Annotated in this window: 58 protein-coding genes (2 of these 58 cut by a window edge); 29 read left to right on the forward strand and 29 right to left on the reverse strand. The window is 56.4% G+C overall.

Annotated elements, in window-relative coordinates; translation table 11 throughout:
• A protein-coding gene (locus tag ACRZ91_RS13095; protein ID WP_480906031.1) for an aminodeoxychorismate synthase component I crosses the window boundary here: on the reverse strand, positions 1 to 777 show its 5' portion. The gene continues 351 nt to the left of window position 1, outside the view; 777 of the gene's 1,128 nt are visible here — the first part of the coding sequence; the start codon lies at positions 775 to 777; its stop codon lies beyond the left edge, outside the window.
• A 177-nt stretch (positions 778 to 954) separates the two neighbouring features.
• Between ACRZ91_RS13095 and carB the strand changes: the two genes are divergently transcribed.
• Both carB and ACRZ91_RS13105 read left to right on the forward strand, forming a co-directional pair.
• Entirely contained in the window at positions 955 to 4,299 is a 3,345-nt protein-coding gene (gene carB / locus ACRZ91_RS13100) for a carbamoyl-phosphate synthase large subunit (protein ID WP_480906034.1), read from the forward strand.
• Positions 4,300 to 4,408: 109 nt separating this feature from the next.
• Positions 4,409 to 4,819 (forward strand): VOC family protein, encoded by a 411-nt coding sequence (locus ACRZ91_RS13105; RefSeq protein ID WP_260022965.1) that lies wholly within the window; start codon positions 4,409 to 4,411, stop codon positions 4,817 to 4,819.
• A gap of 20 nt (positions 4,820 to 4,839) precedes the next feature.
• Here ACRZ91_RS13105 and ACRZ91_RS13110 read toward each other — a convergent pair whose 3' ends face one another.
• From ACRZ91_RS13110 to ACRZ91_RS13120, 3 genes are read right to left on the reverse strand one after another with little or no spacing between them, the layout of a single operon-like run.
• Entirely contained in the window at positions 4,840 to 7,881 is a 3,042-nt protein-coding gene (locus ACRZ91_RS13110; RefSeq protein ID WP_480906038.1) for an efflux RND transporter permease subunit, read from the reverse strand.
• Positions 7,882 to 7,891: 10 nt separating this feature from the next.
• Complete coding sequence (locus ACRZ91_RS13115; protein WP_480906041.1) at positions 7,892 to 8,929, reverse strand: efflux RND transporter periplasmic adaptor subunit; 1,038 nt, start codon at positions 8,927 to 8,929, stop codon at positions 7,892 to 7,894.
• A complete protein-coding gene (locus tag ACRZ91_RS13120) occupies positions 8,926 to 9,393 on the reverse strand; it encodes a MarR family winged helix-turn-helix transcriptional regulator (RefSeq protein WP_480906044.1) in 468 nt (155 codons plus the stop codon). The genes ACRZ91_RS13115 and ACRZ91_RS13120 overlap by 4 nt, the downstream gene beginning before the upstream one ends.
• Before the next feature lie 154 nt (positions 9,394 to 9,547).
• Between ACRZ91_RS13120 and ACRZ91_RS13125 the strand changes: the two genes are divergently transcribed.
• Both ACRZ91_RS13125 and ACRZ91_RS13130 read left to right on the forward strand, forming a co-directional pair.
• Entirely contained in the window at positions 9,548 to 10,672 is a 1,125-nt protein-coding gene (locus ACRZ91_RS13125; protein ID WP_480906047.1) for a beta-ketoacyl-ACP synthase III, read from the forward strand.
• A 187-nt stretch (positions 10,673 to 10,859) separates the two neighbouring features.
• Entirely contained in the window at positions 10,860 to 11,504 is a 645-nt protein-coding gene (locus ACRZ91_RS13130) for a hypothetical protein (protein WP_480906050.1), read from the forward strand.
• 113 nt (positions 11,505 to 11,617) lie between these two features.
• Here ACRZ91_RS13130 and ACRZ91_RS13135 read toward each other — a convergent pair whose 3' ends face one another.
• Complete coding sequence (locus ACRZ91_RS13135; protein ID WP_170472887.1) at positions 11,618 to 12,079, reverse strand: hypothetical protein; 462 nt, start codon at positions 12,077 to 12,079, stop codon at positions 11,618 to 11,620.
• A gap of 358 nt (positions 12,080 to 12,437) precedes the next feature.
• On the opposite strand from ACRZ91_RS13135, the gene ACRZ91_RS13140 reads away from it, so the two are divergent.
• Positions 12,438 to 13,016 (forward strand): thymidine kinase, encoded by a 579-nt coding sequence (locus ACRZ91_RS13140; protein WP_170772564.1) that lies wholly within the window; start codon positions 12,438 to 12,440, stop codon positions 13,014 to 13,016.
• Here ACRZ91_RS13140 and ACRZ91_RS13145 read toward each other — a convergent pair.
• The 5 genes from ACRZ91_RS13145 to ACRZ91_RS13165 all read right to left on the reverse strand — a co-directional run bounded on the left by ACRZ91_RS13145 (position 13,013) and on the right by ACRZ91_RS13165 (position 16,206).
• Positions 13,013 to 13,963: a 2-hydroxyacid dehydrogenase gene (locus ACRZ91_RS13145; protein WP_480906054.1), complete on the reverse strand. Its 951-nt coding sequence runs from the start codon at positions 13,961 to 13,963 to the stop codon at positions 13,013 to 13,015. The two genes, ACRZ91_RS13140 and ACRZ91_RS13145, sit on opposite strands and share 4 nt — an antisense overlap.
• Positions 13,963 to 14,301 (reverse strand): tRNA-binding protein, encoded by a 339-nt coding sequence (locus ACRZ91_RS13150; protein WP_170472910.1) that lies wholly within the window; start codon positions 14,299 to 14,301, stop codon positions 13,963 to 13,965. The genes ACRZ91_RS13145 and ACRZ91_RS13150 overlap by 1 nt, the downstream gene beginning before the upstream one ends.
• Positions 14,294 to 15,109 (reverse strand): pyrroline-5-carboxylate reductase, encoded by an 816-nt coding sequence (gene proC / locus ACRZ91_RS13155; RefSeq protein ID WP_480906057.1) that lies wholly within the window; start codon positions 15,107 to 15,109, stop codon positions 14,294 to 14,296. The genes ACRZ91_RS13150 and proC overlap by 8 nt, the downstream gene beginning before the upstream one ends.
• Before the next feature lie 33 nt (positions 15,110 to 15,142).
• Entirely contained in the window at positions 15,143 to 15,643 is a 501-nt protein-coding gene (locus tag ACRZ91_RS13160; protein ID WP_010441802.1) for a type III secretion system chaperone family protein, read from the reverse strand.
• Between the two features lie 314 nt (positions 15,644 to 15,957).
• A complete protein-coding gene (locus ACRZ91_RS13165) occupies positions 15,958 to 16,206 on the reverse strand; it encodes an accessory factor UbiK family protein (protein ID WP_010441801.1) in 249 nt (82 codons plus the stop codon).
• Positions 16,207 to 16,303: 97 nt separating this feature from the next.
• Here ACRZ91_RS13165 and lgt point away from each other — a divergent pair, with 97 nt between their 5' ends.
• The 4 genes from lgt (at position 16,304) to ACRZ91_RS13185 (ending at position 20,518) form a co-directional block, all read left to right on the forward strand.
• Complete coding sequence (gene lgt, locus ACRZ91_RS13170; RefSeq protein ID WP_170541301.1) at positions 16,304 to 17,191, forward strand: prolipoprotein diacylglyceryl transferase; 888 nt, start codon at positions 16,304 to 16,306, stop codon at positions 17,189 to 17,191.
• Positions 17,188 to 18,255: a class I SAM-dependent methyltransferase gene (locus tag ACRZ91_RS13175; protein WP_480906061.1), complete on the forward strand. Its 1,068-nt coding sequence runs from the start codon at positions 17,188 to 17,190 to the stop codon at positions 18,253 to 18,255. Before lgt ends, ACRZ91_RS13175 begins: the two co-directional genes overlap by 4 nt.
• On the forward strand, positions 18,252 to 19,010 hold the full coding sequence (gene pgeF / locus ACRZ91_RS13180; RefSeq protein ID WP_170541307.1) for a peptidoglycan editing factor PgeF: 759 nt from the start codon (positions 18,252 to 18,254) through the stop codon (positions 19,008 to 19,010). The genes ACRZ91_RS13175 and pgeF overlap by 4 nt, the downstream gene beginning before the upstream one ends.
• Before the next feature lie 725 nt (positions 19,011 to 19,735).
• Complete coding sequence (locus tag ACRZ91_RS13185; protein WP_480906064.1) at positions 19,736 to 20,518, forward strand: Hint domain-containing protein; 783 nt, start codon at positions 19,736 to 19,738, stop codon at positions 20,516 to 20,518.
• Between the two features lie 119 nt (positions 20,519 to 20,637).
• Here ACRZ91_RS13185 and ACRZ91_RS13190 read toward each other — a convergent pair whose 3' ends face one another.
• A complete protein-coding gene (locus ACRZ91_RS13190; RefSeq protein WP_010441796.1) occupies positions 20,638 to 21,138 on the reverse strand; it encodes an Lrp/AsnC family transcriptional regulator in 501 nt (166 codons plus the stop codon).
• Between the two features lie 227 nt (positions 21,139 to 21,365).
• Between ACRZ91_RS13190 and trxB the strand changes: the two genes are divergently transcribed.
• From trxB to ACRZ91_RS13215, 5 genes are all read left to right on the forward strand, one after another.
• A complete protein-coding gene (gene trxB / locus ACRZ91_RS13195; protein ID WP_170472933.1) occupies positions 21,366 to 22,307 on the forward strand; it encodes a thioredoxin-disulfide reductase in 942 nt (313 codons plus the stop codon).
• 1 nt (position 22,308) lies between these two features.
• Positions 22,309 to 22,767 carry an RES family NAD+ phosphorylase gene (locus ACRZ91_RS13200; protein ID WP_170772578.1) on the forward strand — a complete coding sequence of 153 codons (459 nt, stop codon included), beginning with the start codon at positions 22,309 to 22,311 and terminating at the stop codon, positions 22,765 to 22,767.
• Between the two features lie 93 nt (positions 22,768 to 22,860).
• Complete coding sequence (locus ACRZ91_RS13205; protein WP_480906068.1) at positions 22,861 to 24,516, forward strand: adenylate/guanylate cyclase domain-containing protein; 1,656 nt, start codon at positions 22,861 to 22,863, stop codon at positions 24,514 to 24,516.
• Positions 24,517 to 24,716: 200 nt separating this feature from the next.
• Positions 24,717 to 26,435 (forward strand): bifunctional sulfate adenylyltransferase/adenylylsulfate kinase, encoded by a 1,719-nt coding sequence (locus tag ACRZ91_RS13210; RefSeq protein ID WP_480906071.1) that lies wholly within the window; start codon positions 24,717 to 24,719, stop codon positions 26,433 to 26,435.
• A 131-nt stretch (positions 26,436 to 26,566) separates the two neighbouring features.
• On the forward strand, positions 26,567 to 27,409 hold the full coding sequence (locus ACRZ91_RS13215; RefSeq protein WP_480906074.1) for a glycosyltransferase family 32 protein: 843 nt from the start codon (positions 26,567 to 26,569) through the stop codon (positions 27,407 to 27,409).
• A 20-nt stretch (positions 27,410 to 27,429) separates the two neighbouring features.
• Here ACRZ91_RS13215 and ACRZ91_RS13220 read toward each other — a convergent pair whose 3' ends face one another.
• From ACRZ91_RS13220 to ACRZ91_RS13230, 3 genes are all read right to left on the reverse strand, one after another.
• Positions 27,430 to 28,317, reverse strand: a complete 888-nt coding sequence (locus ACRZ91_RS13220; RefSeq protein WP_480906077.1) for a PhzF family phenazine biosynthesis protein — start codon at positions 28,315 to 28,317, stop codon at positions 27,430 to 27,432.
• Positions 28,318 to 28,403: 86 nt separating this feature from the next.
• The gene (locus ACRZ91_RS13225; protein WP_010441789.1) at positions 28,404 to 28,628 is read right to left on the reverse strand and encodes a DUF1150 family protein; all 225 of its coding nucleotides are present in this window, start codon (positions 28,626 to 28,628) and stop codon (positions 28,404 to 28,406) included.
• Between the two features lie 5 nt (positions 28,629 to 28,633).
• Complete coding sequence (locus ACRZ91_RS13230) at positions 28,634 to 29,047, reverse strand: Hsp20 family protein (protein WP_010441788.1); 414 nt, start codon at positions 29,045 to 29,047, stop codon at positions 28,634 to 28,636.
• Positions 29,048 to 29,211: 164 nt separating this feature from the next.
• Here ACRZ91_RS13230 and ACRZ91_RS13235 point away from each other — a divergent pair, with 164 nt between their 5' ends.
• From ACRZ91_RS13235 to ACRZ91_RS13250, 4 genes are all read left to right on the forward strand, one after another.
• Entirely contained in the window at positions 29,212 to 29,436 is a 225-nt protein-coding gene (locus tag ACRZ91_RS13235) for a YdcH family protein (protein WP_010441787.1), read from the forward strand.
• Positions 29,437 to 29,513: 77 nt separating this feature from the next.
• Complete coding sequence (purE, locus tag ACRZ91_RS13240; protein WP_480906081.1) at positions 29,514 to 29,999, forward strand: 5-(carboxyamino)imidazole ribonucleotide mutase; 486 nt, start codon at positions 29,514 to 29,516, stop codon at positions 29,997 to 29,999.
• Complete coding sequence (locus tag ACRZ91_RS13245; RefSeq protein ID WP_480906084.1) at positions 29,996 to 30,751, forward strand: NAD(P)-binding domain-containing protein; 756 nt, start codon at positions 29,996 to 29,998, stop codon at positions 30,749 to 30,751. The genes purE and ACRZ91_RS13245 overlap by 4 nt, the downstream gene beginning before the upstream one ends.
• Positions 30,752 to 30,753: 2 nt before the next feature.
• Positions 30,754 to 31,821, forward strand: a complete 1,068-nt coding sequence (locus ACRZ91_RS13250; protein WP_480906086.1) for a 5-(carboxyamino)imidazole ribonucleotide synthase — start codon at positions 30,754 to 30,756, stop codon at positions 31,819 to 31,821.
• A gap of 62 nt (positions 31,822 to 31,883) precedes the next feature.
• Here ACRZ91_RS13250 and ACRZ91_RS13255 read toward each other — a convergent pair whose 3' ends face one another.
• From ACRZ91_RS13255 to groES, 5 genes are all read right to left on the reverse strand, one after another.
• Positions 31,884 to 33,035: an alpha-D-ribose 1-methylphosphonate 5-triphosphate diphosphatase gene (locus ACRZ91_RS13255; protein ID WP_480906089.1), complete on the reverse strand. Its 1,152-nt coding sequence runs from the start codon at positions 33,033 to 33,035 to the stop codon at positions 31,884 to 31,886.
• Positions 33,032 to 33,805, reverse strand: coding sequence for an alpha/beta hydrolase (locus tag ACRZ91_RS13260; protein WP_170779507.1), 774 nt, complete (start codon positions 33,803 to 33,805; stop codon positions 33,032 to 33,034). The genes ACRZ91_RS13255 and ACRZ91_RS13260 overlap by 4 nt, the downstream gene beginning before the upstream one ends.
• A 38-nt stretch (positions 33,806 to 33,843) precedes the next feature.
• Positions 33,844 to 34,686, reverse strand: coding sequence for a DMT family transporter (locus ACRZ91_RS13265; RefSeq protein WP_480906093.1), 843 nt, complete (start codon positions 34,684 to 34,686; stop codon positions 33,844 to 33,846).
• 144 nt (positions 34,687 to 34,830) lie between these two features.
• Positions 34,831 to 36,474 carry a chaperonin GroEL gene (gene groL, locus ACRZ91_RS13270; protein ID WP_170541347.1) on the reverse strand — a complete coding sequence of 548 codons (1,644 nt, stop codon included), beginning with the start codon at positions 36,472 to 36,474 and terminating at the stop codon, positions 34,831 to 34,833.
• Between the two features lie 55 nt (positions 36,475 to 36,529).
• The gene (gene groES / locus ACRZ91_RS13275) at positions 36,530 to 36,817 is read right to left on the reverse strand and encodes a co-chaperone GroES (RefSeq protein ID WP_039523824.1); all 288 of its coding nucleotides are present in this window, start codon (positions 36,815 to 36,817) and stop codon (positions 36,530 to 36,532) included.
• Positions 36,818 to 37,045: 228 nt separating this feature from the next.
• On the opposite strand from groES, the gene bla reads away from it, so the two are divergent.
• Positions 37,046 to 37,927 carry a class A beta-lactamase gene (gene bla / locus ACRZ91_RS13280; protein WP_480906096.1) on the forward strand — a complete coding sequence of 294 codons (882 nt, stop codon included), beginning with the start codon at positions 37,046 to 37,048 and terminating at the stop codon, positions 37,925 to 37,927.
• Between the two features lie 25 nt (positions 37,928 to 37,952).
• Here bla and ACRZ91_RS13285 read toward each other — a convergent pair whose 3' ends face one another.
• Positions 37,953 to 38,627, reverse strand: a complete 675-nt coding sequence (locus tag ACRZ91_RS13285) for a DUF2161 domain-containing phosphodiesterase (RefSeq protein ID WP_170541353.1) — start codon at positions 38,625 to 38,627, stop codon at positions 37,953 to 37,955.
• A gap of 121 nt (positions 38,628 to 38,748) precedes the next feature.
• Between ACRZ91_RS13285 and ACRZ91_RS13290 the strand changes: the two genes are divergently transcribed.
• The 7 genes from ACRZ91_RS13290 to ACRZ91_RS13320 all read left to right on the forward strand — a co-directional run bounded on the left by ACRZ91_RS13290 (position 38,749) and on the right by ACRZ91_RS13320 (position 44,862).
• Positions 38,749 to 39,729, forward strand: a complete 981-nt coding sequence (locus ACRZ91_RS13290; protein ID WP_480906099.1) for a TraB/GumN family protein — start codon at positions 38,749 to 38,751, stop codon at positions 39,727 to 39,729.
• 99 nt (positions 39,730 to 39,828) lie between these two features.
• Entirely contained in the window at positions 39,829 to 40,749 is a 921-nt protein-coding gene (locus ACRZ91_RS13295; RefSeq protein WP_480906102.1) for a manganese-dependent inorganic pyrophosphatase, read from the forward strand.
• Positions 40,750 to 40,945: 196 nt separating this feature from the next.
• On the forward strand, positions 40,946 to 41,821 hold the full coding sequence (locus ACRZ91_RS13300; protein WP_480906104.1) for a TIGR01459 family HAD-type hydrolase: 876 nt from the start codon (positions 40,946 to 40,948) through the stop codon (positions 41,819 to 41,821).
• 100 nt (positions 41,822 to 41,921) lie between these two features.
• On the forward strand, positions 41,922 to 42,365 hold the full coding sequence (locus tag ACRZ91_RS13305; protein ID WP_010441772.1) for a MaoC family dehydratase: 444 nt from the start codon (positions 41,922 to 41,924) through the stop codon (positions 42,363 to 42,365).
• 60 nt (positions 42,366 to 42,425) lie between these two features.
• Positions 42,426 to 43,358 carry a bifunctional riboflavin kinase/FAD synthetase gene (locus ACRZ91_RS13310; RefSeq protein ID WP_480906106.1) on the forward strand — a complete coding sequence of 311 codons (933 nt, stop codon included), beginning with the start codon at positions 42,426 to 42,428 and terminating at the stop codon, positions 43,356 to 43,358.
• Positions 43,355 to 43,828 carry a YcgN family cysteine cluster protein gene (locus ACRZ91_RS13315; protein WP_480906109.1) on the forward strand — a complete coding sequence of 158 codons (474 nt, stop codon included), beginning with the start codon at positions 43,355 to 43,357 and terminating at the stop codon, positions 43,826 to 43,828. Before ACRZ91_RS13310 ends, ACRZ91_RS13315 begins: the two co-directional genes overlap by 4 nt.
• Positions 43,828 to 44,862, forward strand: coding sequence for a threonine aldolase family protein (locus ACRZ91_RS13320; RefSeq protein WP_480906112.1), 1,035 nt, complete (start codon positions 43,828 to 43,830; stop codon positions 44,860 to 44,862). Before ACRZ91_RS13315 ends, ACRZ91_RS13320 begins: the two co-directional genes overlap by 1 nt.
• Before the next feature lie 18 nt (positions 44,863 to 44,880).
• Here the strand turns inward: ACRZ91_RS13320 and ACRZ91_RS13325 are convergent, their stop codons facing one another.
• Positions 44,881 to 45,480, reverse strand: a complete 600-nt coding sequence (locus tag ACRZ91_RS13325) for a 2-hydroxychromene-2-carboxylate isomerase (RefSeq protein ID WP_170473013.1) — start codon at positions 45,478 to 45,480, stop codon at positions 44,881 to 44,883.
• 108 nt (positions 45,481 to 45,588) lie between these two features.
• On the opposite strand from ACRZ91_RS13325, the gene ACRZ91_RS13330 reads away from it, so the two are divergent.
• Entirely contained in the window at positions 45,589 to 46,608 is a 1,020-nt protein-coding gene (locus ACRZ91_RS13330; protein WP_010441767.1) for a ribose-phosphate pyrophosphokinase, read from the forward strand.
• A 51-nt stretch (positions 46,609 to 46,659) separates the two neighbouring features.
• On the opposite strand, the gene ACRZ91_RS13335 is transcribed toward ACRZ91_RS13330, so the two are convergent.
• The 8 genes from ACRZ91_RS13335 to ACRZ91_RS13370 all read right to left on the reverse strand — a co-directional run bounded on the left by ACRZ91_RS13335 (position 46,660) and on the right by ACRZ91_RS13370 (position 53,805).
• The gene (locus ACRZ91_RS13335; protein WP_170473016.1) at positions 46,660 to 47,352 is read right to left on the reverse strand and encodes a nitroreductase family protein; all 693 of its coding nucleotides are present in this window, start codon (positions 47,350 to 47,352) and stop codon (positions 46,660 to 46,662) included.
• Positions 47,353 to 47,450: 98 nt separating this feature from the next.
• Positions 47,451 to 47,801, reverse strand: coding sequence for an H-type lectin domain-containing protein (locus tag ACRZ91_RS13340; RefSeq protein ID WP_010441765.1), 351 nt, complete (start codon positions 47,799 to 47,801; stop codon positions 47,451 to 47,453).
• Positions 47,802 to 47,912: 111 nt separating this feature from the next.
• Positions 47,913 to 48,323, reverse strand: a complete 411-nt coding sequence (locus ACRZ91_RS13345; protein ID WP_010441764.1) for a F0F1 ATP synthase subunit epsilon — start codon at positions 48,321 to 48,323, stop codon at positions 47,913 to 47,915.
• 12 nt (positions 48,324 to 48,335) lie between these two features.
• Positions 48,336 to 49,760 carry a F0F1 ATP synthase subunit beta gene (atpD, locus tag ACRZ91_RS13350; protein ID WP_039537698.1) on the reverse strand — a complete coding sequence of 475 codons (1,425 nt, stop codon included), beginning with the start codon at positions 49,758 to 49,760 and terminating at the stop codon, positions 48,336 to 48,338.
• A gap of 20 nt (positions 49,761 to 49,780) precedes the next feature.
• Positions 49,781 to 50,656 (reverse strand): F0F1 ATP synthase subunit gamma, encoded by an 876-nt coding sequence (locus ACRZ91_RS13355; RefSeq protein ID WP_170541380.1) that lies wholly within the window; start codon positions 50,654 to 50,656, stop codon positions 49,781 to 49,783.
• Positions 50,657 to 50,668: 12 nt separating this feature from the next.
• Positions 50,669 to 52,207 carry a F0F1 ATP synthase subunit alpha gene (gene atpA, locus ACRZ91_RS13360; protein WP_010441761.1) on the reverse strand — a complete coding sequence of 513 codons (1,539 nt, stop codon included), beginning with the start codon at positions 52,205 to 52,207 and terminating at the stop codon, positions 50,669 to 50,671.
• Complete coding sequence (locus ACRZ91_RS13365) at positions 52,208 to 52,768, reverse strand: F0F1 ATP synthase subunit delta (RefSeq protein ID WP_170392445.1); 561 nt, start codon at positions 52,766 to 52,768, stop codon at positions 52,208 to 52,210.
• A gap of 302 nt (positions 52,769 to 53,070) precedes the next feature.
• Entirely contained in the window at positions 53,071 to 53,805 is a 735-nt protein-coding gene (locus tag ACRZ91_RS13370; protein ID WP_010441759.1) for a class I SAM-dependent methyltransferase, read from the reverse strand.
• A 61-nt stretch (positions 53,806 to 53,866) separates the two neighbouring features.
• On the opposite strand from ACRZ91_RS13370, the gene gloB reads away from it, so the two are divergent.
• Complete coding sequence (gene gloB / locus ACRZ91_RS13375) at positions 53,867 to 54,634, forward strand: hydroxyacylglutathione hydrolase (protein WP_480906119.1); 768 nt, start codon at positions 53,867 to 53,869, stop codon at positions 54,632 to 54,634.
• A 170-nt stretch (positions 54,635 to 54,804) separates the two neighbouring features.
• Positions 54,805 to 55,691: the 5' portion of an ATP-dependent Clp protease ATP-binding subunit ClpA gene (clpA, locus tag ACRZ91_RS13380; protein ID WP_480906122.1), read on the forward strand. Its footprint extends 1,438 nt past the window's final position; 887 of the gene's 2,325 nt are visible here — the first part of the coding sequence; its start codon is at positions 54,805 to 54,807; its stop codon lies beyond the right edge, outside the window.

The following is a 55,691-nucleotide window of genomic DNA, read 5'->3' on the forward strand; positions in this document are numbered from 1 at the left end:
CTGGTGCACGGTTGCATAGGTCTCGACCTTGAACAGCTCGGGCACTTTTACCGACCCGGCCAAAGCCACCCGGCTGATATCGTTGCGTAACAGATCAACGATCATCAGATTCTCAGCCCGGTTCTTTCCGTCTGACGACAAGAAAACGCGGCGGCGTTCGTCTTCGACCGGGTCTTCGCTGCGCGGTTGGGTGCCCTTCATCGGGCGCGTTTCGATCCGACCTTCGGCATCGGTGCGGAAGAACAGTTCAGGAGATCGGCTCAGCAAGTCGGGCAAGCCATCCTGCTGGACCAATGCGCCATGACCAACAGGCTGACCCGCCGCCAGCGTAGCGTAAAGCGCGGCGCTGCCCCCGGTCACTTCAAGGTCTATCGGGAAAGTGAGATTAGCCTGATAGATGTCCCCAGCACCGATGGCGTCATGCACCAATCGAAAGGCTTGGGTGTAGCGCGCCTCGTCCCAACGAGGTTCAAACTCGGTGATACCGCCAGTATTTTGTGACAGGCCAACGCGATCCGGTTCATCAAACACCCCGAAACACAACAACGGCAGGCGACGACCTGCTGGCAATCGATCCGCGAGTCGTGGTTCCAGCACATAGCCAAGTTCGTAACTTGCGTATCCTGCCAGCCAAGCCCCATCCGCGCGCACCTGATCAAGCGCCGCCAGAGCCTGGGGCACCTCTTCCGCGTTGTCCGCGCGGATAATCCGGATTGGACGCTCGAAACGAGTTCCGCGCCCGGCTGGTCCTTGATCGAAACGAATACGCAATTGCATCCTCATTTGCCGTGCTGCGCGGTATAGAGAATAGCGCGCCGAGGGAAAGAGGGGAAAGCGGCAATTTTAAACCCATTTCCGATAGCTCTTGCACCTTTTCGCGCGGTCCCTATAACGCAGGACAATTTGGGCGCTGGGGCGGTGCCCTGACTCGCGGACAATCGAAGGAACAAGGCCATGCCGAGAAGAACCGACATCCAGTCGATCATGATCATCGGGGCGGGGCCCATTGTTATCGGTCAGGCGTGCGAGTTTGACTATTCCGGTGCACAGGCTTGCAAGGCTCTGCGCGAAGAAGGCTACCGGGTCATTCTGGTAAACTCGAACCCGGCCACGATCATGACCGACCCCGGTCTGGCCGATGCCACTTATATCGAGCCTATCACACCCGAAGTTGTCGCCAAGATCATCGAAAAAGAACGCCCTGACGCCCTGCTGCCCACAATGGGCGGGCAAACCGGCCTAAATACTTCGTTGGCACTGGAAGAGATGGGCGTGCTGGACGAGTTCAGTGTCGAGATGATCGGCGCCAAACGCGACGCCATTGAAATGGCCGAAGACCGTGCTCTGTTCCGCGAAGCAATGGACCGGCTGGGTATCGAAAACCCCAAGGCCGAAATCGTGACCGCGCCCAAGGATGAGGACGGCAAGAAGGACCTCGACGCGGGCGTGGCGCTGGCGCTGGACACGCTTGAAACCGTGGGCCTGCCCGCCATCATTCGCCCCGCTTTCACGTTGGGCGGCACCGGCGGTGGTGTGGCGTATAACCGCGAGGACTACATCCATATTTGCCGCTCGGGCATGGATGCCTCGCCCGTGGGTCAGATCCTGATCGACGAAAGCCTGCTGGGCTGGAAAGAATATGAGATGGAGGTGGTGCGCGACACCGCCGACAACGCCATTATCGTCTGTTCCATCGAAAACGTCGATCCGATGGGCGTGCACACTGGTGACTCGATCACAGTGGCCCCTGCCCTGACGCTTACCGACAAAGAATACCAGATCATGCGCAATCACTCGATTGCCGTGCTGCGTGAAATCGGCGTCGAAACGGGCGGCTCGAACGTGCAATGGGCGATTAACCCGGATGACGGCCGCATGGTCGTGATCGAGATGAACCCCCGCGTTTCCCGGTCGTCCGCGCTGGCATCGAAAGCGACGGGTTTCCCGATTGCAAAGATCGCCGCGAAACTGGCCGTGGGCTATACGCTGGACGAATTGGACAACGACATCACCAAAGTCACACCGGCCTCGTTCGAGCCGACCATCGACTATGTCGTCACCAAGATCCCGAAATTCGCCTTTGAGAAATTCCCTGGGTCTGAGCCCTACCTGACCACCGCGATGAAATCGGTGGGTGAGGCCATGTCGATCGGCCGCACGATCCACGAATCAATGCAGAAGGCCCTGGCTTCGATGGAATCCGGCCTGACCGGCTTTGATGAGATTGAAATCCCCGGCCTGAATGTAGGCGTTTGGGAAGAAGCCGACGACAAAGCTGCCGTAATCAAGGCTATCAGCCAGCAAACACCTGATCGTCTGCGCACCATTGCCCAAGCCATGCGCCACGGCCTGACTGATGATGAGATTTTCGGCGTCACCAAGTTCGACCCGTGGTTCCTCGCCCGCATCCGTGAGATCATCGAAGCCGAGCGTCAGGTTCGTAAAGACGGCCTGCCGGTGACCGAGGACGGTATCCGCAAGCTGAAAATGCTGGGTTTCACGGATGCGCGCCTCGGCAATCTGACCGGCCGCGACGAAGACAATGTTCGCCGCGCCCGCCGCAATCTGGGTGTGAATGCTGTCTTCAAACGCATCGACACCTGCGCCGCTGAGTTCGAAGCGCAGACACCCTACATGTACTCGACCTACGAGGCCCCCATGATGGGTGAGGTTGAGTGCGAGGCGCGCCCGAGCGACCGCAAAAAGGTCGTCATCCTTGGTGGTGGCCCGAACCGGATCGGCCAGGGGATCGAATTCGACTATTGCTGCTGCCACGCCTGTTTCGCGCTGACAGAGGCGGGGTATGAGACCATCATGGTCAACTGCAACCCCGAGACGGTTTCGACCGACTACGACACCTCGGACCGGCTGTATTTCGAACCACTGACGTTTGAGCACGTCATGGAAATCCTGACGAAAGAACAGGAAAACGGCACGCTGCACGGTGTGATCGTTCAGTTCGGCGGACAGACCCCACTGAAACTGGCCAACGCGCTTGAAGCTGAAGGCATTCCGATCCTTGGCACCACTCCAGACGCCATCGACCTTGCCGAAGACCGCGAGCGGTTCCAGGCGTTGGTCAACGATCTGGGCCTGAAACAGCCGAAGAACGGCATTGCTTCGACTGATGAGCAAGCGCTGGAGATTGCCGAAGAGATCGGATTCCCGCTGGTGATCCGCCCGTCCTACGTTCTGGGTGGTCGCGCGATGGAAATCGTGCGCGATATGGATCAGCTGCGGCGCTACATCAACGAGGCCGTGGTGGTCTCGGGCGACAGCCCCGTGCTGTTGGACAGCTATCTGGCCGGTGCGGTCGAACTGGATGTGGACGCGCTGTGCGATGGCACCGACGTGCACGTCGCAGGCATCATGCAGCACATCGAAGAGGCTGGCGTCCACTCGGGCGACTCGGCTTGTTCTCTGCCGCCTTATTCGCTGTCCGACGAGATCATCGAGCAGATCAAAGAACAGGCGTTTAAACTGGCCAAGGCGCTGAATGTCGTCGGCCTTATGAACGTCCAGTTCGCGATCAAGGATGATGAGATTTACCTGATCGAAGTGAACCCCCGCGCCTCGCGTACCGTGCCCTTTGTAGCTAAGGCGACGGACAGCGCGATTGCATCGATTGCCGCACGCGTAATGGCAGGTGAAAAACTGGCGGATTTCCCCAAACGCCCACCTTACAAGACAGTAGACGACACCAAGATCGCCGACCAGATGACTCTGGCCGACCCGAACATGCCCTGGTTCTCGGTCAAAGAGGCGGTACTGCCCTTTGCCCGTTTCCCCGGCGTCGATACGATCCTCGGCCCCGAGATGCGTTCAACCGGAGAGGTCATGGGCTGGGACCGCGACTTCCCACGCGCTTTCCTGAAGGCGCAAATGGGGGCGGGTATGGTGCTGCCATCTTCGGGTCGTGCGTTTATTTCGATCAAGGATGCAGACAAGGGTCATGCAATGCTTGAGGCCGCTCAGGTTTTGACACAGCAGGGCTTTTCGCTTGTCGCAACACGCGGCACGCAAAGCTGGCTTGAAGAACAAGGCGTTGCCTGCGAAGTAGTCAACAAGGTTTATGAGGGCCGACCCGACGTCGTCGACATGCTGAAAGACGGTCAGGTTCAACTGCTCATAAATACAACCGAAGGCGCGCAAGCGGTCGAGGACAGCAAGGCCATCCGCTCTATCGCGCTCTATGACAAGATCCCTTACTACACCACCGCCGCCGCAAGCCACGCTGCAGCGCTGGCAATAAAGGCGCAGGCCGAAGAGGATGTTGAAGTGAAGTCGCTACAGGGCTAAATCCTGGTAGAACCTCTTGCGATTTGACCCCGGCTCAGGCTGGGGTCTTTCATTTTTACTTCCCCTTTGCATCAGGCCTCCACATGATGATGACAAAGGGGGACTGCTTATGGATCTCTATACGACATACGGAAGTAATGACTTACCACGGGCGATCCGTTTTTATGATGCGATCTTTGCGGTTCTCGAACAACCACGCCTGCCCGGATGGATCGATGGCTGGGCCGGATGGGGCACCGATCCCCACAGTGGGACTGGTTTTTGGGTCTGCAGGCCGTTCGACGGTGCGCGCGCCAGCATCGGAAATGGCACGATGATCGCCTTCCCAGCGCAAAACGCCAATCAGGTCCGGCGGTTCCATGCCACTGGTCTGGAAAACGGCGGCACAGACGAAGGAAAGCCAGGCGTGCGACCCCACTACGAGCCCGGTTTCTATGTTGCCTATCTGCGTGATCCTGATGGAAACAAGCTATCCTGCTTTTACTACCATTATGATCCCGAGAAGGATGCGGGCGACTGATCTTATCGCCCGCGACCTTATCAACTGGTCGCCAATCTCCGATTTTCTTCGCGGGTGAAGAACAACAGGTAGAAGACGGGCGCAGCAACCATGGTCAGGATGGTGGCAAAGGCCAGGCCGCCCATGATCGTGACCGCCATCGACACAAAGAACGCATCGGTCAGCAACGGAGCCATCCCCAAAATGGTCGTGATCGCGGCAAGCATCACAGGTCGCAAACGCGAGACCGAGGCCTCGACTATTGCGGGGCGCAAGGCTTTACCGGTCGCACGGACCAGATCGATTTCCTCGACCAGCACGATACCGTTCTTGATCAACATGCCTGATAGGCTCAACAGCCCCAAAAGCGCTGTGAAGGTGAACGGAAGTCCGGTCCCAAGCAATCCGATGACCACCCCGTTCACCGACATCGGAACCAGCAGCCAGATGATGATGGGTTGTCGGATCGCGTTGAACAGCAGCACGGAAATCAGCACCATGATTAGCAGACTCAGCGGCAATTGCCGCCCAAGGCTGGCCTGCGCATCGCCCGAGTCTTCAAACTCTCCGCCCCATTCCATGCTGTAGCCAATGGGCAGTTCCATCTCTTCAATGGCGCTTCGCACTTCGGAGTGGACTTGTGCGGCGGTCATGTCAGGAGGGATATCCGCGCCAACCGTGATGGTCAGCACTCGGTCACGGCGATGAACCAAGGTATTGAGCGCTTTGTAGTCGAACCCGTCCACCATCTGTTCAATCGGCACGAACCGTTCCGATTGATCGGAATAAACCACCTGATCGACAATCGAATAGTCCCCATCTGCCGGACGGCGCAGGATGATCGGGATCTGGCGGTCACGTTCGCGCAGAACACCGCCGGTAATCCCATCGGTCGAAAACTGCAGCGTGGCGGCAATATCTTCTCGCGACACACCTGCCGTTTGCGCCCGTTCTGTCGCATAGATTGGCTGCACAGCCAGTTCCTGCTCGCGCCAATCGTGATGCACATGCAGCACATTCGGGGAGGCCGCTGACATTTTTTGCACGGCTTCTTCGGCCAATTGGCGCAGAATAACCGGATCACTGCCCGAGAACCGCGCCTGGATCGGATCACCTCCGCCCGGGCCAAAGATCAGACGCTTGGTTCGGAACTCTCCTTCGGGGAATTGGGCTGAGCCGAATGCTTCGAGATCTGCCTGCAAGGCGGGGATATCGTCGAGCGTTTCGGTGCGAATGATCATGTGGCCATAGCTTGGGTTGGGCTTCTCGGCGGCGTAGGTCAGCATAAAACGCGTGGCCCCCTGCCCTACAAACGTGGCGACTGAGACGACGTCATCACGTTCAGCCAACCAATCCTCAAACACAGCCATATCTTCCGCCGTACGGGTAATCGGCGTGCCTTGCGGCAGTTTGTAGTGTACGAAGAACAGCGGCGTGTTTGAGTTGGGGAAGAACTGCTGTTTCATTAGGCCGAACCCTGCGAAGCAAGCGACCGTGATCGCTATCAATCCTGCCACTACCAGCCAACGGAACCGCAGCGCCCAGTTCAGGACTGCTCCGTAGACGCGGAACAGAATGCCGCCATAGGCGTCAATCTCGCCCTCTTTGCCCTGCTTGAAGAAATAGTGGCCGAGCAATGGTGTCACTGTGATCGCCAGAACCCAGCTAAGCAAAAGTGAGATGCCGATCACGGCGAATAGCGAGAACAGGAACTCACCGGTCGCATCAGGGCTGAGCCCGATCCCCGCGAAGGCCATAATCCCGATCACCGTCGCGCCCAGCAGCGGGATTTGCGTTTTCGAGGCCACATCTTCTGCCGCATCACGAGAGTTTTTGCCCCGCAACATCGAGATCTGCATCCCTTCGGCCACAACGATGGCATTATCGACCAACATTCCCATCGCGATGATCAAAGCACCCAGTGAGATGCGCTCCATCTCGATCGAGAACATCGACATAAAAAGCAGCGTGCCCACAACGGTCAGCAACAGGGTGGAACCCACGACGATTGCCGCACGCCAGCCCATAAAAATGCCCAGAACAGCGACCACGATGCTGACTGACATGGCGAGGTTCAACAGGAAGGCGTTCGAGGCCTCATCGACAACAACATGCTGCTGATAGATGGGCAGGATTTCGACACCAAAGGGGATCTCGGAATTCAGCTCAGCCAGTTTCGCGTCTGCACGCTGGCCAACTTCGACGATGTTTTCGGTGGCCAGCCCGGCAATACCTAAAGTGAAGGCCTCGGTCCCGTTGAAGCGGATCATGATATCGGGATCGTTCTGCCGCCCACGATAGACATCGGACATATCGAACAGGTTGATCACCTGCCCCTGCGAACCAACCGAAAGCCCGGCTATGGCCGACACGCTGTCCGAGCCTTCGGCCGTCAGGATCGTTGTCCGATCGCCTTCCGACCGCAATGAACCCGAGGCGTTGACTGAATCCGCATTTGCGATGGCCTCGTTGATCGCCTGTAAGGGCACGTTCTGATTGACCGAGATCGACAGGTCGGGCTCGATAAAGATCGCCTCGTCCGGCAATCCCTGCACCTCGACATCAGCGACTCCGCTAACGGTCAGTAATTCGCGGCGCAGGAAAGTCGCCAACTCGTGCTTTTCTGCGTCCGAAAACCCATCGGCTGTGACCGCATAGAACAGGCCGAATACATCCCCGAACCCGTCATTCACATAGGGCACACCCACGCCCGAAGGCAATCCACGTGCCGCGTCGCGCACCTTGGCGCGCAGGCGGGTCCAGATGTCGGGCAATTCGCTGCCGTCATAGGTTGACTTGATCTCGACCTCGATCAGCGATTGGCCGGGCCGATTGACCGAAGTGATGACGTCCACCTCGCCCATCTGCTGAATGGCGGATTCCAGCGGTTCCGAGACTTCAAGCGCCACCTGTTCAGCGGTCGCACCGGGATATTGCGTGGCGATCACCGCCTGTTTGATTGTGAAAGCCGGGTCTTCAAGGCGGCCCAGCGACGTGAAGCCCCAAATGCCGCCGAACAGGGCAATCAGGATGAACAACCACGTATAAAGCGGCCGGTCGATCGAAGCGCGTGCGATGCTCATAAATCCGCCCTCAGTTCGAGAAGCCGACAAAGCGGCGGACGGCTTGACCATCGGTCAATGCACCCCCACCCGCGACGACGATTTCTTCGCCATCGGTCAGGCCGGTGAGCACGCGGACATCGCCGCTCTGCGTTGGTTCGATCGTAACTGGAACCCGGCGGACCGTGCCTTCGTCGGCGCCAACCGGCGAGAAAACCATAACGCCCAGCGCGCCGCTGGCATCAGCCACCACAGCCGTTGGAGGGATGATGATCCCGGTACGCTCGTCCTGCACCTGCACCGTAACCGTTACGGAGGAGCCGGGTAGAATTTGCAACCCCTCTGGCGGGGTCAAACCAAACTGGATGCGGAACGTCTGGCCCACGCTTGAGGATTCTGCGTCGAATTCGCGTATTTCCAGCGGAAAAATCTCATCGCTAACCGGGAACTTAGCAGTAATGGTAATATCATCCTGCTGTCCGGAACGCTGGAACAGGATTTCGGGCACGTCGACCTCAATCCGCAGTTCGGACATATCGTGGAGTCGCACGATGGGCGTGCCCGCTGAAACAGTTGTAAACGCTTCAACCGCGCGGCTTGAGACCAGCGCATCGAACGGGGCGGTCAGCGTCGCATGCTCCAACGCATATTCGGCGTCCCGTACCGCAATCGCAGCCAGTTGCGCCGCTGTTTCGGCATCGTCAACGGCCACCTGGCTGGCTGCCGTACCGCGCAGTCGCGACAAACGGGCAAGGGTGCGGTCCGCCTGGTCTTTCTGCAGGCGCGTGCGGTCAAACTGCAGCTCAAACGGTTCCTGATCGAGACGGGCAATCAATTCACCCTTGGGGATCACAAAGCCTTCGGTCACAGGCATCTCGACGATCTGCCCCGCGACCTGAAACGCCAAATCAACGGTCTGACGCGCGGCGATCCGACCAAAGAACTGGCGCGAAAAGCCGGGTGAAGTTTCGCTAACCTGCATCAGTTTCACAGGCTTAGCGGGCTCTTGCGCCATGGCAGGCGCAGTCAACAAGGACAGTGCGAGGCAAACAGAGGTCAGGAGTTTCATTTCGTCAATCCCTCAGGAATTCCGGTTTTCAGAATGTTGTCACGGATTTTGTGAGCCAGCCGTGCAAACTCGGCGGTTTCTTCGGTGTTCAGACCGGATGCGCTGTGAAACAGCTCACCAGCCACGGCCACCAGCATGTTGCGGGCCTCTTCGCCCTGTTCGGTCAGCACCAACAGCCAGGCGCGCCGGTCTTCGGGATCGCGCTGCCGGGTCAGATGCCCCGCCTGTTCCAGTGCATCGGCGGTCGCGGTGATCGTGGATGGCACGGTCAGCATATCTGCCGCCAACACCCCCATACGTTTGGGCGCATCCAGCTTGATCAGCATATGGCATTCCTGATGACTCAGGTCCGTTTCGATGCAATCAAAGCTCTCTTCCAGTTTCCAGTAAAGCGCATAGACCCCCATCATCGCCTGAATCTCAGGGCTGAGGCGGCCTAGTCGGGTGCTGATTTCTTCAGACATGGGTCTCTTCCATCCGAATCGCGGCGAAATATACTTCGAATAATGAACTATTCAAGTTCTGAAGCGGCCGCGCGTGCATTCCCTTGGGTCAACACATCTTGATCAATACCGGCTGGGGCTGCATTTTGTTCAGATCATGAACTCAGGATCAGCCATGTACACTCCTGCCATCACCGGTACCGGCGTCTATACGCCCGAGAACATCATCACCAACGCCGAACTGGTGAAAGCATTCAATGCCTATGCTGACCGGATGAACGCCGAAAACGAGGATGCGATTGCAGCGGGTGAGATGGAACCGATGCAGCATTCCTCGGAAGAATTCATCGTCAAAGCATCGGGGATTGAAAACCGGTATGTGATGGATAAGACCGGCGTTCTGAACCCCGAGATCATGCATCCAGCGCTGCGCCAGCGCAGCGACGACGAACCGGGGATCATGACCGAGATGGCCGTGGATGCGTGCCGCAAAGCTCTGGCTCAGGCTGGACGCGATGCCGAGCATGTCGATCTGGTGATCTGCGCCGCCTCGAACCACGAACGCGCCTACCCGGCGATTGCCATCGAGATTCAACAGGCACTTGGGATCGAAGGGTTCGGGTTTGACATGAATGTAGCCTGTTCCTCGGCCACCTTCGGCATTCAGGCGGCGGCTGATATGGTGCGCTCGGGATCGGTACGTGCGGCGCTGGTGGTGAACCCCGAGATTTGCTCGGGCCATCTGGAGTGGCGCGACCGGGATTGCCACTTCATCTTTGGTGATGTGGCCACAGCAACACTGGTCGAACGCCGTGACGATGCAAATGGCCCGCATTTCGAGATCATCTCGACCCGCTGCGCTACATCATTTTCCAACAATATCCGGAACAATAACGGCTTCCTTCGCCGCTCTCGTCCAGATGGGGTTAAGGATCGCCGCGACATGCAGTTTATGCAGAACGGGCGTAAAGTGTTCAAGGAAGTGCTGCCCATGGTCAGCAAACATATCAGCGACCATATGGAGGCCGAATGTATCAGCAGTGATAATCTCAAGCGCCTGTGGCTGCATCAGGCCAACAAGACTATGAATGATTTCATCGGCAAAAAGGTTCTGGGCCGTGAACCTGAGGCGGAAGAGCAACCTAATATTCTACAAGACTATGCCAACACATCCTCGGCAGGATCGATCATTGCTTTTTCGAAACACTCAGATGATCTGATTGATGGCGATGTGGGGCTAATCTGCTCATTTGGCGCCGGGTATTCCGTAGGATCGGTGATTGTGAAGCGGCACCAATAAACGGCATATATTAATTTCTCTACCTACCCGTTCCTTTCGGCCTATACCAATTCAGCCCGAAATTGTTGCTTGAAAATTTCTTCAGATAAGCCCCACCGATCCTTAATCTTCGATCAACACCTCATACACGGGTGCCCCGGGCATCCGAGTGGAGTATTGATGGGAGCCCTAAGGTATGGGAAAATCGATGAAAACTGGGATGGCCGCGCTGGTTGCTGCGCCATTCATTGGAGTCATGTCCAGCAGCGCGGCTGTTGCCGAGGCTCAGGTCTGTACAGTCAACACAGCGCGCAGCGCCGCGAATAGCGGTGACTATGGAACGCTTTGCGACTGCTCACATGTCACGCCCGGTTTTGTCAAACATCTGCAAAAACGCTCGGACCTGCCGGATATCTTGCAGAACACGTCAGCGCTATGCCCAGGGCTAACCAATTTGCTTGTCGATCTTCCAACGGCGTCTGTCACTGGCGCATCGACGGGGGAGGATCGCAGCAGTGATCCGAATTTAAGGTCTGCCGTAGCTGAAAAAGATGAAGACGCAGGACCAAATACAGGCGGAGGCCCTGGGTCTGGCGAAGGAGATACGCCTGGAAACAGCGGGGGCGAACCCGGAGATGGAGGAGACAACCCTGGCGATGGAGGCAGCGATCCCGGTGATGACGGTGGCAAGCCCGGCAAGGGTGGCGACAAACCCGGCAAGGGTGGTGGCAAAGGTGGCCATGGCGGCGATAAGCCTGGAAAGGGCGGGACCAAAGGCAACAACGGCGGTGGGAATGGCTCAGAAGGGGCCAGCCCCGGGCGTGGAAAGAATGCCAACAACGACGAAGGCTGATTGAAGGGGCTGTCCTTCTCCAATACGAAGAAAGGCGGCCTGCGTGCCGCCTTCTTCAACAAGAAATCATTGCAAATCCATGCAGAGACTAAGCACCAACAAGTGCGGATGCGTCAGCTGACGCTTTCTTCTTCAAGGTGAAGCTTCATCTCGATCAGCACCTGCTGCAGCATGCTGGTCTCTTTCAGCAAGCGCTTTGCCTCGTTGACGGTGATGATGCCATCTTCGATTGCGGTCTGATATTCGGACATCAGCATCGCAAAGCGTTGGCTTAATGCAATGACGTCAGAATTCACGCCACCGGTACGAGGGCCTTCTGAATTCCGACCGTTATAAGACAGGGTGATACCCTGCAAATCGGCCAGTGCCGAGGTGACATGCGGGTAAGCTGCGGCGTTTTCCAGTTGCGCAACAGCATCCACAGGCATGAAGCGGTCAACGTGTTCGGCATTATCAGAATAATATCTTCCCAGGGTGGCTTTGGATTTACCAGTGATTTCGCACGCGGCTTCGATCCCGACATCCTTTACCAATGCCTCGGTGTGCTTTTTCAGATAGGCCCCGATATCTGCCATGTTGCTACCCTTGTTACCTGCGCTCCTGTCCCCCGCCTGTCCGTGCCGGGGGAAAGGGTAGGGAAATTTCCCATATTCGAGTCATAATTGAAATGCCATAAGTTGACTATCCCTCAGATATGCAGGGATTTTGTGAGTGAGTGGCGGCCGTTCGTGCCGGTAAAGAGTGATTGCAGGGCAATATTACCGCCTTGCAAAGTAAATAGGCCAACTATAGGCCGAAGACGCCGCTGTTGCGGACGCGAGGTTATCCATCCCCAAGAGCATCTGCTCGACCTCTGCTGCTGTAGCGGCGGCGTCGCTTTCCCCGTACATGAGACCGCTTGCCCAGACCGATCAGGCGAATTAGACCCACGGCATGGCAAAGCTCTATTTCAACTATTCGACCATGAACGCGGGCAAATCGACCGTGTTACTGCAGGCCTCGCACAACTACCGCGAACGCGGCATGGATACCTATCTCATGACCGCCGCCATCGATGGGCGCGCGGGTGAGGGGCAGATCGCTTCGCGAATCGGCATTTCCGAACAGGCGGACAAATTTCACCCCGCCGACGATGTGTTTGCCATGATCGAGAACCGTCTGAAAAAGGGACAGATTGCCTGCGTGTTCATTGATGAGGCCCAGTTTCTGTCGGAAGAACAGGTCTGGCAGCTTGCGCGTGCTGTAGACGACCTGAAAGTTCCCGTGCTGACATACGGATTGCGGGTGGATTTTCAGGGCAAGCTCTTCCCGGGATCTGCCACACTTTTGGCATTAGCTGACGAGATGCGCGAAGTGCGAACCATCTGCGAATGCGGCCGCAAGGCGACCATGGTGATTCGTCAGGACGAGAACGGGAACGCCATCACCGAAGGTGCCCAAGTCCAGATCGGCGGGAACGAGACCTATGTTTCGCTCTGCCGCAAACACTGGCGCGAGGTTGTCGGCGACTAGACCGGGTTGGGCAAGGCTCGCCCCGCAACAAATGCCGCCACATTGTCCAGCGCCATATGGCCCATATCGGTGCGCACCTCTTCCGTTGCCGTACCCAGATGCGGCAACAGCGTCACATTCTGCATCTCACGCAAAGTAAGTGGAACTTCGGGTTCGAATTCGTAAACGTCCAATCCGGCACCAGCGATCTGCCCTTCTTGCAAAGCAGCAATTAACGCTGTCTCATCTATGACTTCACCGCGTGCGATGTTGACCAGAATTCCATCGGGTTTCATCGCCTCCAGCACTTCGGCGTTAACCAGATGGCGCGTTTCAGTCCCGCCGGGAACGGCTAATACAAGAAAATCTACAGACGCCGCCAATGCGTCGAGATTGGGAAAGTACTCAGTTGGGAAATCCACCTGCTTTGGGCTACGCGATTGATACGCGACGCTCATGCCAAATCCAAAATGACAGCGTTGAGCAATCGCCTGCCCAATCCGCCCCATACCCACGATACCCACCTTCTTACCGCTTACATGATGGCCCAGCATTTGCGTCGGGTGCCATCCTTCCCAGCCGCCTGATCTAACCAGACGCTCCCCCTCACCCGCACGGCGCGCGGTAGCCAGCAGCAAGGTCATGGCAATGTCTGCCGTGGCATCTGTAACAGCGCCGGGCGTGTTGGTTACCGAAAGGCCTGCTGTCCGCGCAGCGTCCACATCAATATGATTGTAGCCAACGCCGAAATTTGCCAGCAGTTTACAGCGTGGCTCAGACGTTTGGGCAAACACCTGTGTCGAAAATTGATCTCCGAGCGTGGGGATAACGACATCAAATTCGGTCAGCGCGCGCACCATCTCGTCTTGTGTCAGAGGCGAGGTCGCCTCACGAATTTCGACGTCGAACTCTGCTCGGGCACGGGCTTCGACAGCCTCAGTCATTGGGCGGGTAATCAGCAATTTCATTAGTGCATCCGCCCCCCGGTAGGAACTTCTCCATCCGGCCCGATCAAGACGATCTCTCCGTTTTCGTCCGGAAGACCCAGCACCAGAACCTCGGACATGAACTTGCCGATCTGACGCGGCGGGAAGTTCACAACAGCCATCACTTGCTTGCCCACCAGAGTCATCGGGTCGTAATGGGCGGTGATCTGGGCAGACGTCTTGCGCTCACCTATCTCATCACCGAAGTCGATCCACATCTTGATCGCGGGTTTGCGAGCCTCTGGATATGGTTCAGCACGGACGACCTCGCCAACACGAATGTCGACTTTAAGAAATTCGTCGAATGTGATCTCACTCAAGAGAAAGCTCCTTGGATCGGTTGGTTGCGGCTTTGACGGCACGATGCAGCAGGTCTGGGAACCCTTCCTCTTCGTGCATAAGCACCTCTAGCGCTGCCTGCGTGGTACCATTGGGCGAGGTCACATTGACCCGTAGTTGCGAGGGGTGCTCATCTGCGGCCATCGCCAACGCCCCTGCCCCGGCTACGGTTGATTTGGCCAACTTCATCGCCAGCTCAGGCGGCAAGCCATGTGCTTCACCTGCTTGTGCCAGCGTTTCAATTAAGTGGAAAACATAGGCCGGACCTGAGCCACTAACGCCAGTGACGGCATCCATCTGCGTCTCATCATCAAGGCGCACCGTTTCGCCAATCGCCGAAAGCAATCCCTCGGCCAATACAATATCGGCATCCGAGGCTTCCGAATTACCAATCAGTGCCGTAATCCCCTGCCGAACCGCTGCAGGTGTGTTTGGCATTGCTCGGATGATGGGTGTGTCCGCACCCAGAACGTTTTCGAAAGTGGCCAAAGATGTGCCGGCAGCGACCGAAATGAACAGACTATCGCCACCGCCAAGCGCCTGAATGGCAGGCAAAGCCTCACCCATCATCTGCGGCTTAACAGCCACCAAAACCACTGCCGGGGATTCGGGGAGAGGTGTGTTTATGTTGACGCCCTGCGCCTTCAGCCAGTCAGAGGGATAAGGATCGATCACCCAAACCGATGCTGCGGGCAGGCCATGTTCCAACCAACCCGCAAGCATCGCTGAACCCATCTTGCCGCATCCCAGAAGCACCAACCCCTGTTCGGCAACGCGCGAGATATCCATGATTGCCCCTCCCCTATGGTTTGGGGCAAAGCTTTACGCGCGGCCGTAAGCCTCTGCAATGGCGACTTGCATTGCCTCTTCGGGATCACGGTTGCCCCAGGTCACCAGTTGGATCGCAGGGTAGTAGCGCTCGGCGCTCAGCACCGCTGCGGTGATCATGGTATCGATTTGTTCCGGGCTGGCGGTCTGACCACCGGCCAGTACCAAGCCATAGCGATAGACCATCAATTTTTGATTGGCCCAGTAGGTAAACGCCCCGGCCCAACACTGATCATTCATCTTGTTCAGCAATTCATAAAGCTCGGTTTCGCGCTCGGCTGGAGGCTCCATTTCGAACGAACACACCATACGCAGCGTTTCGTCGTAATTCGACCAGGCCAGTGTGATCGAGTATGTGCGCCACTGTCCTTCAACGGCCATGGCAATCTGATCATCCCCGATCCGGTCAAAATCCCAGTCGTGATGTTCTGCAAGATGTTCAACAATGTCGATCGGATGAAGGTCTTCTTCGAGATACTGCTCGGAAAGGGCCATAATGCCACCTCACTAATCTCTAGCAATTTGGGGCTGGCAGCGCCCCAGCGCTAGTTGCCTGCTCTACAAGCCGGGCTTCCCCAGTCTGTCTGTACTAAATATGGTGCGACGCACGCCGGGTTCTGGCAACCCTAATTATTGGGGATAACAGCAATAAGTTGTGGACAGTTGGCAACGCCGATCAAAATATTGGCGTCTCACGCAGCTTTGTCTTGATTATTTTCTGCAAGGCGGCATCATACACGACACCGCTCAATCCAAATCTGGATTGCGCGGCTGATTGTCTTTGCCTGAAATTTGCAATTCAGTCGGACTTATTTGTCCAGCTTCGCTTCAAGTGCGGCAATACGCTGTTCAAGCGCGGCATTTTCTTCGCGCGCTTTCTGCGCCATGGCCCGCACAGCATCAAACTCTTCCCGGGTGACAAAGTCGCGATCAGCCAGCCAGCGATCCATCATCGACTTCATCGCATTTTCAGCTTCTTCCCGCGCCCCTTGCGCCACGCCCATGGCGTTGGTCATGAGTTGAGACATATCGTCCAGAATCTTGTTACGGGTTTGCATGGGCTTTCTCCGATTTCACGATTGCTCTCTATATGGGTAAAGAATGGCCCGGGCTCAAGGTTGACTTGCCCCGCAAACCCCGGGCAATGAGACGCACATGCAGGCTGTACTGAATTTTCCCGATCTGTCACCCGACGTTTTCTCGATCTCTGTGTTCGGGATGGAGTTTGCGCTGCGCTGGTATGCGCTGGCCTATATCGTTGGCATTCTGATTGCTTGGCGCGTGGCGTTGATCGCGCTGCGTCGACCTGGGCTTTGGACGGACGAGACACCCCCGATGCGCCCCGACCAGCTTGAGGATTTAGTGACCTGGATCATCGCGGGTGTCATCCTTGGGGGCCGCTTGGGTTTCGTCCTTTTCTATCAGCCCGCCTACTACCTATCGCACCCGCTGGAAATCCTGATGGTCTGGCAAGGCGGCATGGCGTTTCATGGCGGCCTGCTGGGCGTGATCATCGCCAGTTATCTGTACGGTAAGCGCCACAAGATTCCGCTTCTCTCGCTAGCCGATCTGGTCGCCCACACGGTGCCACCCGGGTTACTGCTGGGGCGGCTCGCGAATTTCAGCAATGCCGAACTTTGGGGGCGGCCCAGTGAGCTGCCATGGGCGGTGATCTTTCCCGGCAGCGCGGCACAGGATTGTCCCGGCGTTGTGGCCGGAATGTGCGCCCGCCATCCTTCGCAGCTGTATGAAGCAGCACTTGAGGGGCTGCTTCTTGGTGCACTACTGATCTGGTTGGCCTATCGGCGTGGCGCGTTTCAGAAACCCGGTCTGATTATGGGCGTGTTTCTTGCAGGCTACGGCGCTTCGCGTTTCCTGGTCGAGTTCTTTCGCCAGCCGGACGCCCAATTTATCACGCCCGGCAACCCGCTGGGGCTTGCATGGCATGTGGGTGGGTACGGCTTGACCATGGGGCAGCTTTTATCATTGCCGATGATTGCACTTGGCCTTTGGTTTGCGCTGCGGGCGCGGCGTAGATCATGAATCTGAAGGATCTTCTGCTCCTCCGCATTCAAAATGATGGCCCCATGACCGTCGCCGACTACATGACCGAAGGCCTGATGCATCCCGAGCATGGCTATTACGCGACCCGCGACCCGCTGGGTGCCCAAGGTGATTTCATCACTGCTCCAGAAATCAGCCAAATGTTCGGCGAGTTGATCGGTTTGTGCCTAGCGCAATGCTGGCTTGATCAGGGCAAACCCGAACGCGTCGCACTGGCAGAGCTTGGCCCCGGTCGTGGCACGCTAATGGCAGACATCTTGCGCGCGACAAAAGGTGTTCCCGGATTTCATAACGCGATCGAGATTATGCTATTCGAGGCCTCTCCGGTCCTGCGCAGCATCCAGTCCAAAGCCCTACAGAACTATAAACCCCAATGGGTCGAGGCCATTTCTGATCTACCGGATCTTCCGCTGTATCTGGTGGCAAACGAATTCTTCGATGCTCTTCCCGTACGTCAGTTCCTGCGTGACGGCGAAGGTTGGCGCGAGCGATTGGTCGGGGGTGACGGCACTTCACTTGCATTCGGACTTGGCGCGCAGACCCCTCAGGCTACACTGAACGAACGATTACAGGATACACAGGATGGCGATCTGGTCGAGTTATGCGCTGCTGCAACCTCCATTCTGAGTAGCGTCGCGGGGCAGATTTCACGGAATGGCGGGGCCGGGCTCATCATCGATTATGGCGACTGGCGATCACTTGGAGACACTTTGCAAGCCTTGCAGACACATAAACCAGTCGACCCATTGGACCAACCCGGCCAGGCAGACCTGACAGCGCATGTCGACTTTGAGGCATTGGCGGTTACGGCGCGCGCTGCGGGCTGTGTCCATTCAAGGTTGACACCGCAAGGGGTGTTTCTTGAACGCCTAGGGATCACTGCGCGTGCTCAGTCTCTTGCTGCCCGGCTCAGCGGGTCACAGCTTGAGGCGCTGATATCCGCACATCGACGGTTGACGCACCCGGATGAAATGGGAAACCTATTCAAAGTACTGGGCCTATATCCGCAACACGCTGCACCGCCACCGGGACTGGAACCATGACATTGGAAATCCTCACATCTGATATTCTGTCCCCTGTACGACACGGGTTCTTCAGTCGTCGTGGCGGCGCCTCGTCAGGCATTTATGCGGGTCTCAATTGCGGAACCGGTTCAACTGATCTGGCCGAGGCCGTAGCCTTGAATCGTAGGCGCGTCGCCCAGGCCATGGAAGTCACCCCAGAGGGCTTGATCGGCGTGCATCAGGTGCATTCTCCAACCGTAATCACCGTGGACGGACCAATTAATGGCGAGAAGCCCAAAGCAGACGCGGTTGTTACGGCGACGCCAGGCCTCGCCCTGACGATATTGACGGCGGATTGTCAGCCAGTTCTATTGGCTGATTCTGACGCAAAAGTGATCGGTGCGGCGCACGCGGGTTGGCGCGGAGCGTTAGACGGCGTTCTAGAGGCAACTCTTGATGCGATGGAGGGATTGGGGGCCACACGGGCAAACACTGCAGCGGTCATTGGTCCAACCATTTCGCAACGTGCATACGAAGTTGGCCCGGAATTTCTGGACAGCTTTATCGCTGACTCGTCGGAAAACACGCGATTCTTCGCAAATGGCGAAGGCGACCGCCTGCACTTTGACTTACCCGCGTTTGGCCTGCACCGTTTGCGTCAGGCCGGTGTTGGACAAGCCGAATGGATTAAGCACTGCACGTATTCCGACCCTGATAGGTTTTATTCCTATCGGCGCTCAACCCACGCCAATGAGGTCGATTACGGCAGGTTGATTTCAGCGATCAGGCTGTAGATCTAGCCCGAATTAAGGCAACTTCGCCCAGATTCTGCCACATTTATTGTGTTTATCTGTCACAGAATCGTCTCAAATTTTCACCAATGCTCAGACGGTTACCCGAAATTGGGGCAGCTGAGCGTTGGCGTACGTAGCCAAGAGGTAACTAAAACCTTCTTATTGTCCTGAATTCATCCCGGATCAGCCTTATCGGTGCCGCAAAGCCGCATCACATTTGGTCCACATACAGGAACCGGGCGTTTCGCCCCAACGAAGCAGGATGATGAATATGAGAATGAAATCGCGCTTTCTGAATGCCGTGCTTACGGCCCTTAAGGATCAGGAACCAGAAATGCCCTGGAAGCGGGTTTCAAGTCACTCTGTCAGAGTCGCGCGCCGTCTGGCGGCTAGACGCTGACATGCAACCCCATGGGACCAGCTGCCGGTCTCAACGGGCAAGACACATACCGGGTAATGCTCTGGTTCGGTATGTGGGGCCGCGATCGAGATTGCGACCATGTTTCGGAGCGTGTGCGTGCGGGCAATTGAAGCCTGCAGTTTACGAGTTTGTCTGGGGGGTCACGAAATTGACCATGAACATTGGTGTTTAATTTTCGCGGCGCTGCGCACTTGCAGCATCGGCCGGTGTTTATCCCTTTGATTAAAGACAAAGAACAAAGCCGTTTGGCGCAGTTGCACGGGGGTTCAAAATGCCCGGACGGTATTTAGAGGAGACGGAATATATGGCTATTCCAAATTCTCTGGCACAAGCTGCCAGAAACGCGGTCGAGACATCAGCGCTGTTGCGCGATGTGCCTGGACCGTCAACAAAACCTAAGGCCCAGCTTCGAAGGTACGAAGTTTCTTGCCTGCTGGAAAATGGGGATGTTTCACAGACAAGGCATATCGCACCAGCCTTACCGATGTTCGAAGATGCGTTCTGCGCCTTTACACGTGGCTCGTTGGTCGAGACAACGCATGGTCCGATGGCCATTGAAGACCTGATGCCCGGTGATGATGTTCTTACTCAGAACGGATCATCCGAAACGGTGCTTTGGAAGGGGTCTGTAACACTAATCCCGGGGCGCGAAGATTCGCGTGGACGGACCCGTCCGCTGACCCGAATTATGGCCGATACCTTTGGGATGCAGAAACCAATGTCGGGCGTTATCGCAGGTCCCGCAGCACGTCTGCTCGCGACACCAGCGCATATGCGCCATTTGCATGCCGGCCAACCTATGCTGACACCCGTGAATGAGTTCCAAGACGGTACGAGCGTAATTGAAACGCTACCGCCGACTCCGGTTGAGTTGTTCCATATCTGCGTCGCGCGACATTCGGTCATCAGGGTTGATGGTCTGCAATTCGAAACCTACCATCCTGGCGTCAATGCTGTACGTATGATCAGCCACTCTTTGCGATCGATCTATCTGAATCTATTCTCACATATCGAATCACTGAACGATTTTGGCCCATTACTCTTGCCAAGGGCCGGAGATGGTGAAATTGACGCTCTAACAGCGTGAAATGGTTAACGATTACTGCAAGTGTAGAGGCATCATGCAGATATTAGTAATTTGGGCACTATCCCTGGCTGTGGCAGCGGTGCTGTCACCATGCGCGGTGGATCAATCTGGCATCAGGGTCAGGCCGTCTGGTTCATCCGGTCTTCCAGTACGTCAAATGGTACGCCTGGCTCGTCTTTTGCGCCTCGGATAACAAGCGAGGTTTTCACGCTGGCCACGTTTGGCGTAGTCAGCAGCTCTCCCGTAAGAAATTGCTGAAAACTGCTGAGATCCGGTGCAACGCATTTCAGGATGAAATCCACCTCGCCGTTCAGCATATGGCATTCACGGACTAAAGGCCATTCGCGGCAACGGTCTTCAAAGGCACTGAGTTCGGATTCAGCCTGGCTTTCCAACCCGACCATCGCAAAAACCTGCACCTCGAATCCAAGTTCGCGGGCGTTCACATCCGCATGGTAACCATGGATATAGCCCGAATCCTCCAATGTCCGCACCCGTCGCAGACAGGGTGGAGCCGATATTCCAACGCGTTTGGCAAGTTCAACATTGGTCATTCGGCCGTCGGCCTGCAGCTCCGCAAGAATCTTGCGGTCGATTTCATCCAATCGGGTCGCGACCATCGAATGCTCCTAAATTTTTCAGGTTGTTATATCAGCAGCCCCGGTGGGCGCAATAATATTTCACGACTGAGCAATTTTCGTTATCTCAAGTGTATGTTCGCCCGATTAACCTGTCATCAGTCGCATCACGCGCTCGCAAAATGAAAGGGCTTTAAGCTCTGCGTTGTGGTCGCTATATCGATCCGGATTGGAAAATTGCCCTAAAAGGCAGATCGAGTGGGGATACCATGGCTGAAACACGACACACAAAGGTTTTGATCATCGGATCAGGACCGGCCGGATACACTGCTGGCGTCTATGCAAGCCGCGCCATGCTGGAGCCGATTCTAGTGCAGGGGATCGAGCCTGGAGGGCAACTGACCACTACTACCGAAGTCGAGAACTGGCCCGGTGACACCGAGGTGCAAGGGCCGGATCTGATGGTGCGGATGCAGGATCACGCCAAGGCCATGGGATGCGAGGTCATCGGTGACATCATCAACGATCTGGACCTCAGCCAGCGCCCCTTCACGGCCAAGGGTGACAGCGGCACAGTTTATACTGCCGATGCAGTAATCCTGGCCACAGGCGCGCGGGCCAAATGGCTCGGTCTGCCATCCGAGGAAAAATTCAAAGGCTTTGGCGTCTCGGCCTGTGCAACCTGTGACGGTTTCTTCTATCGTGGGCAGGAAATTGTGGTAATCGGAGGTGGGAACACCGCGGTGGAAGAGGCACTGTTCCTGACCAATTTTGCCAGCAAAGTCACGCTGATCCACCGCCGCGATGAGCTGCGCGCCGAGAAGATTCTGCAGGACCGGCTGCTCAAGAACGAAAAGATCGAGCCGCTGTGGTTCCATGAATTAGACGAGGTCGTTGGCACCGATGCTCCGCTGGGTGTCGAAGGCGTCAAGGTCAAGAACGTCAAAACCGGAGAGATCACCGAAATCCCGTGCAAAGGCGTGTTTGTCGCTATCGGTCACGCCCCGGCGAATGAACTGGTTAAGGACACCTTGGAAACCCACATGGGTGGCTACGTCATTACCAAACCGGGCACGACCGAGACCTCGGTTCCGGGCGTCTTCGCAGCCGGGGACTTGACCGATCATGTGTATCGTCAGGCTGTAACGAGCGCTGGCATGGGTTGCATGGCTGCGCTGGACGCCGAGCGGTTCCTGGCGGAGAACGACTAGAATGATCACAGAGTTCTCCGGCCCGGTCTGGAGAATTCTGTTCCGCAGCCAATTGGGCATCCCATTGGCACCTGCCCGCGCACCCGAAGGCCGGTTTCATCATTCCGGCCAATTCGCCCTGTATGCTTCACTAAGCGCAGAAGGAGCTGGGATCGCGATACGGCGCTATGTCTCGCCATGCGATCCGCCGCGTGTAATTCAACAGTTTCAGGTTTCCGCAGCGCATTTGATGGACTTGCGGGGGCGCGCCGATGTCTCGATTGTCTGGCAAGACCTGCGGGACAACGGCACCCCTTCCCCAACTTGGCGATTTTCGGATGAAGCACGCGCAGTTGGTGCGGACGGGCTGTTGTACAGTTCGCGTTCGCGGCCCGAACTTAGCCATCTCGTGTTGTTCAGTACTGGGGTCAATTTGATACAGCCGGCTAGCACGCCTAACGATTGGCGTCCCGAAAGGTAACCTTGACCGGCGCACACCGCCGTATCAGGATCGATTCAAACAACGCGACGAACAGGTAAGCTTTTGGATAACGCACTTTGGCGCGGCGGATGGATGAGCCGGCTCAGGATCGCAAGCGGCCTCGTGCTGTTTGTCTTTGCGTTCTTTCACTTCATCAATATCGGCTTGGGTCTGTTTCACACCGATCTGCTGCATGGAATGCAGGACGGGCGCAAGACCGTTAGCCGCCACGGGATCGGAACCGTTCTGCTGTATGCCGCGCTGCTGGTTCACGCGGGGTTGGCTCTGATCTCGATCGCACAGCGCCGCACCCTGAGGATGCCTTTCAGTGTCGCTCTGCAAGTCGTTTTAGGTCTTCTAATCCCGCTTCAGCTGATCTCGCACCTAGTCCAGACCCGATATGCCCATGAAATATTCGGAGTAAATGACGAGATGGGCTATATCATTGTCTTGATGTGGCCCAACAGTGCGATCTGGATGCAAAGCTTACTGCTTCTGTTGGTTTGGGTGCATGGCTGCATTGGTCTTCATATGTGGCTGCGTCTGACGTTTTGGTGGCGCAAATTGACACCTTACCTGATCGGCGTTGCTGTTTTTATACCTGGCTTCGCGCTGGTTGGGCTTTTGACGGAAGGTCGTCGCATCTGGTCAGATTTCGCTGATCCAGACCTGCGCGAGCAATATATTGAACATTACAATTGGCCTTCACCCGAGGCATTTCAGGATCTGTTCGCAGTAAAAGACAATACGTTGTTGGTATTTTGGGGAGCGCTTGCACTCACCGGTGTGATCTATGTTGGGCGCAAGCTGTGGCGGCGGCGTCACTCGGTCCGTATCCGTTATGTGAATGGACCTGAAGTTGTATCCGAGAAGGGTATGACCCTACTTGAGATGTCGCATGCAAACGGCATCCCGCATACCGCCCTGTGCGGTGGCAAGGGTCGCTGCACAACTTGTCGTGTTGTCGTTGAAGAAGGGGGAAACCAGCTGCATCCACCCACAGAAATCGAAGCCCGTAGTCTGAGAGCCATAGGCGCCCCGGACGGCACGCGCCTGGCCTGTCAGATGCGCCCAACGGACCCAGTTACTGTATTTCGCGTGTTCAGACCTGATGGCGCGCGTGATCGAGCCCACGCCAGTCAGGGGCAGGAAAGGCAATTGGCTGTCCTGTTCCTTGACATGCGTGGATTTACAGCCCGCACAACCGGACAATTACCATATGACATCGTGTTCCTTTTGAACCGTTTCTTCGACGCGATTGTGCCTGCCATCACTGCTCAGGGTGGGGTAGTCGATAAATACATGGGGGATGGTTTGTTGGCCATGTTCGAAACGGCGGACACCAAAAGTTCCGCCCTTGCCGGGCTTCAGGCAGCCGCTGAAATTGGCCAGGCGTTAAAGAGATTCAACCAACAACTTGAGGCCGAGGGCAGCGCAGCCGTACGCATTGGCATGGGCCTGCATATAGGCGATCTTGTGTTGGGTGAAATCGGTGCCGCAAAGCACGCCCCACGCACCATCATCGGGGACGCAGTGAATGTAGCCAGCCGTCTGGAGGCCGAGACCAAAGCGCTGGGCGTCGAGCTACTTGTATCAGACAAAGTGCTTCAAGCGGCGGGACTGCAATGCAACCCAAGCGATTTACGTGATTTCAACTTGCGAGGCGTTACCGAACCTGTGCCCGCCCTGCCCGTCCAGAACGCATCCGAACTTGAGTCGCAGATCTCACCGCTGGAACAGATTGCCTGATTGACCACCCCAGATCAAATATCTGCGGAAAGTTCTCGGCGGTGGAAAGTAATAACCAGAAAAACGTTCCATTTCGGGAAAAAACCGCGCATATCCTCCTTTGTTTCTACCGGTCTATGGACATCACACCGAGGTCGGGGCAAATGCCTCACTAACACCTCTGAAACAACAGAAAACGACACTGCGATAAGAGATTTCCTATGACGATGCTAAGCAATCTGGCCCCGATCCCTGAATTATACGTTTCTTACGAATCCGCACAAAAACTAAAGGTCGAAGCAGCCGACCTAACCAGTTGGGACCTAAGTCCCCGACAGATCTGCGACTTGGAACTGCTTATGAATGGCGGGTTCAACCCGCTCAAAGGCTTCCTGAGCGAAGCCGATTACGACAACGTGGTCGATAACATGCGCCTGGCCAATGGAACGCTGTGGCCGATGCCGATCACGCTGGACGTTGATGAGGAATTTGCGGCAACCATCGAACTGGGTCAGGACATTGCCCTGCGTGATCAGGAAGGCGTCATTCTGGGCACCATGACCGTGACCGACCGCTGGACGCCAGACAAGGCACGCGAGGCCGAGAAGGTCTTTGGTGCGGATGATGATGCCCATCCGGCGGTGAACTACCTGCACAACGTGGCAGGCAAGGTTTATTTGGGTGGCCCTATCACTGGCATCCAGCAGCCAGTTCACTATGACTTCAAAGCCCGCCGCGACACGCCAAACGAATTGCGCGCGTATTTCCGCAAAGTTGGCTGGCGTCGGATCGTCGCGTTCCAAACACGCAACCCTTTGCACCGTGCGCATCAGGAATTGACGTTCCGCGCCGCAAAAGAGGCACAGGCCAACTTGCTGATCCATCCCGTGGTTGGCATGACCAAACCGGGCGACGTGGATCATTTCACCCGCGTGCGTTGCTACGAAGCCGTGCTGGACAAATACCCGGCCTCAACCACCTCGATGTCGCTACTGAACCTTGCGATGCGCATGGCTGGCCCGCGCGAGGCGGTCTGGCACGGGTTGATCCGCGCAAACCACGGTTGCACCCATTTCATCGTTGGTCGTGACCACGCCGGTCCGGGCAAAAACTCGGCTGGTGAAGATTTCTATGGCCCCTACGACGCGCAGGACCTGTTCCGAAAATATCAGGACGAGATAGGCGTCGAGATGGTCGACTTCAAACACATGGTTTACGTGCAGGAACGCGCCCAATACGAGCCGAATGACGAGATTCTGGACAAGAACAACGTCACGATCCTGAACATCTCGGGCACGGAACTGCGCCGCCGTTTGCGCGAAGGGCTTGAGATTCCGGAATGGTTTTCGTTCCCCGAGGTTGTACAAGAATTGCGCAATCGTTTCCCGCCGCGATCTCAACAGGGTTTCACAGTGTTCTTCACGGGCTTCTCGGGCTCAGGCAAATCCACAATTGCCAACGCTTTGATGGTCAAACTGATGGAGACCGGGGACCGTCCTGTCACCCTGCTTGACGGGGATATCGTGCGAAAGAACCTGTCCTCTGAGCTGGGCTTCTCAAAAGAGCACCGCGACCTGAACATCCGCCGCATCGGCTATGTGGCCAGTGAGATCACCAAAAACGGCGGTATCGCGATCTGTGCGCCGATTGCACCCTATGCCACCACCCGGCGCGCCGTGCGCGAAGAGATCGAACAATTCGGTGCGTTCTGCGAAGTGCATGTGGCCACCAGTATTGAGGAATGCGAGCGCCGCGATCGTAAAGGCCTTTATAAGCTCGCGCGTGAGGGTAAAATCAAGGAATTCACAGGAATTTCTGATCCTTACGATGTGCCCGAAAATCCCGAGCTAAGCGTCGAAACCAAGAATGTCGAAGTCGACAACTGCGCCCATCAGGTTCTGCTGAAACTGGAAAGCATGGGATTGATCGCTGCCGGTTGAGCACCTCGTAAAAGTAACGGCAGCCTCCGTCATTCGGAGGCTGCCACCTTCGTCTGAAACACCCCACGTTGCCGGATCTGGTGAAAACCGAATATAGATTGAGCAATCGAATGATTGGGTGTGGTCACTGAATGGCGCAGCCTCTGCCAACTATCGCCGGCTTCTGGTACGGTTCGAATTTATCCTGGATCGAGGCGCTTTGCATCCAATCTTATCTCGATAACGGTCACGAGTTCGTTCTATACACCGCCGAACAGATCGATGGTGTACCAGACGGTGCCGTAATTCGCCCTGCATCCGAGATACTCTGGCCTGCTCCGTTCGATCTTGAGAATAACGACCGACATCGAATCGCAGTTTTCTCAGACATCTTTCGGCTGCATCTGATGCGGAAAACCAGTTCTATCTGGGTCGATCTGGACGCGTACTGCGTCAGGCCATTTGAGTTCGAAGGCCCTTATGTCTTTGGCTCCACATCATCTGGATCACTACCGAACGGTGTTCTCCGGCTGCCGAGTGAGTCACAGGCACTGACGCAGATGTTGGAATTTGTGGCGGCCGAAAACCCAACCCAACCATGGCGTGGACCACGCTTGCACCGAAAGAACCGCGATCGTTCCATGCGTGGAGAAACATGGGGGATCGAGACGCTGCCCTGGGGGTGTTCCGGCCCCAAGGCGCTGACTCATTTCATGAACAAGACGGGTGAGGATCGCCAAGCAAAACCGCCAGATACGTTTTATCCACTTGAACAGCAAGAGCTTTGGAAACTGCACGCCCCGAACATTGCGCTGAAAGAGTTCGAGGGTGAGCGGACCTATTCAGTTCATATCTACGGCCATCAAAAGAAATGGCTGGCAAGTCAAAATGCAGGCCTGCCGCAGACAGGGTCATATCTGGAAAGGATCTGCGAAAGGCATTCGATTGATCCGGCTTCGCGACCAATCATTCAGGCAGATTGGATGAAGCAGTAAGCTGCGACAGACCCAATGCGCTATGACAACCCGTCAGGCAGGTCTACCTGCCCACGCATCAGCACATGGCCGCGCCCGGCAACTTTGATTCCAGTCATGGCTTGGGAGGGCCCAACCTTCGTAACGCGCGCCTGGCCGGGCCGCCCCATATCTTGCCCCTGCTCAGCGATAAAACAGTCCTTCTTCATCAAATTATATTTCCACAGATAGGCCGCCATCGCCCCGGTCGCCGAACCCGTAAACGGGTCTTCGGGAGGACTTGGCGGCGCCATCAAAAGGCGCGAAAATGTATCGCCTTCCGCCGTTGCGCCATCGAGTGTGACCAGAAACGGCTCGGCCATGTCGGACCCCGAGAATCCAGCCCTTTCAGCAATTCTTCCAAGCGAATCCACGTCAAGCTTAGCCGCACGCAGCGCTGCGTGATCGCGCAAAACCGTGATGCAGAACGGCAGTCCGGTCGAAACGAATTGAGGTGGAGAGACAATTGCAGCCTCAGGCAACCCGATAGCAGCAGCAACCAACTTGGCTGGCACCTGATCACCAAATTGCGGAGCGACCTGCGTCATCTCAATTTCATCGCCATTAAGATCGATCGATACGATCCCTGCCCCGGTTTCCAGCGTCAGCGCATCGCCTTCGAACAGGTCACGCGAACACATTGCCGCAACGGTTGCGATTGTCGGATGCCCAGCAAACGGAATTTCCCGGCTGGCAAGAAAATATCGGACTCGGATGTCGGCTACATCCGATGGTCCTGTGAAGGTGCATTCAACCAATGAGGTTTCGCGCACGTAAGACATGCAAACCTCATCCGTCAGGCTGGCCCCGCCATGCACGACTGCGCAGCCATTACCGCCAAAGGCCCGATCACTGAATGCGTCCACCCAGTCAAAATCATACCAGCTCATGATGCACACTCCTGCTTTGCCGACTGCGGCAAGATCACCGCAGTCGAGGCAAATGTCACGTCATTTCAGCAGAGTGCGGAGCCGGTTCAGTGAACGGCCACGGGCGAAAGATCATGCTCCCGTGCAAGTACAAAGGCCAGTTTGCGGTCGGCCACCAAAGCCAGCTGCTGACCATCGGAATCGTGAACTGCATAAAGCTGATCCAAGTCGCCTGCCTGCTCGCGCACGTCGCGCGGCAAATCGGCCACATCGACCGCCTTCACATAAACGATCCGGTTGCCTTCGGTATTTATCTCAATCGGTGTATTCATTGCTCTTACCCCTTCTTGATGTTGATTGTCTGAACCACGGTTTCTGGCACGGCGCGGGTCAGATCCACATGCAGCAGACCGTTTTCCATGATCGCCTCGCCCACCTCGACACCATCCGCCAGCACAAACATGCGCTGGAATTGACGGGCCGCGATGCCGCGGTGCAGGAAAATGCGCCCTTCACTGTCATCGCGTTGACGGCCCCGGATCACCAGTTGGCGATCCTCGATCGTGATCGACAAGTCCTCTTCCGCGAAACCAGCCACGGCCAGTGTGATGCGATAGGAAAAATCCGAAGTCTGCTCGATGTTATAGGGCGGGTACCCTTCGTTGCCAGCCTTTGCAGACCGTTCCAGAAGGCGTTCCAACTGCTCGAACCCCAAAAGATGCGGGTATGAGCCTAAGGTAAGTTTCGACACGTATTTTCGTCCTTCTTTGTCAAAGCGACGTTTTGTGCGGCCCCGTTCTGGCAACCGCGTATAATAGAATATGGGAAGATACAGGGATGTCCACAAGGTCTGGCCGGATAAAGCCTGACACACTATCTTGTGCGTAAAGCACCACATGAGCTACTGAGTCGCCAATGAACGCGCCCACCGATCTTTCGATGAAAACCGATGAAGTCCTGCGTGTTGAGTTGGAGGTTTTTCGCCGCCAGCACCGCGATCTGGACGAGGCAATTGAAGCTCTGCAGGCCAAGGGAACCTCGGACCAGCTGACGATCAAGCGGCTGAAAAAGCAGAAACTGCGCCTGAAAGACATTATTCGTCTGATCGAAGACCGATTGACCCCCGATATCATCGCCTGAAACGCGCGTACCGCATTGCCACATAAGTGGATTTGGCTATAGTGCGCGCTCTTTCCGAAGGCAGGGGCACAGTAGCTATGAGCGATGTGAAAGTAGGGATCATCATGGGCAGCCAGTCGGACTGGCCCACGATGAAAGAGGCCGCCGACATACTGGATGAATTGGGCATCGCATATGAGGCACGCATCGTCTCAGCTCATCGCACGCCAGACCGTCTTTGGGACTATGGCAAATCCGCTGTTTCGCGCGGCTTAAACGTGATTATCGCAGGTGCAGGCGGCGCAGCACATTTGCCCGGCATGATGGCGTCAAAAACCCGCGTTCCGGTGATCGGCGTGCCAGTGCAGACCCGCGCATTGTCGGGTGTGGATTCGCTTTATTCCATCGTGCAGATGCCCAAAGGCTTTCCAGTAGCGACCATGGCAATTGGATCGGCTGGCGGGGCCAATGCAGGGCTGATGGCCGCTGGCATTCTGGCGTTGCAGGATGCAGCATTGGCAGAGCGACTGGATGCCTGGCGCGAGGCGCTCTCGGCCTCGATTCCCGAGGAACCTGAGGGATGAGCCGCATCGGCATCATCGGCACCGGCCACATCGCAGCACCGATTGCACGACTAATGGCTTCGAAAGGTCATGAAGTTTGCGTTACCCAGCGCAACGTGCAGGTTTCCGAGGCTTTGAAGGCAGAGCTTGGAGTCGGCGTCGGAACTCCGCAGGAGGTACTTGATGGCTCAGACATCATCTTCCTCTGCCTGCGCCCACATATTGCAGAAGATGTTCTGAGCCCGCTTACCTTTCGCTCTGATCAGCAGATCGTATCTGTGATGGCTGCGGTGCCTCAGACCCAGCTTGCCACATTATGCGCGCCAGCATCAGATTTCGTGCAGACCATCCCGCTAGGGTTCTTGCAGACCGGAGGATGCCCACTCGCCGCCTACGGCAATGATCGCTTGTTGGCCGAGTTGTTTGAGCCAGAAAACCCCGTGGTAAAAGTCGCTGACGAAACGGCATTGAACGCCCATTTCGCAATCTGCGCCATGGTGCCAGGCCTTCTGGATCTGATGGCAACCGGTGCAGGCTGGCTGGCCGAGCAAACCGGCGACGAACATGGTGCCGAGTTCTACACCACTCAACTGATGTCAGGCTTCCTTGAAGCCACGCAGAAAGGGCAAGCGGGTCAATTGGCTACAGAGCGCGACGCACTTGCGACCGAAGGCACGCTAAGCCTTCAGATGACAGATACCTTGCAGTCCGAGGGCGCGCATGATGCTTTGCGCAACGCTCTTACAGCGATTGGCAAACGATTGGAGACGTAACGATGGCAGATATGCTCCCGACCGGTGCAATGATCGGAATACTGGGCGGTGGCCAACTGGGCCGTATGCTGTCGGTCGCCGCAGCACGACTGGGGTTCAAGACTCATATCTTTGAACCAGGTACGAACCCGCCCGCCGGACAGGTGGCGGATCGTGTCACAACCGCTGCGTATGATGATGAGAACGCTCTCAAGGCCTTTGCGGAATCGGTAGACGTCATCACCTATGAATTCGAAAACATACCCACTCAGGCGCTGGATCTGCTTGAAGCGCATCGCCCAATCCGCCCCGGCCGTGAGGCGTTGCGGGTCAGTCAGGACCGGCTGACCGAGAAGACCTTTCTGCAAGGTCTGGGCCTTAAAACTGCGCCCTTTGCAGACATCACCGATCTGAACACTCTACAGGCTGCAATTGATGAAATAGGCACCCCTGCGATCCTGAAAACCCGCCGCTTTGGATATGACGGCAAAGGGCAAGCCCGCCTGCGTGCGCCCGACGACGCCGAGGCAGCTTTGGGTGATATGGCAGGTGCGCCGTCCATTCTGGAAGGGTTCGTGGAATTCAGCCATGAAGTGTCGGTTATCGCAGCGCGTGGCCTCGACGGTCAGGTCGCCTGTTTCGATCCCGGCGAGAACGTGCATCGTGATGGCATCCTGCATACGTCCACAATCCCAGCACGCCTGTCTCCGGCGCAACGAACAGACGCTGTATTACTCGCGGCCAATATCCTGAACGCGCTGGATTATGTTGGCGTGATGGGAGTTGAACTGTTCGTGACGCCTGAAGGCTTAGTCGTGAACGAAATCGCGCCTCGGGTTCACAACTCGGGTCACTGGACACAGAATGGTTGTGCCGTAGATCAGTTCGAGCAGCATATTCGAGCAGTGACAGGTTGGCCATTGGGCGACGGGCAAAGGCACTCGGACGTTGTGATGGAGAACTTAATTGGTCACGACATGGACCGCGTGCCCGAGCTTGCGCGTGAGCGGGATATCGCGCTGCATCTCTACGGCAAGACCGAGGTCAAGGTGGGCCGCAAGATGGGGCATTTCAATCGTATCGTGCGTTAGAAGTAATCGCGCTGACGCGCAATGCCTCTGGCGGGGATACTTTGGGCCAGATGAAGCTGGGATCAGCTTAGAAACCGCCTAGCGATATCACCGGACATGTAGCTGACGCGCCCACCTGACAAAGTGGCCGCAACACGTTGGGTTGTTGCGTCCAATATTACAAGATCAGCGCGTTTTCCGGGTTGCAGTGCTCCACGATCCTTGAGGCCCAGAACTTCTGCGGGACCCGAAGAAACCAAAGCCCAAGCATTTGTGAGATCCAGCAAACCGGATTTAACCAGCATCAACGCAGCACGACGTGGGCTGGGGTAGTGGTAATCCGATGCCAGCGCATCACACAGACCCATTGCGATCAGGTCCAAAGCACTGGCATTTCCCTTATGCGAACCGCCACGAACGACGTTTGGCGAACCGAGGATGATGTGATCACCACCCGCTCTGGCGGCTTCGGCGGCTTCAAGCGTTTCGGGGAATTCCGAGATCATGACACCGCGATCGCGCCAGACCGTACGATCCTGAGAAGTGGAGTCATCATGGCTGCCCAGTCGTATGCCTCGTTCTGTGAGTTTAGCGCAAAGCCCATCCAATGCAGCTGGCACCTCGGTACTGCGTGCGTGCATTGATAGCAGCATGTCAAAATGGGTTTCCGGATTACGCCCCGCCTTCAATGCCTGCCCCGTCAGACGCGGTGGTTTGCGCCCTTCCGCCAACCGATCATGAGGCAGATGATCGTTTAGGACCACGTAGGGGACCTGCCAGCTTTCAATGCGCTCTGGCAGCACCTCATAGTCGTCCAGCATATGGGTTTCAAAGCGTAGCTGTGGGATCAGATCTGTCGCCACATCATCATGGACCGCCGATATGGCCTCGAAGACTTGCCCGGCAAATTCGGGTCCGCGCACGCCACCTTCCCAGCTGTGAAACTGCGCCAGAACAGCGGTCGTAATTCCGTTTGCCGCCAATTCCGCCTCAACCGATAAAATGCCCTCTGCCATCTGCTTCATCGCGCCACGACGCGGTGCGATATGGCGTTCGAACCCGTCGCCATGCAGATCTATGATCCCGGGCAGAACAAAATAGCCCGACAAATCAATCTGCCTCCCTGCCCTGCCCGACTGTACAAGACCGTCTGCGATGGATAATTCACCGCTCGTAAGCCCATCCTCCGGCAGCAGAACATCTGCGCCGGTCAATGTCAGTTCCAATGAGCTCATTGAGTGCGCTCCGATTCGGGTTCCGAGCAGTCTTCGCCCAGACAGATCTGATCGATGATATCCATCACCCCATCAAGCCAAGTGATCTGGGGATCAAACTGTCCGAATTCGATGAAATGCAGTGTCTGCGCCATGACGCGTGGGTTATTCATCATGAACGTATGGGTAACCGGCAGGACAATATGATCTGACATACCCTCAACTTTTGTTGTCTCAATTGAGACCTTGCCGTCATCGGGCCCGTCAATAAGGGACGAAAAAAGCGGATTTAAAGAATTCTCTCCCGCAATCACCCCCAGATCGAAGTCGACAGGCGGCAAGCGGCGCGGAATGCCCTCGGGGCCTGTTCCCAATGCCAGACCGGCGGGTCCATTCAGAAAACCGAACACCTCCCAAGCGCCAAGCTCATCTACCAGTTGGCTGCCTTGGTTCGGGGGGCCAAGCATAACGACGCGCCCAAGTTTCTCGGGTTCATTATCCTGCAACCAATACCGTAACAGAATGCCTCCCATCGAATGGGCCACGACGTTCACCGTGTCGTCACCACAGGCCTCGAAAGCATCGGGCAATGTCTGGTTGGCGAGCTCGGGTATCGGCAAATCTGTCGATGGGTAACCCGGCCTGATTACCGTATAGTCATGGGCATGGAAAAGCTGCTCCATGACGGTAAACGAAGCCTCGGTACGCGCAAGCCCGTGGAGCAGCACAACGCATTTCGCCTGTACCGCCACGGGAGCAATAGTAAGAAAGATCGCTGCTACAAACTTCATACCCGCCAAATAAGACTTAACCAAAGTTGAGAAAACCCCTAGTCGCCGCGCCGCCGCGTCACTGCCAGCGCAATTCCGCCCAGCACAAAACTTGCTCCTAGCAACAGCCGTAGGTTCGCAACCTCTGATAGCAAAATGATACCGGCGGCAATGGCGATGACCGGAACGCTGAGTTGTACGATCGCGGCGACAGCAGGCGAAAGCTGCGGCACAACGCGATACCACAGTGCATAGCCCAGACCGGACGTGACGCCTCCGGATAACGCCGCCAATACATAGCCTAGCGTCGTCATATGCCAGTCACTGCCCATTAGGAACAAGGCGAGTGCCGTAAATGGCAAAGCCACAATGAAGTTTGCAGCAGTTCCCGACAACGCGTCTGGTTCTGATCGCCCAGAGATGGAATAGATAGCCCATCCAACCCCGGCAGCCGTCATCATACTCGCACCCAACGGATCGACCTGCACCGGCCCGGCAGGCCAAAGGACAATTACCAGACCGCCCAGCGCAACCCCGGCACCCAGTAGCTGCCGCATCATGGGTACCGAGCCAGTCAAAGCCCCGATGGCGAACATCGTGATCTGCACCACTCCAAACAGGATCAATGCGCCAAGCCCTGCATCGAGCGTCAGATAGGCGACGGAGAATCCGATCATGTAGAGTAATAGCGACCCTGCCCCAGCTATGCGCCGGCGGCTAAACACTGGGATTGTGCCGCCTCGCATAACCACCAGTGCAGCCAAAACCAAAGCACCAGACAATACTCGGACGACCGCAAATCCCGCCGGATCACTGGCACCGCTATCAATCGCGAGCCGATTAAGGATTGAGTTTGCCGCGAAGGCGCACATGGTCAGTGAGGTCAAAAGAAACAGGCGCATATCGACGGCATAGAGGTTTCAACGCGGTTTGCACACTCACTTTTCTGCGCGAACACAGCACGCGGCTCGCCGTGTTTACCAGCGCAAACTAAAACGGGGCCGCCCAAAGGCGACCCCGTCGATAAGCGCTATGGCTTGAGCAGCTTACATCATGCCGCCCATGCCGCCCATGTCAGGCATGCCACCGGCAGGTGCCGCGCCTTCTTTGGCGGGCTTGTCGGCAACCATTGCTTCGGTGGTGACCAGCAGGCCTGCAACCGATGCCGCATCTTCCAGAGCGGTACGGACAACTTTGGCCGGGTCGATGACGCCGAACGAGAACATGTCGCCATATTCTTCGGTCTGAGCGTTGAAGCCGAATGCTGCGTCGGAAGATTCACGAACCTTGCCTGCAACAACTGCACCGTCGACACCTGCGTTCTCGGCGATCTGACGCAGCGGCGATTCAATAGCCTTGCGCACGATGTTGATGCCTGCGTTCTGGTCAGCGTTTGCGCCTTCCAGAGTTTCCAGTGCTTTACCAGCCTGAACCAGAGCAACACCACCGCCGACAACGACGCCTTCCTGAACGGCAGCGCGTGTCGCGTTCAGAGCGTCGTCCACACGGTCTTTACGCTCTTTCACTTCAACTTCGGTCATGCCGCCGACGCGGATAACGGCAACACCGCCTGCCAGTTTGGCAACGCGCTCTTGCAGCTTCTCACGGTCGTAATCCGACGAGGTTTCTTCGATCTGAGTGCGGATCTGAGCAACACGTGCTTCGATCTCGGCCTTCTCGCCTGCACCGTCGACGATGGTGGTTTCGTCTTTGGTGATTTCGATCTTCTTGGCGGTGCCCAGCATGTCCATGGTGACGGACTCGAGCTTCATGCCCAGATCTTCGCTGATGACCTGACCGCCGGTCAGGATTGCGATGTCCTGCAGCATGGCTTTACGGCGATCGCCGAAGCCCGGTGCTTTGACCGCAGCAATTTTCAGGCCGCCGCGCAGTTTGTTGACAACGAGAGTTGCCAGCGCTTCGCCTTCAACATCCTCAGCAATGATCAGCAGCGGTTTTTGCGACTGGATCACCTGCTCGAGCAGCGGAACCATCGGCTGCAGCGAGGACAGTTTCTTTTCGTGCAGCAGGATCATGCAGTCGTCGAGTTCTGCGATCATCTTGTCTGCGTTGGTGACGAAGTAAGGCGACAGGTAGCCACGGTCGAACTGCATACCTTCGACAACATCGGTCTCGGTTTCCAGACCTTTGTTTTCTTCGACGGTGATAACGCCTTCGTTGCCAACCTTCTGCATCGCGTCTGCGATCTGCTGGCCAATCTCGGCTTCGCCGTTGGCCGAGATGGTGCCAACCTGAGCAACTTCTGCGCTGTCTTTAACTTCGCGCGAAGCGTCTTTGATGCCTTCAACAACCTTAGCAGTTGCCAGGTCGATGCCGCGCTTCAGGTCCATCGGGTTCAGGCCAGCAGCAACCTGCTTCAGACCTTCGCGAACGATGGCTTGAGCCAGAACGGTTGCAGTGGTGGTGCCGTCGCCGGCTTCGTCATTGGTGCGGCTGGCGACTTCTTTCACCATCTGCGCGCCCATGTTTTCGAACTTGTCTTCCAGTTCGATTTCCTTGGCAACCGAAACACCGTCTTTGGTGATGCGCGGTGCGCCGAAGGATTTGTCCAGAACCACGTTACGGCCTTTGGGGCCCAGGGTCACTTTAACAGCATCGGCCAGAACATTTACACCGGCCAGCATGCGGTTACGGGCATCGGTGTCAAACTTGACGTCCTTTGCAGACATGTTGTCTCTCCTTGAGAATATCTATTGAGATGAAGATCAGAGAAAGCGCTTGGGCTTACTCGATGATCCCCATGATGTCGCTTTCTTTCATCATCAGCAGCTCTTCGCCGTTGACCTGAACCTCGGTGCCCGACCATTTGCCGAACAGGATCTTGTCACCAGCTTTTACAGCCATCGCGATCAGTTCGCCGCTATCCTTGCGCGCGCCTTCGCCGGTTGCGACGACTTCGCCTTCGCTGGGCTTTTCTTTTGCGCTATCGGGAATGATCAGGCCGCCTGCGGTTTTTTCTTCGCTTTCGGTACGGCGAACCAGTACGCGGTCATGAAGCGGTTTCAATGCCATCTTTGCAGCTCCTTGGGCTCAAAGTTTGTTTATCCTCCCCTCGCCGACTGACGAGGCGTTAGCACTCGGGTCTCATGAGTGATAACGACGCATAGCTAGGGAGTAACCGAAAGTGAGTCAACAAGCTGCATGAATATTTTTTGCAGCTTAAAGAATCCATAGTAATTGGTTTACTCAATACCCCGGCAGACTAATCTGGTCGCACCCTTGATTGAGGCGGAAACTTTGATGCCTAGATGCCAGTTCCTTGCCGCCGCGAATGTGCTTTCACTTGCTCTGATCATCTGTTTCGCCGCTACGGCGCAGGCCCAAACCCTTATTCAAACCACCCGATTATGGGAGCACCGCTTGGACGCGCGAATTGGCGTCCTTCTGCATGAAACTGACGCTGCCTGGGAAGTCTCGCATCGGGCCGATGAGCTGTTCCCGATGTCCAGTACATTCAAGCCACTCTTGTGCGGTGCGATTTTGGCAGGTGTGGATTCTGGTGCAGTAGACCTGTCAGAAAATGTGGCAATTCAGACATCAGACCTTGTGGAATACTCACCTGTTACGAGCGAACACGTTGAGACAGGAATGACAATTGGTGAGTTATGTCAGGCAACCATGACAATCAGCGACAACGCAGCGGCCAACCTCTTGTTAAAACAACTGGGCGGGCCAGCCGGGCTGACCGAGTTCCTCCGGGCAACGGGCGACGGCACTACACGCCTGGATCGTTGGGAGACTGCCCTGAACGAAGCCACCCCTGGCGACCCGCGTGATACAACGACACCACGGGCAATACTGGAGACAATAGAACGGCTGTTATTCGACGAGGTGCTTTCACCCGCCTCAGCCGCGCAGCTTGGGCAATGGATGATTGATGATCAGGTGGCCGACGGGCTTATCCGCGCTCATCTGCCAAAAAGTTGGCTAATTGGGGACAAAACCGGAGCAGGAGGTTACGGCAGCCGCGCGATCATCGCCTTTTTGCAGACACCTGAACCACGAACATATATGGCAGCCATCTATCTAACTGAAAGCGACGCTCCATTTCCTGAACGCAACGCGGTGCTCTCAGACATTGGCCAAGCGATGATCGCTGAGATTAGCGCACGGATTGACTGATCACCTTCAGCACGCGGCAAGTCGGCTATTCCGCTTCTTCCCAGCTATATGCCCAATGTTTCAATCCTTCGACCCCCGAGGCAGATAGGGCATATACGCCTTTCTCCACCTTCTCAAACCAGCCGTAGTGGTTGTCATACATCAGGCGCGTGGCTGTTTGGACCCCCGTCGCCTTTGCCACCGTTGCCCCTTTGACCGCGCCATGTTCAGCCAGATGTGCCGCGCATTTAAGCGCATCTTGCCGATAGGCCGTCACAATACCATGGCGCGTGGCACCGCCTGCATTCGGATCACCCTGTAGCCGTTCAAATTCCCGCAGCAATCGCTTGGCTTTCACCTTGTCTTTGCGTGGCGTATATGGGCCAGGGTCGCATTGAACCTCAACCGTACCATCCGGGCGCACGGTGATCAGGCCCAGGCCCAAACGGCGACACATCGCCAGATTGTCCTTCAAAGCCCGTCGCGCCATTCGCCCTTTGGGCTTACAGACCCCGATGTAGACTTGATCGGTCACTTTCAGGCGCGTGATGGCCTGATGAAACAGCGCAAGGTTAAAGCGCAGTTTGAGTTCGACGATCACCAAGTCTTCGCCATCGCGTACGGCCACGATATCCGCAGCGCCGACCTCTCCTTTCACGGTATAGCCCTGTCGTTCCAACAACGCTTTGATTGGAGGGTAGAGATCTTGCTCAAGCTTCATGAGGCCATGCTATGCGGTTTCGTGCAGATTGCCAGCCGCTGCTTGATAACAAACCACGTTGCAGGCCGTAAGAAGGCAGGGGTATGAATTGTGCATCGTCGCAAGCTGCGGAAGGATTCCCATGCGTCTGCTCAGCATCTGTCTTTGCCTATTATTTCCTATCACCGCGCAAGCAGCCTGTGAGGGGCGAGATCTGAGGCTTGATCTGTCGACCGAAGCTCAGGCTGAGCTGGACGATACGCTTCGCGCTATTCCATTTCCGGAAGGCAATCACTGGATCGCCACGAAGGACAACACTGTGCTGCATTTGATCGGCACTCTGCACACCAACGATGCGCGAATGGGGCCAGTGGTTGATAGATTAGCGCCAGTCCTGAGCCAGGTCGACGCGTTCTACTTTGAAGTTACAAAGACAGAAATGGAGGCTTTCGAGAAAGACTTGGCCGAGGACCTCAGCCCGGTATTGATCACATCAGGGCCGACTTTGATCGATCTGATGTCAGAAGAAGATTGGGCCGCGTTGTCGGAAACGCTGGCTGATCGCGGGATTCCCAGTTGGATGGCTGCGAAGATGCGCCCTTGGTTCCTGAGCATGATGCTTGGCATTCCGCCTTGCCTGATGAGTACCCCCGATTTCGATCGGGGCATGGATACGCGCTTGACCGAATTGGCCGATGAACATCAAATTCCTCAGTATTCGCTCGAACGCATCGAGGACTTGATTGTCATGTTCGACAGTCATTCGTTGGAAGATCAGGTTGCCTCGCTGACCCGGATGTCAGGCGCACTGGAGGCGGGTGACGATCAAATGATCACCATGGCGAATGCGTATATCGAGGAACAGCACGCCGCAATCATGGAATTGGCCAAGATACAGGGGCTTGAAGCATCAGGACTGACACCCGAGGAGTTTGACGCCGAATGGCAGAGTTTTGAGGATCAGCTTCTGATACAGCGCAACGCAAATTGGATGGAAATAATTTTGAGCCTGAAGGATCAGACCGCAGTCATCGCTGTCGGGGCCGGACATCTAAGCAATGACTACGGCTTGCTAAACCAGTTGCAACATGCGGGATACACCTTGGAGCGCGCTGAATTCTAGGAAATCAGACCAAGGGTCGCAGCACCTTTCCTTCCAGGTGACATCCGGGATTGACCACCCTATAAGGCGCGCAAATCCACATTCTTCAGGACACGCGACATGACAACGCTAGTTTTTGGCCATAAATCTCCCGACACCGATTCCACCGGCTCTCCGATCCTGTGGTCCTGGTATCTGAACGAAGTGAAGGGTGAGCAGGCCCAGCCTGCATTGCTGGGTGAACCCAACACCGAAGCGGCGTTCATGCTGGAACGCTGGGACCTGCCCAAGCCTCAGATCATCGAGGACGTGGCAGAAGATGCGCCCGTTATCATCGTCGACACCAACAATCCGGCTGAGTTGCCGGCCAGCATCAACAGCGCCGACATCCGCGCGATCATCGACCACCACAAGCTGGTTGGCGGACTTGAAACCAAAGGCCCGATCGATATCACCGTGCGCCCACTGGCCTGCACGGCAACCATCATGGTCGACCTGATGGGTGACGATGCCGCCAAGATGCCTGACGCCATCAAAGGTGCAGCGCTGACCTGCATCCTGTCGGACACGCTGGAGTTCCGCTCACCCACCACCACCGCCCATGATCGTGCCGTGGCCGAGAAATTGGCGGCTGAGCTTGGTCTGGATGTCGCGGCCTACGCCGCCGACATGTTTGCAGCGAAATCGGATGTCTCGTCTTTCTCGGACGCCGAACTGATCCGCATGGACAGCAAGGAATACGAAGTCGACGGCACCAAGTTCCGGGTCTCGGTTCTGGAAACTACAGCACCCGGCGTCGTGCTGGATCGCAAGGACAGCATCGTAAGCACGATGACCGATGTGGCCAAAGAAGACGGTGTTGATCAGGTGTTGCTGTTCGTGGTCGACATTCTGAACGAAGAGGCGACCCTGCTGGTTCCAAACGATCTGGTCAAAGGCGTCGCCGAGAAAAGCTTTGGCGCTACCGTAGACGGCGACGCGGTTGTCCTGCCAGGCATCATGAGCCGGAAAAAGCAGATCATTCCAAACCTCAAGGTCTGAGTTTAGATCATCAAAGGCGCTCGAACCGGGCGCCTTTCTTTTTGCGAGGCTCTACCTCGCGCTCCGGGATATTTGTGGACAGATGAACAAGGGAATCCTATTCCCTTCAACACGCCCAAAGCGGGACCTCTGGCAAATCTGGCCGGGCTCTGCCATAGGCTTGGTATCTTGCATTCCCTGTTCCACGAGGCGCGCCATGACTCAAATCGTTTCTTCACTTGCGGAAATCTCTGACAGGTACAAAGCGCTGTTCGTTGATTTGTGGGGGTGCGTTCACAACGGGATCACCGCCTACCCCGAGGCCGTGGCTGCCCTGCAAGCTTATCGGCAAAAAGGCGGCACTGTGGTTCTGGTGACCAACTCTCCCAAGCCCCGAGCCGGTGTTGCAGTGCAGCTAACGCAATTCAACGTACCCGCGGACGCCTATGACACCATCGCGACCAGCGGCGATTCGGCACGTTCTGCGATGTATCGCGGGACGGTTGGTCATAAAGTCTATTTCATGGGCGAATGGCAACGTGACGCGGGATTTTTTGAACCTCTGAAACTGCTGGATCATCCTATCCATATCGAACGCGTGGCGCTGGACGAAGCTGAAGGCATTGTGTGCTGCGGCCCGTTCGACCCGATGGCAGACCCGGATGTAAACCGGCCCGACTTTCTGTATGCCAAGCAGAAAGGATTGAAACTGCTTTGCGCCAACCCCGATATCGTCGTGGACCGAGGCGAAACACGCGAGTGGTGCGCAGGAGCTTTAGCCCGGCTTTACAGTGAGATGGGAGGTGAAAGCCTGTATTTCGGCAAGCCGCACCCGCCGATCTATGATCTGGCCCGACGAAGGCTGCAAGCAATCGGAGTCGACGCCTCGGATTCCGAGATACTGGCGATTGGTGACGGGCCGCAGACTGACATCGCGGGGGGCATGGGTGAAGGCATTGACACCTTGTTCATCACCGGGGGACTGGCCGCTGCTGAAACCAAAACCGCACATCACCCGGATGAGGATGCATTGCGGGTCCATAACGAAAAAGAACAGATTAACCCAACCTTCTCGATTGGCCGTTTGAGATAGCAAAAAAGACTTGATTTTCTGCGACTGCGAAGTAATAAAGTTGCCGACGAGCGGCAAAAGATAGTCTTTTGTTACTCTTTCGATCTCGGATGAGGGCAGCATGTTGGATAACCTTCCACGCGGAACGATTTGTATCGAAGACATCGAAATGGGCATGTCACGGCATCTGCGCAAAGTGGTGACAGATGAAGACATCGAGATGTTTGCCCAGGTGTCGACAGACCGTAACCCAGTTCATCTGGATGATGATTATGCCCGCGATACGATTTTCGAAGGGCGTATAGCGCATGGCATGCTGACCGCTGGTCTGATCTCTGCCGTGATAGGAGAGCAGCTGCCCGGACATGGGACCGTATACATGGGTCAATCGCTCAAATTTCTGGCGCCGGTGCGTCCGGGGGACATGGTTTATGCCGAGGTCAAGGTGATCGATATCGATTTCTCCAAACGTCGGGTTAAGCTGGATTGTCACTGCGCTGTCGACGGTAAGAAAGTGCTGGTGGGTGAGGCCATGGTGCTGGCACCAAGCCGCAAGTTCGACTGATCACGCAGCTTAGCCGATCTGCGGCTTGAACCTGACGGTCAGTCCCGCTAGGCAATCCTCATGCAGATCATTCGTGACTTCCAGTTTGTCGAGCCAGAAGATCGTGGTGCCAGCGTCGCCATTGGAAACTTTGACGGCGTCCATTTAGGGCATCAATCCGTCATTGAACTTGCGCGCAATGCTGAATTGAATGCACCGCTGGGAGTCATGACCTTCGAGCCGCATCCACGAGAGTATTTTGCCCCAGAGGCTCCGCCCTTTCGTCTGATGCGCGGCAATGCGCGCGCGCACCGGCTGGAAAAGCTCGGCGTGCAGAAGCTTTATGAACTTCCCTTCAATTCGGCGCTGGCGGGAATGACCCCTGAAGCTTTCGCCAGAAACGTCATATGTGATGGTCTGGGGCTGTCCCATGTTGTCGTGGGCGCTGACTTTTGTTTCGGCAAAGGACGCAGCGGCAACCCTCAGGACCTGGTTCGCTTCGGCGAAGAGATGGGGTTCGGTGTAACCATCGCGCCCCTGTTGGAGCGAACCGAGAATGTGGTCTCATCGACTGCGATCCGTACGGCTCTGTCAGAGGGACGTCCGCGTGATGCGGCAACAATGCTGGGTCACTGGCATCGGATCGAGGGCGAGGTCGTTGGAGGCGAGCAACGTGGACGCGACTTGGGATACCCGACGGCCAATATGTCGATCGAAGGGCTGCACCCTCCGAGATTCGGTGTTTATGCAGTTCTGGTCGACGTCCTGGATGGCCCACATCAGGGCAGCTATCACGGGGCGGCATCGGTCGGGACCCGGCCAATGTTCCAAGGTGAGGTTCCCAACATCGAAACATTCCTGTTCGATTTCTCAGGCGATCTTTACGGCGCGACGCTGTCCGTTGGTCTGGTCGACTATCTGCGGCCCGAATTGACATTCGACGGCCTTGACGGGTTGATCTCGCAGATGGATGCCGATTGCGCGCGCGCCCGAGAGATACTGGCTAGTACATGACCACGGGTCCAATCGATCGAGCTGGCCTCGCGCCTCGGTTCTGGGAACGCAAGCCACTACGCAAGATGAACCAGCGTGAGTGGGAGGCCCTGTGCGATGGCTGCGGCAAATGCTGCCTGAACAAACTGGAAGACGAAGATACCGGCGAGGTCGCCCTGACATGTGTTGCCTGCCGTCTTTTGGATGACGAAACCTGCCGGTGCACGCAATATGACATCCGGCACCAGTTCGTACCCGAATGCATCGTCATGACACCCGATAACATCGACAGTCATGCCTATTGGTTACCCCAGACCTGCGCCTACCGACTGCTGTGGGAAGGCAAACCACTTTACGACTGGCATCCTTTGGTATCAGGTACGCCAGACAGCGTTCATACCGCCGAAGTTTCCGTGCAGGGGCGAACCGTATCTGAATTCGAAACACCCATGGAAGAATGGGAAGACTACATCATCGAGGAGCCGAGCTGATGCATTTTGCCTCTGACAATTCCGGGCCTGTTCATCCCGAAGTTCTGACCGCGTTGGCCGAGGCCAATCAGGACTATCAGATGGCTTACGGCGCGGACACTCTGATGAATGAAATGCGAGACCAAATCCGAGGTATTTTCGAAGCACCCGGCGCGGCTGTCTATCTGGTCGCTACTGGAACGGCGGCGAATTCACTGGCGTTGGCTACACTGTGCAAGCCGTGGGAAACCGTATTCTGCTCACCCGTCGCTCATATTCATGAGGATGAGTGCAACGCACCCGAATTCTACACCGGCGCAAAGCTAACACTGGTGCCGGGTGGCGACAAAATGACCCCCGAAGCGTTGACCAAGTCCATTGAGGGGGAAGAAACCCGCGGCGTTCATGGTCCTCAACGCGGGCCTGTCTCTATCACTCAGGTGACCGAGCGCGGCTCGGTTTACTCGCTGGCCGAACTACAAGCCCTATGTGGTGTTGCCAAATCTTTTGGATTGCCAGTGCATTTGGATGGCGCTCGTTTCACCAACGCTCTGGTTGCCCTAAATTGCTCACCCGCTGAGATGACATGGAAAGCCGGTGTTGATGCGGTCAGTTTTGGCGGCACCAAAAACGGGCTGATGGGTGTCGAGGCCGTGATCTTCTTCGACGAAAGCAAGGCATGGGAATTCGAGCTGCGACGTAAGCGCGGTGCGCACCTGTTTTCCAAGCACCGTTACCTGTCGGCCCAAATGGCCGCCTACCTAAAGGATGACCTGTGGTTGAAATCTGCCCGCAAGGCCAATGCCAACTGCGCGCGTCTGGCGGACGGGTTGCGAGCAGTCGGCGCCGAGTTCCTGCATGAGCCCCAAGCCAACATGGTATTTGCCAGTTTCCCCCGCAACCAGCACAAGCGCCTGCACGAGGCAGGCGCTGTCTATCACCTGTGGGGCGATACGCTGGCGGGCGAAGACGATGACGAGATGCTGGCCTGCCGCCTGGTTTGCGACTGGTCCATCGGAACCGAACAGATCGACCAGTTTCTAAGCCTTCTTTAGTCGGGCGCGCCTGCCCGGCTATTTCATCTCAGCGAGATGACGGTCCAGGTCGTCAAGACGGTCTTGACCCCAGAACCTTTGACCGTCCGGTGTGATATAAAACGGCGCGCCGAATACACCACGATCCACGGCCTCTTCAAGATTGGCGGCATAGGTTTCCGCACCTACCAGAAGACCGCTATCGGCAAGACTTGGATTAAACCCGGCCTGCTCTAGGCAATCGCGGATAACGCCATCGTCGGCGATGTCCTTTTCCTCTGCCCAGCACGCTCGCAGGAAAGAATGGCACAGCTTTCCGACATCCCCTGATCCATCCTGAATGGCCGCAATCACGGCATATGAGGACGGCGCCATATTCGTAGGCCAGTGCGCAGGTTGCAGGTTCAGCGGCATGCTCAGATTACGCGCTTGGCGGACCAGTTCCTGCGCGCGGTATTCGATACGTGAGATATGTCGATCTTTTGGAGGCACTCCCCCGGTTCGGCCGAACAGAGCAATGATATCCAGCGGTTTATAATTGATCGTCGCACCATGCTTGGCTGCAATCTCTTCAAGTCGCATCCCCGCCAGGTAGGAATAGGGCGAGAGTGTCGCAAAAAAGTAGTCAATCTGGGCCATGTTCACTTTCTCCGCTGCGTTATCTTTGCGCGACGGTAGACCCATGCTAAGCGGTGTCAACATCACGAATCTGTCACATTGCCACTGCTGCCTGGGGAAAATCAGCCGATGCCGACACTTCACGAACCCAAGCTTATCGCTGGGAACGCCAATCTTCCGCTTGCCGAAACCATTGCCCGCCGCATGAGCCTGCATCGCGGCGTTGACCAGGGGCTGGTCGATGCGCGGGTCGAACGGTTCAACGACGGCGAGATTTTCGTCGAGGTATTCGAGAACGTGCGCGGCGAAGATATGTTCATCATCCAGCCGACCTCGAACCCGGCCAATGACAACCTGATGGAGTTGCTGATCATTGCCGATGCCCTGCGCCGTTCGTCCGCGGCCCGCATCACTGCTGTGATCCCCTATTTCGGCTATGCCCGACAGGACCGCCGCACTAAAGCGCGCACACCGATAAGTGCCAAGCTGGTGGCTAACATGCTGACTGGCGCAGGGATCGAGCGTATCCTTACGATGGATCTGCACGCCGCCCAGATTCAGGGCTTTTTCGACATGCCGGTGGACAACCTCTATGCCTCACCGATTTTTGCCCTGGATGTGAAGAAGCAATTCAAAGATCAGATGGACGATCTGATGGTGGTCTCGCCGGATGTTGGCGGTGTTGCGCGCGCGCGCGAATTGGCCAAACGTATCAACGCTCCGTTGTCGATCGTTGACAAGCGCCGCGAAAAAGCCGGTGAAATTGCTGAGATGACAGTGATCGGCGACGTCAAAGACAAGATCTGCCTTATCGTGGACGACATCTGCGATACAGCTGGTACACTATGTAAAGCTGCCCAGGTGCTGATAGATAATGGCGCCAAAGAGGTGCATTCCTATATCACGCATGGCGTCATGAGCGGACCTGCAGTTGAACGTGTAACCAATTCGGTCATGAAATCTTTGGTGCTTTCGGACACAATCCAACCAACAGCCGAGATCGAAAAGGCCGCAAATATCCGCATCGTACCTACGGCTCCGATCTTCACGCAGGCAATCCTGAATATCTGGAACGGCACCAGTGTGTCATCCCTGTTCGAGGATAAGACGCTGACTCCGATTTACGAGTCGCTCTATCACATGGACTAATCAGCAAAACTGCTGACCAGAGCTTCTGCCATTTGAGATCATGACGGCCTGCTACTCGGCGACCGTCATGATTTCATCCAACGGCTTTTTCATCTTTGCTACTTTCGGCACCTTCGCCTCTTCACTCGGATGACCAACCGCAACGATCATGATCGGTTTTTCGTGATCAGGGCGATCCAATAGTTTATTCAGGAATTTCATAGGGTTGGGTGTATGGGTCAGGGAGACCAACCCAGCGTGATGCAATGCCGTTAGCAGGAAGCCCGTCGCAATACCTGTACTCTCGGGCACATAGTAATTCTTGAACCGCACCCCATCATCGAAATGGCCCCATCTCTGAGCGAATATCACAATTAACCACGGCGCATCTTCAAGGTGCGGCTTCTGGTCATTTGTTCCAATCGGTTCCAGCGCTTTCAGCCATTCATCCCCGGCACCGCCATCATAGAACTTGCGCTCCTCTTCTTCCGCTTCCTCGCGAATTCGGCGCTTCATCTCGGGATTTGAAATTGCGACGAAGTGCCAAGGCTGATGATTAGCCCCTGATGGAGCGGTTCCTGCGGCGCGAATACACTCTTCGATGACTGCGCGTGACACAGGGCGGTCCGAATAGTCCCGTACGGTATGGCGACGCTTCATCTTGTCATAAAATGCCAGCGCCTCACTCAACATCTCGTCATCCGACATGTCCATACGATCAGGCAGATTCAAAGCTTTGTATTCAATGTGCTCGCGTGCAAACACCGGCAAGGTCCTCCGTATCCATCGCGCGTCGCAGGCGCTTTTTCCGTTATGGTACGGCTGTCAAAAAGGTGCAATCTCCTCTTACGTGCAATACGGACTCAGGAGATATTCCAATCATCTTCGTGCGCTACCTCGCCGATCGCTGTCCAGGATACCCGAATTCTGGCTATACGCGTATCAGACCAAGTCCGAAACACAGCATTAAATCCCTCGGGGGTGATATCTTCTGCCTGCACCTCAGCTCGCAGCGCAGATGACGTATCCACATCCCAAAGCGCCACACCGATCTGCACAAATGGCACTGATCGAAACGCCTCTTTGAACCGAATGGCGGTTCGGCGTTCGCGCGCGCCTTGCCCGGTCCACATATCTCCACCGTCGGCGAAATCGGAAAACAAAACGGATTCGCCCTGATCTATACCGATGGGATGGGTCAGAAATTTCTTCATCGTGTCGTCTTTTCTTTCAATTCCGGCACCTTACCCTGCACCTTTGACGAAATCACGACAAAAAAACGGCCCCGCAAAGCAGGGCCGTTTCGAATGGGTTGAGATGAACTTTTATAAGCTCATATGCGTTCCAAGGGCTTCCATATCAGCCAGCAACTTAGCTGCATCGTCGACAATGGATTGATCGTCACCCGCTTTCGCGGCCTCGTGCGAGGCGCGGGCTTCCGCGATCAGGTCATCCATATGCGACCGGGTCACTTCTGCGACCGGAATGGCTTTTTCTGCCAGAACCGAAAGGCCATCGCCGTTGATCTGGGCAAACCCGCCGGTGACCAGGTATTCGCTGGCGCCTGCGGGTGCCTCGACCTTCAGGATGCCCGGGCGCAGCGTAGTGATCGTGGGGGCATGGTCGGGCATCGCCGTCATGTCCCCGTCCGCGCCAGGGATCTGGACCGCTGTGGCCTCAAGCGAAGCAAGGCTCCGCTCGGGGCTGACGAGGTCGAATTGCATCGTGTTTGCCATCAAGGATACTCCTTAGGCGGCTTCTGCGGCCATCTTCTCCGCTTTGGCGATCACTTCTTCGATGCCGCCAACCATCAGGAAGGCCGCTTCGGGCAGGTGATCGTATTCGCCAGCGACAACCGCTTTGAACGACGCGATGGTCACATCCAGAGGAACCTGAACGCCGGGCGAACCGGTGAAGACTTCGGCCACGTCGAACGGCTGCGACAGGAAGCGCTCGATCTTACGGGCACGGGCCACGGTCAGTTTGTCCTCTTCCGACAGTTCGTCCATGCCGAGGATGGCGATGATGTCCTGCAGCGACTTGTAGCGCTGGAGGATCTGCTGAACGTCGGTCGCAACTTTGTAGTGCTCTTCACCAACGATGGCCGGATCGAGCAGACGCGAGGTCGAGTCGAGCGGGTCAACCGCCGGGTAGATACCCTTTTCCGAGATCGCACGGTTAAGAACAGTGGTCGCGTCCAAGTGAGCAAATGAGGTTGCCGGCGCAGGGTCGGTAAGGTCGTCCGCAGGCACGTAGATCGCCTGAACCGATGTGATCGAGCCCGACTTGGTCGAGGTGATACGTTCCTGCAGGGCGCCCATGTCGGTAGCCAGTGTCGGCTGGTAACCCACCGCCGAAGGAATACGACCCAGCAGAGCCGACACCTCGGAACCCGCCTGTGTAAAGCGGAAGATGTTGTCGACGAAGAACAGAACGTCGGTACCGGATTGGTCGCGGAACTGCTCGGCCAGAGTCAGACCGGTCAGAGCAACACGTGCACGTGCTCCCGGAGGTTCGTTCATCTGACCGTAAACCAGGGCAACCTGCGATTCTGACAGGTTGTCCGGCTTAATAACGTTCGATTCGATCATCTCGTGATACAGGTCGTTCCCTTCACGGGTCCGTTCGCCAACACCCGCGAACACCGAGAAGCCCGAGTGCACTTTTGCGATGTTGTTGATCAGTTCCATGATCAGAACGGTTTTACCAACGCCGGCACCGCCGAACAGGCCGATCTTACCGCCTTTGGCGTAGGGGGCCAGCAGGTCAACAACCTTGATGCCGGTTACCAGAACTTCCGACTCGGTCGACTGTTCGTCGAATGTCGGCGCGGGCTGGTGGATCGCTCGAGCCTCGGTTGCTTCAACCGGGCCTTTTTCGTCGATCGGCTCACCAACCACGTTCAGGATGCGGCCCAGGGTGGCGTTACCAACCGGAACCGAGATCGGTGCGCCGGTGTCGGTGACGGCTTCGCCACGGACCAGACCTTCGGTCGCGTCCATTGCGATGGTGCGGACGGTGTTTTCACCCAGGTGCTGAGCAACTTCCAACACCAGGCGCTTGCCGTTGTTGGTGGTTTCCAGCGCGTTCAGAATTTCAGGCAGCTGATCTTCAAAGTGCACGTCGACGACGGCCCCGATGATCTGTGTGACTTTGCCTTTTGCATTCGCCATGTTTCGTCTCCGGTATGTCTCTACAGCGCTTCGGCGCCGGAAATAATTTCAATCAGCTCGTTGGTGATCACGGCCTGACGCGAGCGGTTGAACTGGATCGTCAGCTTGTCGATCATTTCACCCGCGTTGCGTGTCGCGTTGTCCATCGCGGACATCCGTGCACCCTGTTCAGACGCTCCGTTTTCGAGCAGAGCCGAGAAGATCGCGGTCGCGACCCCCTTGGGCAGCAGGTCGGCCAGGATGGCCTCTTCGCTGGGCTCGTAATCGAACACGGCACCGCTGTCGTCATCCTCGGTTTCCTCGAACGAGGCGGGGATGACCTGCTGTGCCGTCGGGATCTGGGTCACAACGTTGACGAACTTCGAGTAGAAGATCGTGGCAACGTCGAACTCACCCCCGTCGAAACGGGACAGGACGTCCTTGGCGATGTCTTGCGCGTTGTTGTAGCCAATGCGCTTGACCTCACTCAGGTCGATATGCCCAACGAACAGATCGCCAAAATCACGCTTGAGCGCATCGCGGCCTTTCTTGCCGACAGTCAAAACCTTGACCGTCTTGCCTTTGCCGCGCAGCTCGTCCGCTTTGGCGCGGGCAAGCTTGGCGATGTTCGCGTTGAAGCCGCCACACAGGCCGCGTTCAGCTGTCATCACAACCAGCAGATGGACATCATCGCTGCCCGTACCACGGAGCAACTTGGGAGCGCTGTCGCTGCCCCCGACCGACGCCGCCAGCCCCGCCATCACGGCATTGAACCGTTCGGCATAAGGGCGCGAGGCTTCGGCAGATTCCTGGGCGCGGCGCAGTTTTGCTGCCGCGACCATCTGCATGGCCTTGGTGATCTTGCGGGTCGATTTGACCGACTCGATCCTGTTTTTAAGGTCCTTCAGACTAGGCATCGGAACCCCCTATCAAGCGAAGGTCGCGGCGTATTCGTCGATCGCTGCCTTGAGTTTGTCTGCTGCGTCACCTTTGATCTTCGGATCTTCGTCGGTGATCCACTTCAGCAGGTCAGCGTGCTTGCCGCGCAGATGCGCCAGCAGGCCAGCCTCATAGCGGCCAACGTCAGATACGTCGATCTTGTCGAGGTAGCCGTTGGTGCCTGCGAAGATGACGCAGACGATTTCGGCGTTGGTCAGCGGCGAGTACTGCGGCTGTTTCATCAACTCGGTCAGACGCGCACCACGGTTCAGCAGCTGCTGAGTTGCGGCGTCGAGGTCCGAACCGAACTGCGCAAACGCAGCCATTTCGCGGTACTGAGCCAGTTCCAGCTTAACAGGACCAGCAACCGATTTCATCGCATCGGTTTGAGCCGAGGAGCCCACACGCGAAACCGACAGACCGGTGTTCACAGCAGGACGGATACCTTGGTAGAACAGTTCGGTTTCCAGGAAGATCTGACCGTCGGTGATCGAGATCACGTTGGTCGGAATAAACGCCGAAACGTCACCACCCTGAGTTTCGATAACCGGCAGTGCTGTCAGCGAGCCTGCACCGAAGTCTTCGTTCAGCTTCGCCGAACGCTCCAGCAGACGCGAGTGGAGGTAGAAAACGTCGCCAGGATAGGCTTCACGTCCGGGGGGACGACGCAGCAGCAGCGACATCTGACGATACGATACAGCCTGTTTCGACAGGTCATCATAGATGATCAGCGCGTGGCGACCGTTGTCACGGAAGTATTCAGCCATCGCAGTCGCGGCGTAAGGCGCAAGGAACTGCATCGGTGCCGGATCGGACGCGGTTGCGGCCACAACGATCGAGTATTCAATCGCGCCAGACTCTTCCAGCTTCTTCACCAGCTGTGCAACGGTCGAACGCTTCTGACCAACCGCAACGTAAACGCAGTACAGTTTCTTCGACTCGTCGTCGCCTGCTGCGTCGTTATAGACTTTCTGGTTTAGGATGGTGTCCAGAGCCACAGCAGTTTTGCCGGTCTGACGGTCACCAATGATCAGCTCACGCTGGCCACGGCCGATCGGGATCATCGCGTCGACCGATTTCAGGCCGGTTGCCATCGGCTCGTGCACCGATTTACGCGGGATGATGCCGGGGGCTTTAACGTCTGCAACGCCACGTTTGGAGGCATTGATCGGGCCTTTGCCGTCCAACGGGTTGCCCAGACCGTCCACAACGCGGCCCAGCAGTTCGTCACCGATCGGAACGTCCACGATCGAGTTGGTGCGCTTAACAGTGTCACCTTCTTTGATGTCACGGTCAGAACCGAAGATAACGACACCGACGTTGTCGCTTTCCAGGTTCAGCGCCATGCCCATGATGCCACCGGGGAATTCTACCATCTCACCGGCTTGCACATTGTCCAGGCCGTATACACGGGCAATCCCGTCACCGACGCTCAGCACGCGGCCGATCTCGGCCACTTCGGCTTCCTGACCAAAATTCTTGATCTGGTCCTTCAGGATTGCAGAAATCTCTGCAGCTTGGATTCCCATTTATCCGACCTCTTTCATTGCATTCTGTAGGGAGTTGAGCTTCGAACGGATCGAGCTATCGATCATTTTCGAGCCCACTTTAACGACAAGACCGCCGATGAGGCTTTCATCCACGGTCGCATTGATTGTTACGGTCTTGCCCACACGCTCGGACAGCGTCTTGGACAGTTTATCCATTTGAGTCTTGGTCAGTGCCTTGGCCGATGCGACATCAGCAGTCACTTCGCCGCGCTCATCCGCCAGCATGTCGCGCAGAACCTGTACCAGTTGCGGTACAACAAACAGGCGGCGTTTCTGCGCCATCAGACCCAGCGTATTGCGCAGGATGGCATGCAGGCCCATCTTGTCGGCAACTGCGGTGATTGCGCTTTCCTGTTCGGCGCGCGAAACCAGAGGCGATGCAATCAGGTCGCGCAATTCGGCGCTGTCGCCCAATGCTGCTGCCAGATCGTTGATTCCGGTTTCCAGACCTGCGAGGTCATTATTCTCTTTCGCGATCTCGAAGATCGCGGTGGCATAGCGCTCGGCAATGCCTGTGGAAATCGAAGCTGGTTCGGACACGTCCACCCTTCCGATATTTGAGGCCCCGATTTAGAGTAGCGGCCGCTACCTTGGGGCGTGAGGAAACCCCGTCCATTTAGGGCGGGGATCAAAATCACCGGGGATGTAGCAGAGGTGTTCCAACCAAGCAATACGCTATAGCGGTAACAGATTTATCCACAAATCCATATTTTTCATACACTTAAGCCAAGTGCGACCCTTTGGACCGATTGCGGCAGTTGAAAAATGTTACGAATATGCAGGTTTTTGCGATTCCTGTGACCTTTTTCCCGCATTTTTTCCATTCGAAACGCGCCGGATTGTCACGCAGGCTTCAACAAACCATCCAGCGCTTTGATCGGACGTTTCGCGGCGTCTTTGGTGACGTTTCCACTGGGTGGCCGGATAAGTTTGGTCGCCTCAACCATCAGTACCCCCCCGGCCATGACGGTTGGAATCCGCTGCCCAGTTTTTTCGATCAGGCTACCTGATTTCAGCCAAAACCGACGAAACGAGGGCGGAAGATATAGCGCCGAGCAATGGCTTTCGGGTACAAAGTGATGCGCGCGCAGTTGGTTCTCAAGCTGGGTTGTTGAATAGGGTTGCCCAAAGCCGAACGGCGTCCGGTCTGAACGCGACCAAAGTCCGGCCCGGTTCGGTACGACAAATAGTGCCCGCCCACCGGGTCCCAACACGCGCCAGCATTCTTCCAGCAACTGGCTGGGCCGGTTAGAGTTTTCCAAACCATGCATCACCACCAGTTTATCAACGTGACCAGTTTCGATTGGCCACATCGTCTCTTCGGTCAGAACCGAGACATTGGGCATTCCCGCTGGCCATGGCATTACACCCTGCGGCCCTGGCATCAAGCCGATCACACGACGTGCATCTTTGAGGTAGGGCCGCAACAAAGGTACAGCAAAACCAAAGCCTACCACAGTTTGCCCTTTGGCTTCGGGCCAAAGATCCACCAGTCGCCCACGGATCGCCGCTTGGGCCGCGCGACCCAAGGTGCTGCGATAGTAAAAATTCCTCAGATCCTGCACATCAAGATGCATTGCGGACACCCGGTCAATCGGCTTAGCTGGGCGCAGTCTAGCAATGAAAGGGCAAAAGGCCATGCCTCTTGAGATCGTAACCGTCCCCTGCCTGAGCGACAACTATGCCTTTCTCACCCACGATCCCGTCAGTGGCGAGACCGCATTGGTTGACGCGCCAGAATCCGCTCCGATTCTGGCGGAACTTGAGGCGCGAGGCTGGCAATTAAGCCACGTGTTGCTGACTCACCATCATTGGGACCATGTGGATGGGTTGAGTGACATACTGGAAAAACAACCTGTGCGAGTGATCGGTGCAAAGGCGGATGAACACCGGCTGCCAAAACTCGACCAGGCAGTTGTTGAAGGTGACACATTCTATATAGGCAGCGAACCGGTCGAAGTTCTGGATGTCCCGGGTCATACCGTCGGGCACATTGCATTCTACATGCCGCAATCCGGCGCAGTCTTTACGGCGGACAGCCTGATGGCTTTGGGATGCGGTCGGTTGTTCGAGGGCACGCCCACACAAATGTGGGCCTCTCTCAGCAAGCTGGCGGCCTTGCCAGATGAAACAATCGTGTGCTCGGGCCACGAATATGCGCAGTCAAACGCCAAATTCGCCCTGACAATCGATCCTGACAACCGTGCACTGTTGGATCGCGTGGCCGATATCAACCGTGCCCGCGCTGCCGGAGAACCCACGGTGCCCTCAGTTTTGGGGCAGGAAAAGGCGACAAATCCGTTTCTGCGCGCTGCTGATCCGGTGATTCAGGCCCATCTGGGTATGAAAAATTCTGACCCAGCGTCGGTTTTTGCCGAAATACGTGCCCGAAAAGACCGCTTTTAGTGCCTTTCAAGCCCCTATCACGGCCACGGTCACAACAAATGTGACTGTCAAGTGAAAGAAAACCCTTGAAGCCGGGCCACGATCAACCAAACTCTAATAGTATGAGGACATGGTTGGGATGGGGATCCGGCCTAAGGCCCCCTTCCGGCCCAATACAGAGGAGCACCCGCGTGCCTTCATTCTCGAGCACACTTGAACAAGCCATCCACGCGGCCCTTGCGGCGGCAAATGAACGGCGACATGAATTTGCAACGCTAGAGCATTTGCTGCTTGCGCTGCTGGAAGAACCCGACGCGATACGCGTTATGAAAGCATGCAGCGTTGATCTTGATGAGTTGCGCAGCACCTTGGTCGAATTCATCGACGAGGATCTTTCGAATCTCGTCACCGACATAGATGGGTCCGAGGCCGTGCCAACGGCTGCGTTCCAACGTGTCATCCAGCGTGCAGCGATCCATGTTCAAAGCTCTGGCCGCACCGAAGTGACCGGGGCGAATGTTCTGGTTGCTATCTTCGCCGAACGCGAAAGCAACGCGGCCTATTTCCTGCAAGAACAGGACATGACCCGCTATGACGCGGTGAACTTTATCGCCCACGGTGTCGCGAAGGACCCGGCCTATGGTGAAAACCGGCCGGTGACAGGTGCGGATGAAGCCGAAGAAGAAGCGCAGACCACCTCTGGCGAGGCCGATCAAAAGGAAAGCGCGCTTGGCAAGTATTGCATCGATTTGAACGCGAAATCACGCGCGGGAGATGTTGATCCGCTGATCGGACGCTCGGACGAGGTTGAACGCTGCATCCAGGTGCTGTGTCGCCGCCGCAAAAACAACCCCCTGTTGGTAGGGGACCCCGGTGTAGGCAAAACTGCCATCGCGGAAGGCTTGGCGCACAAGATCGTTTCTGGAGAAGCTCCCGACGTTCTGTCGGAAACCACTATTTATTCGCTGGACATGGGGGCCTTGCTCGCAGGGACCCGCTATCGCGGTGACTTCGAAGAGCGGCTAAAAGCGGTTGTGACCGAGTTGGAAGAACACCCCGATGCGGTTCTCTTCATCGA

It is taken from the genome of Ruegeria sp. O11 (assembly GCF_056535285.1).

What these genes read in the sequence shown, in the direction of transcription:
- ACRZ91_RS13135 (WP_170472887.1), bottom strand. Translation starts at nt 12,079, where the DNA reads ATGGCAGATATCGGGGCCTATCTGAAAAAGCACACCGAGGCATTGGTA.
- ACRZ91_RS13120 (WP_480906044.1), bottom strand. Translation starts at nt 9,393, where the DNA reads ATGTCTGAAGAAATCAGCACCCGACTAGGCCGCCTCAGCCCTGAGATT.
- ACRZ91_RS13315 (WP_480906109.1), top strand. Translation starts at nt 43,355, where the DNA reads ATGACCACGGGTCCAATCGATCGAGCTGGCCTCGCGCCTCGGTTCTGG.
- ACRZ91_RS13200 (WP_170772578.1), top strand. Translation starts at nt 22,309, where the DNA reads ATGATCACAGAGTTCTCCGGCCCGGTCTGGAGAATTCTGTTCCGCAGC.
- ACRZ91_RS13185 (WP_480906064.1), top strand. Translation starts at nt 19,736, where the DNA reads ATGGCTATTCCAAATTCTCTGGCACAAGCTGCCAGAAACGCGGTCGAG.
- ACRZ91_RS13255 (WP_480906089.1), bottom strand. Translation starts at nt 33,035, where the DNA reads ATGAGCTCATTGGAACTGACATTGACCGGCGCAGATGTTCTGCTGCCG.
- ACRZ91_RS13345 (WP_010441764.1), bottom strand. Translation starts at nt 48,323, where the DNA reads ATGGCAAACACGATGCAATTCGACCTCGTCAGCCCCGAGCGGAGCCTT.
- ACRZ91_RS13320 (WP_480906112.1), top strand. Translation starts at nt 43,828, where the DNA reads ATGCATTTTGCCTCTGACAATTCCGGGCCTGTTCATCCCGAAGTTCTG.
- groES (WP_039523824.1), bottom strand. Translation starts at nt 36,817, where the DNA reads ATGGCATTGAAACCGCTTCATGACCGCGTACTGGTTCGCCGTACCGAA.
- ACRZ91_RS13190 (WP_010441796.1), bottom strand. Translation starts at nt 21,138, where the DNA reads ATGGTCGCGACCCGATTGGATGAAATCGACCGCAAGATTCTTGCGGAG.
- ACRZ91_RS13300 (WP_480906104.1), top strand. Translation starts at nt 40,946, where the DNA reads ATGACTCAAATCGTTTCTTCACTTGCGGAAATCTCTGACAGGTACAAA.
- ACRZ91_RS13265 (WP_480906093.1), bottom strand. Translation starts at nt 34,686, where the DNA reads ATGCGCCTGTTTCTTTTGACCTCACTGACCATGTGCGCCTTCGCGGCA.
- ACRZ91_RS13115 (WP_480906041.1), bottom strand. Translation starts at nt 8,929, where the DNA reads ATGAAACTCCTGACCTCTGTTTGCCTCGCACTGTCCTTGTTGACTGCG.
- ACRZ91_RS13325 (WP_170473013.1), bottom strand. Translation starts at nt 45,480, where the DNA reads ATGGCCCAGATTGACTACTTTTTTGCGACACTCTCGCCCTATTCCTAC.
- ACRZ91_RS13290 (WP_480906099.1), top strand. Translation starts at nt 38,749, where the DNA reads ATGCGTCTGCTCAGCATCTGTCTTTGCCTATTATTTCCTATCACCGCG.
- ACRZ91_RS13110 (WP_480906038.1), bottom strand. Translation starts at nt 7,881, where the DNA reads ATGAGCATCGCACGCGCTTCGATCGACCGGCCGCTTTATACGTGGTTG.
- ACRZ91_RS13220 (WP_480906077.1), bottom strand. Translation starts at nt 28,317, where the DNA reads ATGAGCTGGTATGATTTTGACTGGGTGGACGCATTCAGTGATCGGGCC.
- ACRZ91_RS13215 (WP_480906074.1), top strand. Translation starts at nt 26,567, where the DNA reads ATGGCGCAGCCTCTGCCAACTATCGCCGGCTTCTGGTACGGTTCGAAT.
- ACRZ91_RS13235 (WP_010441787.1), top strand. Translation starts at nt 29,212, where the DNA reads ATGAACGCGCCCACCGATCTTTCGATGAAAACCGATGAAGTCCTGCGT.
- ACRZ91_RS13105 (WP_260022965.1), top strand. Translation starts at nt 4,409, where the DNA reads ATGGATCTCTATACGACATACGGAAGTAATGACTTACCACGGGCGATC.
- ACRZ91_RS13125 (WP_480906047.1), top strand. Translation starts at nt 9,548, where the DNA reads ATGTACACTCCTGCCATCACCGGTACCGGCGTCTATACGCCCGAGAAC.
- pgeF (WP_170541307.1), top strand. Translation starts at nt 18,252, where the DNA reads ATGACATTGGAAATCCTCACATCTGATATTCTGTCCCCTGTACGACAC.
- purE (WP_480906081.1), top strand. Translation starts at nt 29,514, where the DNA reads ATGAGCGATGTGAAAGTAGGGATCATCATGGGCAGCCAGTCGGACTGG.
- groL (WP_170541347.1), bottom strand. Translation starts at nt 36,474, where the DNA reads ATGTCTGCAAAGGACGTCAAGTTTGACACCGATGCCCGTAACCGCATG.
- ACRZ91_RS13165 (WP_010441801.1), bottom strand. Translation starts at nt 16,206, where the DNA reads ATGCAAACCCGTAACAAGATTCTGGACGATATGTCTCAACTCATGACC.
- proC (WP_480906057.1), bottom strand. Translation starts at nt 15,109, where the DNA reads ATGGATATCTCGCGCGTTGCCGAACAGGGGTTGGTGCTTCTGGGATGC.
- bla (WP_480906096.1), top strand. Translation starts at nt 37,046, where the DNA reads ATGCCTAGATGCCAGTTCCTTGCCGCCGCGAATGTGCTTTCACTTGCT.
- ACRZ91_RS13355 (WP_170541380.1), bottom strand. Translation starts at nt 50,656, where the DNA reads ATGCCTAGTCTGAAGGACCTTAAAAACAGGATCGAGTCGGTCAAATCG.
- atpA (WP_010441761.1), bottom strand. Translation starts at nt 52,207, where the DNA reads ATGGGAATCCAAGCTGCAGAGATTTCTGCAATCCTGAAGGACCAGATC.
- ACRZ91_RS13340 (WP_010441765.1), bottom strand. Translation starts at nt 47,801, where the DNA reads ATGAAGAAATTTCTGACCCATCCCATCGGTATAGATCAGGGCGAATCC.
- ACRZ91_RS13310 (WP_480906106.1), top strand. Translation starts at nt 42,426, where the DNA reads ATGCAGATCATTCGTGACTTCCAGTTTGTCGAGCCAGAAGATCGTGGT.
- ACRZ91_RS13330 (WP_010441767.1), top strand. Translation starts at nt 45,589, where the DNA reads ATGCCGACACTTCACGAACCCAAGCTTATCGCTGGGAACGCCAATCTT.
- ACRZ91_RS13250 (WP_480906086.1), top strand. Translation starts at nt 30,754, where the DNA reads ATGGCAGATATGCTCCCGACCGGTGCAATGATCGGAATACTGGGCGGT.
- atpD (WP_039537698.1), bottom strand. Translation starts at nt 49,760, where the DNA reads ATGGCGAATGCAAAAGGCAAAGTCACACAGATCATCGGGGCCGTCGTC.
- lgt (WP_170541301.1), top strand. Translation starts at nt 16,304, where the DNA reads ATGCAGGCTGTACTGAATTTTCCCGATCTGTCACCCGACGTTTTCTCG.
- ACRZ91_RS13140 (WP_170772564.1), top strand. Translation starts at nt 12,438, where the DNA reads ATGGCAAAGCTCTATTTCAACTATTCGACCATGAACGCGGGCAAATCG.
- ACRZ91_RS13210 (WP_480906071.1), top strand. Translation starts at nt 24,717, where the DNA reads ATGACGATGCTAAGCAATCTGGCCCCGATCCCTGAATTATACGTTTCT.
- ACRZ91_RS13285 (WP_170541353.1), bottom strand. Translation starts at nt 38,627, where the DNA reads ATGAAGCTTGAGCAAGATCTCTACCCTCCAATCAAAGCGTTGTTGGAA.
- ACRZ91_RS13205 (WP_480906068.1), top strand. Translation starts at nt 22,861, where the DNA reads ATGAGCCGGCTCAGGATCGCAAGCGGCCTCGTGCTGTTTGTCTTTGCG.
- ACRZ91_RS13130 (WP_480906050.1), top strand. Translation starts at nt 10,860, where the DNA reads ATGAAAACTGGGATGGCCGCGCTGGTTGCTGCGCCATTCATTGGAGTC.
- ACRZ91_RS13225 (WP_010441789.1), bottom strand. Translation starts at nt 28,628, where the DNA reads ATGAATACACCGATTGAGATAAATACCGAAGGCAACCGGATCGTTTAT.
- carB (WP_480906034.1), top strand. Translation starts at nt 955, where the DNA reads ATGCCGAGAAGAACCGACATCCAGTCGATCATGATCATCGGGGCGGGG.
- trxB (WP_170472933.1), top strand. Translation starts at nt 21,366, where the DNA reads ATGGCTGAAACACGACACACAAAGGTTTTGATCATCGGATCAGGACCG.
- ACRZ91_RS13295 (WP_480906102.1), top strand. Translation starts at nt 39,829, where the DNA reads ATGACAACGCTAGTTTTTGGCCATAAATCTCCCGACACCGATTCCACC.
- ACRZ91_RS13145 (WP_480906054.1), bottom strand. Translation starts at nt 13,963, where the DNA reads ATGAAATTGCTGATTACCCGCCCAATGACTGAGGCTGTCGAAGCCCGT.
- ACRZ91_RS13260 (WP_170779507.1), bottom strand. Translation starts at nt 33,805, where the DNA reads ATGAAGTTTGTAGCAGCGATCTTTCTTACTATTGCTCCCGTGGCGGTA.
- gloB (WP_480906119.1), top strand. Translation starts at nt 53,867, where the DNA reads ATGCCTCTTGAGATCGTAACCGTCCCCTGCCTGAGCGACAACTATGCC.
- ACRZ91_RS13175 (WP_480906061.1), top strand. Translation starts at nt 17,188, where the DNA reads ATGAATCTGAAGGATCTTCTGCTCCTCCGCATTCAAAATGATGGCCCC.
- ACRZ91_RS13245 (WP_480906084.1), top strand. Translation starts at nt 29,996, where the DNA reads ATGAGCCGCATCGGCATCATCGGCACCGGCCACATCGCAGCACCGATT.
- ACRZ91_RS13305 (WP_010441772.1), top strand. Translation starts at nt 41,922, where the DNA reads ATGTTGGATAACCTTCCACGCGGAACGATTTGTATCGAAGACATCGAA.
- ACRZ91_RS13160 (WP_010441802.1), bottom strand. Translation starts at nt 15,643, where the DNA reads ATGGCCCTTTCCGAGCAGTATCTCGAAGAAGACCTTCATCCGATCGAC.
- ACRZ91_RS13370 (WP_010441759.1), bottom strand. Translation starts at nt 53,805, where the DNA reads ATGCATCTTGATGTGCAGGATCTGAGGAATTTTTACTATCGCAGCACC.